Genomic DNA, 57,671 nt, shown 5'->3' with positions numbered 1-57,671 from the left:
GGCCGGCGCACCGCTGGCGACCGCCAACGACTCGATGTGGCTGTGGTGGGAAGCCATCGAATCCATCCGCAGCGGAATCGACGGCCTTGCATTCATCCGCGGGCTGAAGGACGGCACGCTGGGGCGCGCGGACTTCGAGGACTACCTGGGGCAGGACGCCCTGTACCTGCGCACCTACGCGCGGGTCATGTCGCGGGCCTCTGAGCTGGCGCCGACCACCGAGGACCAGCGGTTCTGGGCGGCGAATGCGAGCGGCTGCCTGGAGGAGGAGCTCAAGCTGCACCGCGGGCGGCTGGAGGAACGGGTTCCGGAACCCAGCGCCACAACCACCGCCTACCTGAACCACTTGGTGTCGTGCTCCAACGACTACGCGGTGCTGGTTGCCGCCCTGCTTCCGTGTTTCTGGATCTACCAGGACGTCGGTTCGCGGCTCGCCGCGGCAAACCACGACTCCCACCCGTACAACGACTGGCTGGCCACCTATTCCTCCCCCGAGTTCGACAAGTCGACGGCCCAGGCCATCGAGGTTGCCCGGGTGCTCTTCGACGCGGCGGACCAACGGACGCGCACGAACATGTGGAAGGCATTCGAGGCATCAAGCGCCCACGAGCTGTACTTCTTCGCGCAGACGGCCGCCGACCGGCAAGGTGTCGATCACGGAACCAAGTGAGTAAAATGCCAAACGGGTTTCAACGTATTTCGTTCCACGTGAAACCCGTTTGGCATCACTCATCTTGAACTCTCGCGCCCGGAAGGCACCCATGAGCAACCGATTCGGCATTGGCTGGAAACTGCACGGCAACGGCAAGACCATTACTCCCGGGACGGTGGTTGCTCCCGACGAGCGCCTGCATTGGCCGCAGACCATCTCCATCGGCGTGCAGCATGTCATGGCCATGTTCGGTTCCACGGTCCTGGTCCCGGCCATCACCGGTTTCCCGGCGACCACCACGCTGTTCTTCTCCGGCGTCGGCACCCTCCTGTTCCTGGTCATCACCGCCGGCCGGGTGCCAAGCTACCTGGGTTCTTCCTTTGCCTTCCTTGCCCCGGTGTCCGCCGCCATGGCCTCCGGCTACGGCATGGCCGGCGCGCTGGGCGGGATCGTGGTTTCGGGTGCCGCACTGTTCGTCATCGGGCTGATCGTCCAGAAGTCGGGCACGGGATGGATCCACGCGTTGATGCCCCCGGTGGTCATGGGCACCATCGTGGCGCTGATCGGCTTGAACCTGGCCTCGGCGACGCTCAAGCCGATGCAGGAGTTCCCGCTGACCACGTTCAGCACCGTGCTGGCCATTGCCGTCTCGGCGGTGCTGTTCAAGGGCCTGCTGGGCCGCCTGTCGATCCTCGTCGGCCTGGTCGTTGGCTATCTGGTGGCGTTGGCCCAGGGCCAGGTCGACTTCGCGCCGATCGGGGAGGCCGCGGTGTTCGGCCTTCCCGCCTTCACCACCCCGACCTTCCACCTCGAGACGCTGTTGGTCTTCCTGCCCGTGGTGTTCGTCCTGATCGCCGAAAACATCGGCCACGTGAAGACCGTCGGCCTGATGACCGGCCGCGACCTCGACGACGTCAACGGACGCGCCCTCATGGCAGACGGCGCGGCGACGATGCTCGCCGGCTTCGGCGGCGGTTCGGGCACCACCACCTACGCCGAAAACATCGGCGTCATGGCTTCCTCCCGCGTGTACTCGACCGCCGCCTACTGGGTGGCCGGCTTCGTGGCCATCGCGGTGGCCTTCTTCCCGAAGTTCGGCGCCGTCATCAACACCATTCCGGCAGGTGTTTCCGGCGGCGCGGGCATCGTGCTCTACGGCATGATCGGCGTCATCGGCGCGCGCCTCTGGGTGCAGAACAAGGTCGACTTCTCCAACCCGATCAACCTGATGACCGCGGGAACCGGCCTGATCATTGCCATCGCCATCACCACGTACCTGGAGATCGGTTCGGTCCAGCTCGGCGGCATCGCCCTGGGCACCATCGCGACGCTTGTGGTCTTCCACCTGATGCGCACCATCGCCCGTGCCCGCGGCACGGAGCCCACCGACATCGAGGAAATCGGCGGCGCCACCCACTCGAAGATCGGCTGACCACGCATAAACGAGAAGCCCGGCGAAAGTTCCTCTTGGCCTTTTCGCCGGGCTTCTAGCGTTTTGCCGGCCACCCGCGGTCCGCAAATGATGCTGTGATCAGGTGACAACGATCGGCGGCTCGGCCTGGAGCTCCTCTTCATGCGTCAGCTTCTTGATGCTGGAGGTCAGCGGCGAGCCGTCCTCCCGCTGCATGGCAAAGACCGAGTCGATGCTGGGCGCGCCCTCCAGCAAAGGCCCCTGACCCTGCAGCGGGATGCACAGGAGCGGCGATTCCCGCGTCAGGGCGTACTCCGTGCCCCGCAGGAAGAACGTCACCGGCAATTCGCTGTCGATCGTTTCGGCCGTGAGTTCCGCCGTGAAAACATCAGGCTCCACCCGGAACCGGACCTCGTTTTCGCGCCACCGCAGGGAAAACTGCAAGGCATTCCAGCCGACCGGCAGCCTGGGGTCGAACCGCAGCTCCCCCGTGTCGTCGCGCAGTCCGCCGAATCCATAGACCAGGGCCGCCCAGACGCCGCCGGTGGAGGCCACGTGCACCCCGTCCGCGGTATTTCCGTGCAGATTTTCCAGGTCCACGTTCAGGGCATGCTCAAAGTACTCGTAGGCCAAGTCCCGGTATCCGACTTCGGCCGCCAGGATGGACTGAACCGTGGCCGAAAGCGTTGAATCCCCGGTGGTCAGCGGGTCGTAGTAGTCGAAGTCAGCCAGTTTTTCTTCGTCGCTGAAGTCCGAGGAGCGCAGCCACAACGCCATCACCGTGTCGGCCTGCTTCAGCACCTGGAACCGGTAGATCACCAGCGGGTGGTAGTGCAGCAGCAGGGGGCGGTGCTCGGCCGGGGTTCCCGTCACGTCCCACACCTCGCGGTTGAGGAATCCTGCATCCTGCGGGTGGATTCCCACCGATTCGGAGAACGGGATGTGCATGGCGTCCGCGGCCCGGAGCCATTGGTCGATTTCGTCCTGGGTCAGGGAAAGCTCCCCGGTGATCCGCGCATGGTCCTCGGGGAACTCCTCGGCCAGGTATCCCATGAGCCGCACCGCATAGTGCAGGTTGAAGCGGGCCATGACGTTGGTGAAGGTGTTGTCGTTGACCACGGCGGTGTATTCGTCGGGGCCCGTCACTCCGTGGATGTGGAAGCTGGGCCCGTCGGAGCTGTCGCGCCAGAAACCCAGGGAGCTCCAAAGCCGTGCCGTCTCCACGGCGATTTCGGCGCCGCCGTTGAGCATCAGGCCGGAGTCGCCGCTGGCCCGCACATACCTTGCCAATGAATAAACCACGTCCGCGTTGATGTGATACTGCGCCGTTCCCGCGGGATAGTAGGCACTGGCTTCCTCGCCGTTGATGGTGCGCCACGGGAAGAGGATGCCGTGCTCGTTGAGCGTTGCGGCGCGCCGGCGCGCGGCCGGAATCATGCTCACCCGGGCCCTCAGTGCGTTGCGGGCCCACTGCGGGTTGGTATAGGTCAGGAACGGAAGCACATAGATTTCCGTGTCCCAGAAATAGTGACCGCTATAGCCGTCCCCGGATACGCCCTTGGCGGAGATCCCCATGCCGTCGGCGCGGGCCGAGGCTTGCGCCAATTGGAAGAGATTCCAGCGGATCGCTCGTTGCAGCAGCGGATCGGCGTCCACCACGACATCGGCATGTGACCAAAACTCGCCCAGGAATTCGCGTTGTTTCCAAAAAAGTTCGTCGGCTCCGCGCGGCACCAGGTGCTTCAGCGCCCGGACGCACCTGGTGGTCATTTCCTCCGCGGTGTGCCGGCGCGAGCTATGGTACGAGGCGAATTTATCCATGTGCAGCGCCTGGTCCCGGTCCAGATAGACCGAAACATTGCATTCCGCCTTGGCATCGGCGACTACGTGGGTTTTCTCGATTTCCGGATCGCCGCCCGCGACCCTGACGACGTGTTGAATCGCCGTTGCCACGGACATGTTTGATCCCTTGACGTAGTAGCTGAGGGCCTCGATCTCCCCGTCGTCGTAGGTGCCGCCCGGCTGAAGGCTTTCTTCTCCGCTTTCTTCCTTTTTCCGAGGATCGAAGGCGATTTCACCCGCGTCTGCCTCGGCCGGAGTGATCACCGGGGTTCCCGTGGCCTGACCGATCACTGCGGACTGCACAAAGACGTGTGCCGGGGCATCGAGCAACCTGACGCTGATGCGGAACAAGGCCAGGTGGCGTTCGGAGAATGACACCATGCTGCGGGTCCGCACGGAGACGCGATGGCCCTCCGCCGTGCGCCACAGGGTATCGGAAATAAGCGTTCCGTCCTTGAAATCCAGCCGGAGATCGTCCTTCAGGATTTCGGTCCGTCCGACTTCCAGGGCTTCGTCGTTGATGTACACGCGAACGGTTCTGGCGTCGGGCGCGGCAACCATCGTCTGCCCGGTTTCCGCCAGGCCGAAGGCGGACTCGGCATGGCGGATTTTCCATGTCTCGTGAAGTCCGTTGATGAACATCCCCTTGACGCAATCGCCGATTCCCAGCGAATCCCCGCGCATGCCCAGAAAGCCGTTGCCCAGGGCGAAAACGGTCTGTTCTACGGAAGGGTCGGCGGGTCGGGGATGCTCTCGGCTATAGGACCACGCGTCCAGGTTCCAGGCATCCCTGGCTCTTTTGCCAACAAGCTCGCTGAGGTCGGCAACCACCACATCGGCGCCGGCCTCGCGAAGCGCTTCTGCGGGCTGGTCGCGGGCAACGCCCACCACCAACCCGAAACCGCCCGCGGCGCCCGCCTGGACACCGGAAATGGCATCCTCAATGACCACGCATTCGTTAACGGACCAGCCAAGGTCAAGGGCTGCCGCTTGGAATGTATCAGGGGCAGGCTTTCCCGGCAGGCCACGTTCGGATGCCTGGAGCCCGCCGAGCACAACACTGAATTCATTGCGCAGGCCTGCGGCTTCCAGAACGTCTTCGGCGTTCCGTGATGAAGACACGACCGCAACGTCCAGGCCGGCTTCCTGGATCTGCCGCAGGTAGTCCAGCGAGCCCGGATACGGTTCAATGCCTTGTTCGTGCAGAATGGCACGGAAAACGTCGTTCTTGCGATTGCCCAGCGAACAAACCGATGACTGCCCCGGGGCGTCGGTTTCATGCCCCCACGGCAATTCGATGCCGCGGTCCTTCAGTACCGCGGCCACGCCCTCATAGCGCGGACGTCCGTCCACAAGGGCGAAGTAGTCTTCCTCGGTGTAGGCCCGCGTCTCGCCCAACGCGGTGAAGAATTCATCAAACAACTGCTGCCAGGCTTCTCGGTGGACCTCGGCCGTGGGCGTTAAGACCCCATCCAAATCAAAGAGAACAGCCTTGAAGTCCCGATGCCGATATGGCACGGCGGGTGTGAAGGGTTCACGCATATTGAGATCATCCGTTCCGTGTCGATCGAAGCACCTCGAACGCTAGAATCACGCGATCCACAAGTCAAGGAATACCCGAGGGCCCTCGAATCGGAGGTAGGCCAAGCCTAACCACACGCGCTGTGCGCGAGGCACAAAATTACTGCAATGGTCCTGAAATTTCGATGAATGATTGACGATGCCTTGGGCAATGCTGTCAAAACGTTTCTCCGTAGTTATCCTTTCGTGTCTGCAACAACCCTTGCATTGCCGGCCACCGCTCTGCATCATTGGCACCAGAAGTGCTTCCATATATGCAGGTCAAGCGCTTTTATTCATGGGGTTTGGAACTAAATCCAGTTGGGCCGGCTGCTTGCGGACGGCATTGCGTTCCCCGCGGACCGACACCATCGACAGCATGGCACGGAACAAAGTTCCCTTCCTTACGCAGTGGATGGAGGCTCTCTCCATCCAACGGAATGGAGGATTCATGAGCAGATCACGACACGGACGATTTATTGCTTTGATGGCGGCTGCGGGCGTTGCTGTCCTGGCACTGAGCGGCTGCGGCGGAGGACCGGGCGTTCCTGCAGCTACAACCAGCGCAGGAACGGCAACGGGCGGAACCCCGACAGAGAAGTCGGAGGTGACAATCTACGGCACCATTGCCGACGCCGAAGCCAAGTTGCTTGAACAGTCCTGGGCCGATTGGGCCAAGGAAAACAACATCGACATCAAGTACGAGTCCTCCAAGGAATTCGAAACCCAGATCGCCGTGCGCGCACAGGGCGGAAATGCCCCTGATTTGGCCATCTTCCCCCAGCCCGGGTTGCTCGGCGACCTGGCAACCCGAGGCTTCCTCAAACCTGCACCGGCCGGCGTCGCAGCCAACGTGGCATCGGGCTGGTCCGATGACTGGGCTGCCTACGGCACCGTCAAGGGCACGCTGTATGGCGCGCCGCTCATGGCAAGCGTCAAGGGTTGGGTTTGGTATTCACCCAAGGAATTCAAGGAAAAGGGCTGGGAGATTCCAACCACCTGGCAGGGCGTGTTGGACCTCACGGCAAAAATCGAAGCAGACAAGGGCAAGGCCCCCTGGTGTGCCGGGTTCGGCTCGGGCGACGCCACGGGCTGGCCCGGCACCGACTGGGTCGAAGACCTGGTGCTGCGCGAGTCGGGCAAAGACGTCTACGACCAGTGGGTTGCCAACGGCGTGAAATTCACGGATCCGCAAATCAAAGCCGCTTTTGAGGAGGCGGGCAAGATCCTCAAGAATCCCAAGTACGTCAACGCAGGCTACGGCGACGTTGCATCCATCAACGCCACGGCATTCGGCGACGTTGCGAACGTCTTGGTGAAGGGCGATTGCAGCCTGCACCACCAGGCATCCTTCTTCAGCGGTTTCATCACCGATGCCGGCGGAACGGTTGGGCCTGATGCGGATGTCTGGGCATTCATCCTTCCTTCCAAGGACGGCAAGGGGTCATCAGTCACCGGCGGCGGCGAAATCGTTGGCGCCTTCAGCGACGACCCCGCCGTGGTGAAGGTCCAGGAGTACCTCGCCAGCGCAGACTGGGCCAATTCCCGCGTGAAACTCGGCGGCGTGCTCAGCGCCAACAAGGGCTTGGATCCCGCCAACGCATCAGACCCCTTGCTGAAGGAAGCAGTGGCGGTGTTGCAGGATCCAAACACCACGTTCCGCTTCGACGCATCGGACCTGATGCCGGGCAGCGTCGGGGCCGGGTCGTTCTGGAAAGGCATGGTCGATTGGATCAACGGATCCGACACCGACGCCGTGCTCAATCAGATCGAAAGCGGCTGGCCTTCAAGCTAGCCTGCGGAACCGCTTCGGTCCGGGCGCTCCCTCGCGGGACGGCCCGGGCCGATGCAGCCGAAACGATCCCTCCACTGCAGGACACGGCCGAAGGTGACCGGCCGTGTCGACCCCCGAAAGGCAGCCAATGTCTGCATTCCTCCAATGGCTAAGCACCCTGCCGTCGCTCGTGCAGGTCCCCGTGGTCATCGGGGCGTTCCTGGCTGTTGTTGGCTTGTTGCTCTTCTTCATCGAACTGGCACCCCGACCGGGGCGCAAATACACGATCATTCGCATGGTTGCCTGCGTGATTCTTCCGTTGGGGATGGTGGCCATCCTCGATTCCTACACCTGGGCGATCATCGGTGCGGGATTCCTCGGCCTGCTGTTGTTCTGGTTCGACAACCGTTCCCGCCACGGAGCGGGCCACCTTTTCCAGCTCGTCGGCTTTCTCTCCCCCGCGGCAATCCTTCTGGTTGCAGGGCTCATCGTCCCGACCATCCAAACAACTGCCCAATCCTTCATGAATTCACGCGGCGACCAATTTGTCGGACTGGAGAATTTCATTTGGATCTTCACCCAGCCCCAAGGCGTCCGCACGGTGCTCAACACCGTTGCCTGGGTCCTGCTTGCACCGGCCCTCTCAACGATTGCCGGCCTGGCCTATGCCGTGTTCATTGACAAGTCCCGCGGCGAGAACTTCTTCAAGATCCTGGTGTTCATGCCGATGGCCATATCCTTTGTGGGCGCCTCGATCATTTGGCGTTTCATATACACCGCCAGGCCCGCCGACCAAGACCAAATCGGTCTTTTCAACCAGCTGATCGTCTGGATGGGCGGCGAACCCGTCCAGTTCCTGCAGGTCGAACCGTGGAACACGCTGGCGTTGATTGCCGTGCTCATTTGGGTCCAGACGGGATTCGCCATGGTGATTCTTTCGGCCGCGATCAAGGCCGTACCCATTGAACAGCTCGAGGCCGCCGAACTTGACGGAGCCAACGCCTGGCAGCGCTTCGCAAACGTGACCCTGCCAAACATCCGCTCCTCGCTCGTGGTTGTCCTCACGACCATTTCAATTGCCTCGCTGAAGGTCTTCGACATCGTTCGGACGATGACCGCCGGGGCCAACGACACCTCGGTGATCGCCAATGAAATGTATACGCAATTTCGCAACTTCGAGAGCGGCCGCTCGGCTGCGTTTGCGGTGGTTCTCTTCCTGATGGTGATGCCCATCGTGATTTACAACGCCCGGCAAATCAATAAGCAAAGGGAACTGCGCTGATGTCGACTTCCACCAAGAATTTCACGGCGCCTAGCAACTCCGAGGCAGCGCCACCGCGCAGGACCGGATCGGTGACATCGCTGGCCAAGAAACGGCTCACCAACCGCTGGGCGACGCTTGCGGCACTGGTGATTGCCGCGATGTGGACGATCCCGACGCTCGGGCTGCTGGTTTCCTCGGTGCGCCCTGCACAGGAGGTGCGTACCACCGGATGGTGGACGATCTTCCAAAACTGGGGTTTCACCACCGACAACTACTCCGCAGTCCTGCAGGCAGGAAACAGCCAGCTGAATCTGGCGGGGTCCTTCATCAACTCGATCGCCATCACCCTGCCTGCAACCATCTTCCCTCTGGTGATCGCCACGATGGCGGCATACGCCTTTGCCTGGATGAAGTTCCCGGGAAGGAACATTCTGTTCATCTTGGTCTTTGCCCTGCAGATCGTTCCAATCCAGATGGCGCTGGTTCCTTTGCTTCGGCTCTTTGCCCGCGGAGAGCTCTTCAGCTATCCCGTCATCGGGGCCTTCGGTTCGGCCGGATACGCACAGGTGTGGATAGCGCACACCATCTTTGCCCTGCCGCTGGCCATCTTCCTGCTGCATAATTTCCTTGCGGAGATCCCCACCGAAATCATTGAAGCGGCCCGCGTGGACGGTGCCAGCCACGGACAGATCTTCTTCAGGATCGCTTTGCCGCTGACAGCTCCGGCAATCGCCGCATTTTCCATTTTCCAGTTCCTCTGGGTATGGAACGATTTGCTTGTCGCACTGATCTTCGCCGACGGCGCGGTAGCACCGATCACCAAGCTGTTGGCGGAGATCACCGGAAGCCGAGGACAGGATTGGCACCTGCTGACGGCCGGGGCATTCGTTGCCATGATCGTCCCGCTGGCCGTCTTCTTCGCCCTGCAGCGCTACTTCGTCCGTGGGCTCATGGCAGGTTCGGCAAAGGGCTGAGCGGCTTCCCGTCAGAGCAAACACGCATTGATGGCCAACCTCACAAAAAAGTTGACGGTTCTCTCGATACCATTGATGGGTGGCTGAGTGGATAAAGACGTGGGCGGAAGAAGAATGGCAATACGATGTTGAGGCATGGATTGACATTGCATGCGAGACATATGCGATCAAACGCATATCTCCTATTCAAATAGGCATTTCGTCCATTAGGTCCATGCATGTCAGGGTTCGCACCGATGCCGGTCAGCTTTTCTTCAAGGCACTGGCACCGGGTCAGCTCTTTGAAGCCCGGCTGACTGCGGCGGCCGCCAGCTTGGCGCCGGAGCAGCTGGTGATGCCCATGGCCATAGACCCCGAGCGAGGCTGGATGCTCAGCCCCGACTACGGCGCAACCCTCGACGAACTCGCCCCGACCCCAGAGCTGTGGGCGCGCGCATTGGGTTCCCTTGGCCGACTGCAAAGAAGCCTCGTGGCGTACGAGGACACACTCTTCGATGCCGGCCTGCAGATCATGGATCCGCAATGGCTGCCTGAGGAATTCAACAATGCCTTGATGCTGCATGCTTCGCTGCCGGCGGACCATCCATTGGGGATACCTGCCCGCGATGCCGACCACGCCTTCGAGGTCTTCGGGGAAATCGAGCAGGCCTGCCAGCAGTTGGGTGCCGGGCCCATTCCGCTCAGCCTCGAGCACGGATCGTTCGACCTGCGCAGGGCGTTCGTGCCCACCGATGAAATGGCGGCGCCACGTCTGTTGAACCTGTCTGACGCCCACTGGGCGCATCCTTTTGCCTCGCTGGGCCGGGCCATCGATCGAATGCGCATTGATTTCCGGGCCGAGTCCGACGACCCGCGCATCATGCAGGCCATCGGGACCTATCTGGCCGAATGGTCTGATTACGGAACACCCGATGAACTCTACGAACTTGTCGCACCTGCCCTGAGAATCGCGCCGTTGCACATCCATGAGACATGGCTGAGGCTGCTGGCCGACGCGGAAACGTCCGACATGCGGCGCTGGGCCCCGCAGGCCCTGGAACCCCTGGCAGTGCTGGCCACGCCAAGCATGTAGCAACAAGTCCCGCTGGGTTTCCGGGCCTTAGACGCCTGGGGAGTTCTGGGGCCAGTGTCCACGCTCGCGCATGACCGCGGCCAGGATGTCCGCCCGATCGCTCATGACACCGTCGACGCCCAGATCCAGCAGCCTGTGCATGTCCGGGGCATCGTTAACGACCCAGACATGGACCTGGATGCCGGCTTCGTGCGCATGGCGCACGAATGATTTGGTCACCACCGGGAATCTTCCGTGGGATTCGGGGACCTGCAGTGCGGCAAAAGCGCCAAGCCCGCGCCGCGGCAGCCGGACCAGCTTGCCCAGCATTGTTGCCGCCGCAACTCCCAGCACACCCGGGCTTGTTGCCACGGGACGGCTCAGGAGACGCTGTGCGGAGATTCGGCGCCGGCCCAGGAACGAAGCGACCAGGACCCGGTCGTGGGCACCGTGCCGCTCGATGATCGAAGCCAGCTGCTGCGCGCTTGGCTCGTCCTTGACGTCCACGTTGAAATGCGCCAGCGGGAACTCCAGGAGCAATTCCTCAAACGTGGGTATGGGCTCCCCTGCCACACGAAGTTCCCGGATCTCGGCGGCGCTGCGGTCGGCGATGTTGCCCGTCGCACCCGTCAGCCGTTGCAGGGTTTCATCGTGGAAGACCACCAACACGCCATCGCGGCTGGTGTGCACGTCGGTTTCTAGATAGCGGAAACCCAGGTCATAGGCGGCATGAAATGCCTTCAGCGTATTTTCCTCGCCCTCGGGTGCGAACCCACGGTGGGAGAACGCCAGCGGCTGGCCTTGAAGAACCCCGCCCGGGGTGTTCAACAAGTAGGGTGCCGAGCCGACGCGGGGTGCATTCATGAGCGTGCCTTTGGTTTTGTGCTGTGCTGACGGTTCCAGCCGGAGCTAGGACACCGGGGGTTCGGCATTGTCCAAGATGGCTTCGATGATCTGGGCAACGCCGTCATCCTCGACCCCCGGGGCCCTGTACGTCGCCGCATCCAGGGCAGTCCGGTGTCCCGATGCCATTGCATAGCCGTACCCGGCCCAGGCGAGCATCTCCTGGTCGTTGGGCATGTCGCCGAAGGCCGCCACCTCACTGGAATCAATCCCCAGTTCCTTGGCGTAGTTCGCCAGCGCCACGGATTTGTTGATCCTGGCATGGGCCATCTCCAGGAGTGAAACATTCTGCGCCGAATGGGTCACTGTGACCAGGGTGGCAAGTTCCTCTGCCACGGCGGCCATGAAGTCATCGGAGCTTCGCGTGCGCGACTTGGCCAGAAACTTCACCACACCCTGTTCGTTGAGCAGGGTGGACTGCAGGTCGAGGCGCTCAAATCTTGAAATGAGTTCCAGTTCGTAGGGTTCCGCGAATCCCTCTTCAAGGTGCAGACCACCCGTGGTTTCGGCGGCAAAGGTTGCCGTTGGTTCGGCCCTGGTAATGATTTCCCGGGTGCGCTGGAGGACCTCGACGTCGATCGTCTGTGCCCAGAGCAGCTTTTCTTGTTCAAGGTCGTAAAGGACCGCCCCGTTTGAACAGATCACGGTTCCCAGGTGCCCAAAGGCCTCACGTACAGGCGCCAGCCACCGGAAGGGGCGGCCCGTGACGAAAACGATGCTGATTCCGCGCTCACGGGCCCGGTGAAACGCATCGATGGTGCGTGCGGAAATGGTTCCGTCTTCGCGAATGATGGTTCCGTCCAAGTCGCTGGCGATCAAACGCACACTCATGGGAAGTGACGCCCTTCCCGCTAGCGGATTTCTTCGCGGAACGGCGGATTTGCCCCGGCCCGCGAAACGGTGATTGCCGCAGCCCTTGCCGCGTAGTCGAGAATCTCTTCGAGGGTGCCGGTGTCCAACTTGTGGAGCTTCTCCCGCTGCCCGCTGCCAAGCAATTCACGGTCCGCGAGTGCCGAGATCATCGCGGAAATGAACGAGTCCCCGGCGCCCACGGTGTCGGCGACATCGACCAGCGGGGCCGCGGCGCGCGCCGTACCCGAGGCGACAAGACCCCAGGGGCCGCGCGAACCGTAAGTTGCCACAACCATTGCCGGCCCCAGCTCCAGCCATGCCGCAGCGGTTTCTTCGACGCTGCGCTGCGGGTAGAGCCATTCCAGATCGGAATCCGAGGCCCGAACGACGTCGGCAAGTGCAACGAATCGTTCGACCTTAGCCACGGCCTCGGAATGGTCGGTGATCAGCGAAGGCCTGATGTTTGGGTCGTAGGAGATCGTGGCATGCGGTCGCACGCGTTCGATGAGCCGGAGCACCTTCTGGGCACCCGGTTCGACCATGGTCGCCAGGGAGCCCGTGTGGACCACCTGGGCATCGGCCAGCGCCGGCGTGCCAAGGGAGATCGACGGCAGATCCCACAGCAGGTCGAAGCTGTAGGTGGCGGCCCCGACCGGGTCGAGGGTGCCGCGGGCGGTCGAGGTCGGATGCCCGTCTTCGCCGCAGACGTGCTGCACGTTGTTGGTGCCCAGCTGCTGCTGGATCATCCTGCCGTATTCGTCTGAACCCCAACGCCCGATGAACGTGACCGGGTGGCCCAGACGCGCCAAGCCAACAGCTACGTTCAGCGGGCTGCCCCCGACGAAGGAACGTGGTGCGCTTATCCCGCCCGAAAGCACGTCGACCAAGGCTTCGCCAATGACCGTTAGCACATCCTTCTCCTCACCGATTTGTTTTGAGCCTTCAATATACCGTTCAAGCACCCGTGCACAGGGGTTCTTGTGAGACTACTCGCCGCCGAGCCCGCCGGCCTCGAGTGCGCCAAGGCCCTCGACGCACATTTCCCAGGCTTCGTCGCCGGGGGTGATGAGCCCGTAGTGGTCTCCCTCGAATTCACGGTAGTCCACGGGACCCCCTGCAGCCATGGCCCGCCGGGCAAAGGACCTGCCCAATTCCACGGGGACATCCACGTCCGTGGTGCCATGCAGCATCAGCAGCGGGATGCCCGGTGGAATGCGGTTCGCCGGGTCCGCCCACTTCCAGCGCTCGGGATCATCCCCCGGGGTGCACCGCATCAGGAGCCGCGCCGCGTGGTCGCTTAAGGCCAGGGATTCTGCCAAGGAGAGATCCAATACCCCTGCCTGGGAGATCACGGCGTCGAGGCACCGCAGGGTGTCCGGAAGCGCGCCCGGAGCTTCGGCGGGCAGCAGATGCCGGCCCGCGGCCCACAGCGCCAGGTGGCCGCCGGCGGAGTGTCCGATGCCCACCCGCGGCCCGGGCTCGAGGCCCGATGCCTCAATCGCTGTTCCCAGTCCATCCAACCCCGCGGCAATGTCGCGGAAGGTTTCGGGCCATCCCCCACCGCCGCCATTGGTGCGCCGGTATTCAAGGTTCCACACCACATAGCCACGATCGCGCAGATCACGGGCCAAGGGGCGGCCGTATTCCGCACCGTAGGCCTGGCGCCAGAAGCCGCCGTGGATGATGATCGAAATTGCGGCATGGGTCCGAACGTCGGGAACCCATAGTTCGGCGTACTGGCTTGGGTGTTCCCCGTAGTTGAAGCGTTGCGGGGTGTATTCGGGTTCCACTAGCGCCCCGGGAACTCCGGGGCCCGCTTGGCAACGAATGCCGCGCGCCCTTCCACCGAATCGGCGGTCTCGAACGCCTTCATGAAGGAACGGACCTCGGCCTCCAGCCCGTCGGCGACGTTCAGGCCGGCAATCTCGTTGATTGCGTCCTTTGCGTTGGACACGGCAGTGGGGGCCTTTGCGGCGATTTCCTCGATGGTGTTCTTCGCTCCGGCCAGGAGCGATTCGACGTCCTCAAAGACCTGGTTGACCAGGCCGATTCGCAACGCCTCGGCGGACTTGATGCGGCGGCCGGTGAAGATCAATTCGCGGGCCATGCCGATGCCCACGCGCTGCTGCAACCGTACCGAGCCGCCGAAGCCGGGAACCAGGCCAAGGTTCACCTCGGGCTGGCCGAAGCTTGCATTGGCCGAGGCGTAAAGGAAGTCGCAGGCCATCGCCAGCTCGCAGCCTCCGCCGAGCGCAAAGCCGTTGACGGCGGCGATGACGGGCACCGGCAGCGCTTCAAGGCGCAGGGTCACCTCGTGCATGCGGCGTCCATAGGCCGCTGCGGCGGCGGAATCCATGGAGTTCATTTCCAGGATGTTTGCGCCGGCCACGAACGACTTCTCGCCGGCACCGGTGATGATCACGCCGCGCACCGGCCACTGGGCATCGCGCCCGATCCCGCCCAGTACGCCCGTAAGCGCGTGCAGGTCCTCGACGACAGCCGCAGCCAAGGCATTGAGCGACTCGGGCTGGTTGATGGTCACCAACAACGCGTTGCCGCGCTTTTCAACGAGCAGGGTCTTATAGGTTCCGAAGTCCACGTACACTCCCTAGTGATTGGTATCTCATCCCAGCGTCTCACGAGTGGGGTGCACGCACGGATTCCTCCCCGGCGTGTTAATCGCTGCTAACCCGCACCGGGGCCGGAACCGACAAATGTCCGCTAGCGTTTGCCACCGCGGCCCGCAGGCTTTCCGCCGCGCTTCGCGCCGGGCTTCCGGCCGGTCCGGGCTGCAGACTTCTTCTTGGCTTCGGCTTTCTTGGACGCCTTGGCTTGTTCGGATTGCGAAGATTGACGGCGCTTGCGCGCAACTTCCGCTTCTTCCTGCTGCTTTTGGGCCACCGAGGCCTGGCGGGAGGAATTGGCTCCACGTCCGCGAACAACTCCGATGAATTCCTCGATCACGGGGTTCTCCGGCTCGTCCCCCACAGGGGCCGTCCAGGCGATGCCAATGCTCGTTGTCGGAACGTCGGAAAGCTCCTTATGGATTACGTCTTTACGGTGGTGCAGCCGGGCTACGCTGAGGGGCAGAACGAGCAGGCCGGCACCCGAGGAACAGACCTCCATTGCCATTGCGGTTCCACCGATTTCTTCGGGGTAGTCCGCAAGGTCGAGGAAGGGCTGGTCGGCCAGGTCAGCCAGCGCAACCGGCTCATCGTAGAGCTCCAGGTCGTGGTCCTTGGCCGCGCACACCACGGGCTGCTCGTCGTAGAGCGGGATCACGTGGATCTTGGGGGTCTTGGGGGATTCCCCCGTCTTGAACCTGACGAAGACGGCGTCTGATTCCTGGCTGCCGAGCCTCCCCAGGATGTCTTCCCCGTCATAACGGAGAGCCGTTAGAGGGTTTTGGGGATATCGTTCGTTCCAGCGCGTCAGCCATTTGCCGGGGGTGACCCCCGGTACATAGGCGATTTTTAGTCCTACCACTACCCCAGCGTACCGGTACGCTTGGGGATATGAGTGAGAAAACCCCACAGAGCATGAAGCCGGCAACTGCCGCAAAGAAATTGGGCATCTACCTGCCCGCAGCTCCGGCCGAGTTCCAGGAGGGCTCAGTCACCCGGGCTCAATACAACGAGCTGCTTGAAAATCCACCGGCCTGGTTGGAAGAATTGCGCGCCAACGGCCCGCACCCGCGCCCGGTTGTTGCCCACAAGCTCAACGTATCAATCTCCGGATTGGCCCGCGCCGAAATCACCGAGGCGCTGACCACAGCCGAGATCGAGGCCCTGCTGGCGGATCGTCCAGAATGGCTGCAGCAGGAACGTGCATCGCTGGCCGCGGTCCGCGCCGAAGAAAAGCGTGTGCGCGACGCTGCGGCCGCCAAGGGCGACCGCAGCTAGTCACACATCATTTGAGGGCGATGTCTACTTCACGGTCTTGACGATGTAGACATCGCACGGGGCTGCGTGTGCCACTGAGGTGGCCACGGAGCCAAGGACCCGACCCAGACCCTTCATGCCCACGTTTCCGACCACGATCAACGTGGCGTCGAGGCGTTCCGCCTCCGCAACCAGGACTTCCTGCGGCTTTCCGTGAGCTGCGGTGGCGCTGACCTTGGCGGTCGGCTCCGTGACGCGCAGGCTTGCGGCGCACTGTTCGGCAAGCTTTTCGGCCTGCTCGGCATCATCCAGGATCCAGGTGTCTGTGCCGATCTTGACGACCTCGGTGTTGTCGGAGGCATGCGCAGTCACCACGACCAGCTCGGCATCCATGTTGACCGCGATGCGGGCTGCACGCTCAGCCGCACGCTGTGCGGTTTCGCTGCCGTCTACGCCAACAATAATTGTTTCTGCCATGTTCTAACGCTCCTTGTATTTCTTGCCGCTTGTGGCGGCAGGGGTGTGTGATGGGTAAATCTGGTTACGAGACATTTTGCTTGAGGAAATCCACGGCCCGACTCCACGCCAGGCGCGCCTGTTCGGGTCGGTAGTTGCCCACGGGGTTCTCGTCGTTGTGGAATGCATGCGGCGCGTCATAGTAGTAGAACGTGACGTCGGCACCCGATTCTTCACGGATCTGCTGTTCCTGGGCCCGGGCCTTTTCGACCGGGTAGAAGCCGTCAGCCTCGGCATAGTGGCCCTGGATCCTTGCGCGAACGCCGGTGTAGCTATGCGGCACGGCCTGGCCAACGCCGTAGAACGGAACGGCCGCGGCAATCTTTTCGCCTTGTTGCGCCGCCAAGGCCAGAACGAATCCCCCGCCCATGCAGAACCCGATGGTTCCAACCTTCTCGCTGGTAACGGCATCAAGCGATTGCAGGTAGTCGACGGCGCCGGCCAGCAGTTGGGCACCGGCTTCGGCGGGAAGTTCGCTCATCATCTGGGCGGCCTCGGCACCGTCGTGGGTGATCCAACCACCCATGAGATCCGGCGCAAGCGCAACGAAGCCTTCGGCGGCCAATCGATCTGCCACGTCACGGATATGGTCGGTCAGTCCCCACCATTCCTGGATCACGATGATTCCAGGACCCTTGCCGCCTGTCGGTATTGCAAGGTAGCCATGGGCCATTTGACCCTGGGAGGGAAAGGAAACGTTCTGGTGCGGTGTCTTTGACGCCATAGTCGATTACCCCTGTCCTACTTGTACGTCTGCACGTTAAGAAGCTTGAACACACCCAGTCTATGCATCCAAGGGTTCACCCCTGCCGACAAACCGCCGAATTGCCGCGTAGGGGATCGAGCTTGCCTGTTCGGCGTAGGGCGCTGATCAGCCGTCGGGCAATCCGCGGGTCGGGGGCACAACGAAAAGATCCCCGGTTCGAAAACCGAGGATCTTTTCTCATATGTGCGCGAAGGGGGACTTGAACCCCCACGCCCTTGCGAGCACTGGCACCTGAAGCCAGCGCGTCTACCAATTCCGCCATTCGCGCATATCTCAACCTGTCTTAGTCATTGACTTCAACAGCGAGATCAATCATATACACGATTCGCCAGAAAGTACTAATCGAGAACGTCTTTGTGATCAGGAGCACAATCCGGCAACCTTGCTGCGGTGTTATTCGTTGCATAGCAGGGGGCAATTTTGGCCACATTACACCCCACTCAAAGGCAAGACCAGTAGTATCGAAGATGGCGTAGAGCATCCACGCTCTGCACAGAGTTGCCAAAAATGGCGCACACAACGCGAATGGAACCAAGGAAGGGAGCGAAGCGATGGGTCTGATCGACAATGTTGAACGCGGACTAGAGAAGCTTGTCACTAGCGTCTTCCGTGGCTCTAGCGGCTCGGAAGTGAAACCGGTTGAGATTGCATCCCGGTTGCGGAACTCCATGGATGCCAAATCGCTGACAATCTCGCAGGGTCGCACGCTGGCGCCAAACCACTTCACGGTTCGCTTGTCCGACCCGGATTTTGCAAAGGCCCGCGAATGGGGCGCGCCCCTTGCGCAGGAGTTGTGCTCCATAGCCATGGAACACGCAAAGAGCCAGGGTTACACCCTCCAAGGGGCCATCGAGGTCAATTTCCGAAAGGACTTTGAACTCAGGAGCGGCGTCTTTGAAATCGACGCAACCATTTCGGAGCCAGGCAAACGAGAAGTCCGCCAGGCTCCGCCGGCACCCCCTGCCCCTCAAGCACCCCCTCGCGGTCCGGCCCCGGTGCAGCCCGTTCTCGACATCGCGGGACAGCGCTACGCGCTGAACCACGCGAGCATTGTTCTGGGGCGATCCGCCGAAACCGACATTCCCATCGACGATCCAGGCGTTTCCCGCAAGCACCTGAAAATCGAACAACGCGGGAACACCACGTGGGCCGTCGACATGGGCTCCACCAATGGAAGTTTCGTCAACGGCCAACGCGTCGTCGGCGAGACGGAACTGTTTGACGGCTCAAACATCTCCATGGGACAGACCCGCATCATCTTTAGACTCCTACCTCAATCGCAAGGAGGTCGCGCGTGAATGATCTCGTATTCACCGTCCTGCGGCTCGGGTTCCTCATCCTGCTATGGCTCCTGATCCTCAGCATCGTGGGGGCGCTGCGCCGGGATCTTGCCATTGGCAGCAAGGCCCGCACCGGCGCGCCGACAGCGCGTGAAATTCGAAAGAATCCGGCCCTGTCCCCCGCACCAGAGGCCCCGGCTAAGCAGCAGGCAACAACGCTGGTGATCCTGGAAGGACCTCTAACCGGGCTGCAGCACCAGCTCACGGCCAGCCCCATCCTGCTGGGACGCGCCCAGGAAGCGACCATCGTCCTCGAAGACGACTACGCCTCCGGGCGACATGCCCGGCTTTTCCCGCAGGGAACCCGGTGGTTTATCGAGGACCTGGGCTCCACCAACGGAACCTTCCTTGGCGATGTGCAGCTCACACGCGCACAGCCTGTTGAACTTGGCCAGAAGATCCGGATCGGTAAAACGGTTATGGAGCTGAGGCCGTAGCCATGGCGTTGATGCTCAAATTTGCGGCGCGGTCGGATGTTGGCAAGGTCCGCTCCAAGAATGACGACTCCGCCTATGTCGGCCGATACCTGGCCGTTGTTGCCGACGGCATGGGTGGGCACGTCGGCGGCGACGTGGCCAGCGCCTCGACGGTCCTTGATCTTGTCCACCTCGATGTCCCCGATACCCAGGACGCCGAAACTGTGCTGCCCGACGAGATCCAGGCTGCAAACCTGGTTCTCAATGAACTGGTCAATGCCAATCCAAAGCTTTCGGGCATGGGAACCACCGTCACAGCCATGTTGCTGACCGGCAACGTCCTGCAGTTCGCACATATTGGTGACTCCCGTGCATACAGGCTCAAAAACGGTGTTTTTGAGCAGGTCAGCCACGATCACACGTTTGTCCAGCGGCTTGTCGACGAGGGCCGGTTGCGCCCGGAGGAAGCAGAAATGCACCCGCACAAGAACGTCTTGTTGCGTGTTCTTGGCGATTCGGATGCCAGCCCGGAACTGGACATCAATCAATATCCGGTTGAAGCCGGTGAACGGTGGATGCTTTGTTCCGACGGTCTTAACGCCGTGGTGCCGGACTCCATTACGGAGCGGATCATGCGCGGAACGGCTTCCCTTGAGGAAACCGCTAACGACTTGGTGGAGACCACCCTGGCGCATGGATCCCCGGACAATGTCACCATCGTGGTCTTTGAGGTGGTCGAAGCGGATCCCGAATTCGACCTGCCACCCGCAGACCACGACGACTCCGCCGCCGAACCTGCCCCGGACACCGGCCAGCTCACCATTGCCGCAGAAGGCGGCCTGGAGGCCGGTGCCGCGCTTATTCGCCACGAAATGTCCAAGCGCCCCCACCTGCTGGTTGGAGCCGCGCAGTTGGCCACCGAAACGGGCAAGATCCCGGTGGTGACCCAGCGGTCGGGTGAAAAGCGTGCCGCGGCGATCCTCACCCACAAGGGCCCCGGGGCGCCAACGGATCCACCCGAAGATTTCGAACAGAGCGAGGCTCGTCAGCGACGCTGGCTGGTTCCCACCTTCCTGGCTCTCATGGCGTTGATCCTGGCGGCCGTGTGCATCTGGGGCTATCTATGGACCCAGACCCAATACTTCGTGGGGAACCATGATGGCAAGGTTGCGATCTTCAAGGGCGTTTCCCAAGACTTGGGTCCCCTCAAACTTTCCCACGTGGATGCGGTAACCGAGATCCCTCTGGATGCATTGCCTGAATACACCCGCCAACGGATCCAGTCCTCTCTCCCGGCGCGGGATTTGGCCCACGCCCAAATGATTGTCAATGAGTTGACCGTGACCGTTAAACAGAACTGCCCGGTGGTAGTCCCGGAGAACCCGGGCTCACCCTCGGCATTGCCTCCGATGCCCACTTACTGTCAGGAGACCAGACCGTGAGCGAGCTAGAGACTGCGCCGATCCCACGACGCAACATGGAGCTTTTGCTCCTGCTCCTTGCCTTGGCCGTCGCAATGGCCGCCTACTACCTTGTGGGCATCAACAGCGACAACGGCTTGAGCCAGGAGTTCATCACCCAGGGGCTATTCCTGGCCGGCCTGGCGCTGGTTTTCCATGTCATCCTGCGGATTTGGGCAAAATATGCCGACCCGGTGATACTTCCAGTGACGGTGGCCCTGAACGGCATCGGCTTGGCCATGATCCACAGGATCGATCTGGCAAAGGTGTCACGAGACAACGACCAGGCCTATCGCCAAATCCTCTGGACTGGAATCGCCATGGTCGTGGCCATGGTCGTTCTGTGGGCTATCCGCGACCACCGCGTCTTGCGTCGATTCACCTATACAGCACTGGCGGCCTCCGTGGTCCTGCTGCTACTCCCGATGGTTCCGGGGCTGGGCGTACCAATCAATGGTGCGCGCATTTGGGTGCGCATCGGAAGCAGCCTTTCCTTCCAGCCGGGCGAACTGGCAAAGATCACCCTTGCAATATTCTTTGCCGGGTATCTTTCATCCAACCGCGAACTGATCCTGCTTGCCGGAAAGAAGATTGGCCCGCTGCAGCTGCCCCGTGCCAGGGACCTGGGCCCGATGCTCGTTGCCTGGCTCGTAAGCATCGGCGTGCTGGTTGTCCAGCGCGACCTCGGGTCATCGATCCTCCTCTTCGGCCTGTTCATGGTCATGATCTACGTTGCAACGGCGCGAGTGAGCTGGATTGTCATCGGCATGCTGATGCTTGCCGGCGGCGGAGTCTTCGCCTACTTCACCATGGGGCACGTAACCCGTCGCATCGACGGCTGGATCAACGCCTTCGACCCCGACATCTACTATGCACAAGGTGGCAGCAGACAAATCGTCGAAGGCCTCTTTGGCATGGGCGACGGAGGTTTGCTGGGCACCGGCCTGGGAAACGGCAGCCCTTATCTGGTCCCGCTGGCCAACAGCGACATGATCGTGGCCGCCCTGGGCGAAGAGCTCGGGCTCATCGGCCTGTCCGCAATTGTGCTGCTGTACCTGATCCTGATCAGCCGCGGCATGCGCGCCGCCTTGGGTTCACGTGACGCCTTCGGCAAGCTGCTTGCCACAGGGCTGTCGTTCACCCTGGGGCTGCAATGTTTTGTGGTCATCGGCGGAGTTACCCGACTCATCCCGTTGACGGGCCTGACGACCCCGTTCATGGCTGCCGGCGGTTCATCCCTGCTGGCGAACTGGATCATCGTCGCGATATTGCTGTTGATTTCCCACAATTCGCGCCGCCCGATGCAAGCCGGCCTCTCCGCGACCGCCGAGGTCGCCACGGAAGCACCCCGTCGACAGAAACTCACTAAGGAGGCGAAGCAATGAATCAAGCAATCCGAAATACATGGATCGCCGTGGTGCTGCTCTTCGTCCTGTGTTTGGGCTCGCTGAGCTACGTACAGTTTTTCGCGGCATCAGACCTGAACAACAATGCGCTCAACAAGCGACAGCTTTTCCGTGAATTCGATTTGCCGCGCGGCGCGATACTGGTCGACGGCAAGCCGATCGCCGAATCAAAGCCGTCCGAGGGCCAGTTCAAGTACCAGCGCACCTACACCGACCCCGAGCTTTATGCGTTCCTGACAGGGTTCTATTCCCTCACCAACAGCTCGACGCAGCTCGAATCCGTGATGAACGACGAACTTACCGGGCAAAGCCAAGACCAGTTCTTCGACCGCATGATCAACCTGTTCTCCGGACGGGCCAATGAGGGTGCCTCGGTTGAACTGACCATCGACGGCAAACTCCAGAAGTTCGTTTACGACCTGATCCCGGACGGCACCCGCGGCACCATCATCGTTTCGGAACCAAAGACCGGAAACATTCTGGCCATGGCCTCCAAGCCGAGCTACGACACCAACCTCTTGGCCGTTCAAAGCTCTAAAGAGGCTGCGGCGAACATGAAGAAGCTGCTCAAGGTCCCGGGACTGAGCCCGTACGTGAATCCCGCCCTGGGAAACCTGACGGCTCCGGGATCGACGTTCAAGGTCCTTGACCTGGTTGCAGCCATCGAATCAGGCAAGTACAACGCCGACACCGTGATGAAGAACCCTGCAAAGGTGACGCTGCCGGGCACCACGACCCCCCTTGGAAACTTCTTCGGCGGAAACTGCGCCGCAAAGACCGAGGCCCCGCTGTCCTTCATCGTGGCGCAAAGCTGCAACACCCCGTTCGTCGAGATCAGCGAGAAACTTGGCGCCGAGCCGTTTGAGAAGGTCACCAAGAACTTCGGATTCGGCCAGCAACTGAACATCCCGCTGCGGGTAGTCCCCAGCGTCTTCCCGCCAAACCTCGACCCGGCCGCATTGGGCCAGTCGGTGATCGGCCAGCGCGACGTCAAGGCAACCGCGATGCAGATGAACATGGTTGCCATGGGCATCGCCAACGGCGGCAAGATCATGCAGCCGAACTTGATAAAGCGGGTGATCGCCCCGGACTTGAAGGTACTCTCGGAGACCAAGCCCAAGGAATTCGCCACCGCCACCAGCAAGGACGTTGCCGACCAGGTCACCGACCTGATGCGCGGACCGGTCAAGAGCGGAACCGCGGTCAGGGCGCAGGTGCCTGGCCTGGACATTGCGGCCAAGACCGGAACCTCGCAAATCGGTGGATCCACTCTGGTGAATTCCTGGATCACCGGTTTCGCGCCGGCCAACGATCCCCAAGTAGCTGTGACAATTGTGTTCGAAAAAATTGATTTTAAGACTGGATCCTCGTTGACCAGTCCCAACCTGAAGAAGATCCTAGAGGCGGTGTTCAACCAGTGAGGCCAATTTCCGGTATCACCCTGGGCGGTCGATACAAGCTGACCGACCGTATTGCCATTGGCGGTATGGGTGAGGTGTGGAGGGCCCGGGACCAGGTTCTCGGTCGTCTGGTGGCAATCAAGATCCTTAAGGAGGAATACACCGGGGATCCGGGCTTCCTCCAGCGATTCCGCGTTGAGGCGCGCCATACGGCGCTGCTTAACCACAACGGCATCGCCAGCGTCTTCGACTACGGAGAAGAAGAGGGTTCCGCCTACCTGGTCATGGAATTGGTCCCAGGCCAGCCGCTGTCCACCATCATCGAGCGCGAACGCGTGCTGTCTCCGGACCGTGCGCTCTCGATCATTTCCCAAACCGCCAAGGCTCTGGCCGCGGCACATGTACAGGGGCTTGTCCACCGCGACGTGAAACCGGGCAATATCCTGATGCTGCCCGACGGCCGTGTGAAGATCACCGACTTCGGCATTGCACGCATCGCAGACCAGGTGCCTCTGACTGCCACCGGCCAGGTCATGGGCACCGCCCAGTACCTTGCACCCGAACAGGCCACGGGCCAGCAGGCCACCGGCAGTTCGGACATCTATGCGCTCGGCGTCATCGGCTACGAGCTTTTGGCCGGCCGTCGCCCGTTCACCGGTGAATCGCAGATCGCCATCGCCCTGGCCCAGGTCAACGACGCACCTCCGCCGCTGCCCGAATCCATTCCGGTTCCGGTTCGCTCCCTGATCATGTCGATGCTTGCCAAGGATCCCGCGGATCGCCCGGCAGACGCCGAGGCATTGGCAGTTGCGGCCGACGCCATTCGTGCCGGCAACCCGGAAACCGCCACCATGGCCGTACCCGGGATGCTGCTGTTCTCCGGTTCCGATACGGCTACCCAGGCGCTGGGACAGACACCGATTACGCAGGGCAATGAGACCGTTGCCCTCGAACCCGTGGATGAAAGCATTTCCGCTTCGGCCCCGGCCACCAACGCGATGCCCCAGATTCCTGCGCCCGGTGCCGAACAGGCCTCACCCGAGAACTTTGAATCGCTCCTGGGCGCCTCCCAGCCCTGGGAACAGGAGGACGAGCCTGCCTACGAGCAGGCCGACGAGCGGGCCGACCGTCGCACGCCGGTCAAAAAGGGGCGCAGCCCTTGGACCACGCCGCTGATTGCCCTAATCGTTTTGGTTGTCTTTGCCGTGCTTGGCGCATTGCTGCTGCCGATGCTCACCGGCGGGAACAAGCCCGTGGAATCATCCGCGAACACAAGCGCGCCGGCTTCGGAGTCAACAAAGATCAGCGCACCCACGACCGCGCCTACAACCAAGTCGCCGTCCAACTCGCCCTCGGAGTCCCCGATAGCCCAGAAGGTTGGTACACCCAATCTCTCCGGCCTGACAGTCGAAGAAGCCGAAAGCAAGCTCAAGGCTCTTGATCTTGTGCCGCAGTCGCTGGATCCCGTCAACGACAGGCGCCCGTTCGGCACTGTCATCGAACAATTCCCTGCCGCCGGCGTCAAGGTAGAGCCCGGAACCAGGGTTAGATACAGGTGGTCCTTGGGCCCCGCCGAGACGGAAAAGCCGGAAACACCGCCATCGGAGACGCAAACAACGAAGCCCGAGCCGACCGAGACGGAAACGTCGGAACCACCGGCTGAGACGGAAACGTCGGAACCACCGGCTGAAACCAAGGCACCTGCATCGAAGGCGCCCGTTTCGCCCAGCCCCGAAGGGGCTGTCGAGGGCACCTCGCCCGGTGACAGGACTCCCAAGCCGCCGGTGACCAACTAGATGACGATGGTGAATAGACAGTGACCGGGGAACGCATTCTCAACGGTCGCTACATTGTTGGTGAGCTCATCGGCCGCGGAGGAATGGCCGACGTCCATTTGGGAGTCGACCAGGTTTTGGGCCGGAAGGTTGCCATCAAGCTCTTGCGACCCGAAATGGCGCGCGATCCGATGGTCCAGGCCCGATTTAGGCGCGAGGCAAAGGCCGTCGCCGGCCTGAACCACCCGAATATCGTCTCCGTATACGACACCGGTGAGGAAGACCGCGAAATCAACGGTTCTTCCGTCGAGCTGCCGTTCATCGTGATGGAGTACGTCTCCGGCCGTACGCTGCGCGATTTGCACAAGGCCGGTGAGATAACTGTCGATCTGGCAATCGACTATGTTTTGGGCGTCCTTGAAGCACTCCAGCATTCCCATGCCATGGGAATTGTTCACCGCGACATCAAGCCCGCGAACATCATGGTCACGAACCAGGGCGCGCTCAAGGTCATGGACTTCGGCATTGCGCGCGCCCTTGCCGATTCCTCGAGCACCATGACCCAAACGCAAACCGTGGTGGGCACCGCACAATACCTGTCCCCGGAACAGGCACGCGGGGAAATAGTCGATGCACGAACCGACCTGTACTCCACCGGTTGCCTTCTCTACGAACTGCTTACCGGCCGTCCCCCGTTCACCGGGGACTCGCCTGTGTCCGTGGCCTACCAGCATGTGGGAGAGCACGCTCCAGCCCCCAGCAGCCTGAAGACGACGCTTCCACCGATCTACGACGATGTGGTACTCAAGGCGCTGGCCAAGGACCGCGAGGATCGCTATGCGGACGCCCCGGCCTTTGCCTTGGCCTTGCGCAACGCCCGCAACGGGATTCCGTTGCCTCCCGAGGAACTCACAGCCATCCTGCCGCAGGAAACGGCTCCAACGGGGGCTGACACTTTTGCCATGCCCGCGGTGGTAGCCGAGACCGGCATTAACACGGGATACCTTGAGCCGGTGGCCGCGGAACAGCACTGGAATGAACAACCCATGTGGGATCAGGGCCGCTCTGAGCCTGTGGATGACTACCGCGCCAAATCCAAAAAGGCGTGGACCGTGGTGCTCTCGATCATCATGGTTCTGGCCTTGGCGGTTGGCGGGTTGTTCTTCTACAACTGGATGCAGGCCGAAGCGGCACGCAACGCCCTGGTGACCGTTCCCTCACTCACCGGTTTGTCCCAGGCCGAGGCCGAATCCACACTCACCAAACTGGAGCTCATCCCCAAGCCTGAGGACGTCTTTGACGACAAGGTGAAATCCGGATCTGTGGTTTCCAGCAATCCCGTCGCCCAGGCACAAGTCGTCAAGGGCACGACCGTGACCGTGATGGTGTCCAAGGGTCCGGAGAGCCTCAAGCTCCCGACCTCCCTGGCAGGGGCAACGGAGGTCACCGCAAGGGAAACGTTGAAGGAAATGGGCTTCACCATCGGGTCGGTAACCAGGAAGAACGATCCCACGATCCCCGCTGGCTCCTTGGTGGGAACCGAGCCGACGCTTGGCAGCCAAGTGAAGTCCGGAAGCAAGATCGACCTGATCCTTTCCACTGGTCTTGTCGTTGTTCCCCAGCTGCTGAACATGACAGAACCTGAAGCCACGGCCATTCTGGCCGACCCCAAGTTCGGACTGAAAATCCTGGTTCAGGAGGAAGTGCATACGGTGGCCGAGCCCGGCACCATCATCCGCCAGGACCCCGAGAGCGGATCGACTTCACCGCAGGGCGGGACCGTCACCGTGACAATCGCCAAGGCGCCTGAGGTGCCCCCGGTTACTCCGCCTACGGCCACGGAAGAATCCGCTCCCCAGGACGATTCCGACGACGAGGAATCCGATTCGGAATCATTCGACGAATCCCCTGACACTAGTTTCCCCGGTGTCGGACATCGAGACAGCTGGGATCGCGGCGACCCATTTTCGGACGACTAGCGATTCCTAGCCGTGGCCTGCCGGGCCCGTCCGCCCAGTTGTTGAAGAACCCGCCAGAATAACGATTCTGGCGGGTTCTTCAACAACCATGGGGGAGTGAGGCGGGTTCTAGCGTCCGGTTTCCCTGATCAGCGGGCTGAGCGTACCCGCGCGTGCTGCCGCCCCAACGTGGCCCAGCGATTCCAGCCAGTTGCCAAGCATCTGGTAGCCGCCCTCGGTGAGCACGGATTCGGGGTGGAACTGCACGCCCCAAAGCGGCGCAGTGCGGTGCGACAGGCCCATGATGACGCCGTTTTCGGTCTCTGCCGTGATTTCCAGGCATTCCGGGATGCTCGATCGCACGGCAGCAAGCGAGTGGTATCTGGTGGCGGTAAAGGGGCTTGGGATGTGGGCGAAGATCGGGTGGCCGGTGTGGAAAACCGGCGAGGTCTTCCCGTGCATCAGTTCCTCGGCGTGGGTGACAACCCCGCCATAGGCTTCCGCCAGCGACTGGTGTCCCAGGCAGACGCCGAGCATCGGCTTGCGTGCGGTGCCGCACCACTTGATCATCTCGATGCACACGCCGGCTTCTGCGGGGTTGCCCGGACCGGGGGAAACCAACACGCCGTCACGGGCCTCGGCCAGTTCAATGACCTCCGCCAGCGATAGGTCGTCGTTGCGCACCACGGTGGTTTCGGCGCCCAGCTCCTGCAGGTACCCCACCAGGGTGTAGACGAAGCTGTCATAGTTGTCGATCACAAGGATCTTGGGTGCGCTCACAGCAGCATCAGGCCAATCGTCGATTCGGTCCACGGGCTGTATTGGCTCAGCCAGGGGAAAATAAAGTTCATCAGCAATAGTACGACTGCGACGACCAACGCCGCTGCCAGGATGACTCGAAACCACAACGGGCCCGGTAGGTGGGTGAAAATCCACGCATACATTCTTGAGTGCGTCCCTTCCTAGTTTTTCATCGTCTTGTGGACCAGATCGGCGATTTCCGCCGGGGGACCCGCTTCGGACGGGCGCCACGACATGAGTTCTGAATAGGCAATGATTCGCATCCGTGTGGTGAATGGCGGATGACAGCTTGTCATCGTCAGGATTGAGTTGGTTGGCTCCTGGCCGGGCTCGTGCGGAACGGGAAGCAGCACTTCACCCTGGGAAGGGTGGACTATCTCCGTGTTGCGCCATTCATACGTATAGAAACCCTCGCGCGTCTGCAGATAGACCTTGTCGCCGTCTTCAAACTTGTCGATGTCCCAGAACACCTGCCCGTGGGTTTGCCGGTGGGCCGCAACTGCAAAGTTTCCCGGTTCACCTGGGGCTTGGGTTTCCGGATAGTGGCCGATGCCGACGGAGTTCAAGACCTCGGGACCCACCCCGTTGGTTACAGGGTGGGCAAAATCCTTGCCAAATCGGGGAATGTAGAAGATGCCGAAGGTTTCCCCGTCCGGGATCTTGGCGATCGGTGCCGATCCGAAGTCCTGTCCGCCGGCGTCACCGAGATTGAGCCCTTGGACGAATTGAGAGGTGACTTCACTTTGGGCACGATTCGCGTCGACGTTCGTCCACCACAGCTCCCAGGCAACAAAGAGGAGCGCAATGATTCCGAGTGTGATGAGAATTTCACCGATTCCGCCAAGCAGACGCTGTCCGAGGGACGCTTTGGTCCGAAGCCGGGTCTCAGATCGTGTCATGGGGTTCCCTCGCGCTGCAGTGGGGCAACCGTGAACCCGGAAACCTCCAGCTTGAGCAGATAGTATTAGCTATGGGTGGCACGGGATTTGCTTTCCATACCGCCTCTCTAGCCTACCGTTCGGACAACCACTCGTTGGATCGGTCCGACGACTGAAGACTCAAGGAGATGCAGTGCCTGAATCCAAGACCCGTCGGAAGAACCGCAAGCCACAGAGCGGCGGCGGCGAAACCCAGACCTATGACAAGCCCCTGCCCAAGTGGTACAAGCCGGTAATGTTCGGCCTGATGCTCTTGGGTTTGGTCTGGATCATGGTCTACTACATTTCTCAGACTCTCTTCCCGATCCCCATGATTGGTGGATGGAATATCGTCATCGGGTTTGGCGTTGCGATGGTTGGTTTCTTCATGACAACCGGATGGCGTTAGTTAACTGACTTTAGGCCAATGACGCAGTCGACCAGTCCAACGATCAGGAAAATCTTGATCGCTCTGACCGAATTGCCGTCGAAGATCATGCCGTAGGCCAGCGCCAGGGTTGTCCCCCATGCCCACCCATACCGCATAAGCGGTTCCGGTGGGGATTTCCTTCATGGCACATGCGAGACAGGCCGTGCTGATGATGGGGCCAGCACCAAAATCATGGATGGAACGAGTTTGGTGAAGCCTTTCGAGCCTTCCAGGGCAATAGCCCACACTGCTTCGAATACACCAGAAATAATGAGTATGCTCCACGACATCGCGCATCACCGATCTTTTTCGATCACAGTCTTGTCGCTGATCGGCTACGGCCCCATCGTCCGGTGAGCGCTGACGCGTTCCAACTCACCAGCAAAAGCAACTTCCGGATTAGTGGAACAATCCCGGCAAGCTCCCCAGAAAGGCAGCAATTACATGGTTCGCCCCGAGTCCGCAGTGGATTCATCCGCCGCTCTCAAGTCACCCCCCTCGAAGCTTTCACCCAAGCGCTTCTATGGCTTCCTTGCAGCAGCCGAGATGGTGACGTGGGCACTTCTGATCTTTGCCATGATCATGAAGTACGGCGCCGACCAGCCGGCGTTTGTCAGGATTTTCGGAATGATTCACGGCGTGGTCTTCATCGCCTACGGTTTGGTGACACTCTTTGTGTGGGCCAACGAGCGGTGGAGTGTTTCCCGGGGCATTCTTGGATTGGCTACGGCGATCATTCCGTTCGCCACCCTGCCGTTTGAGCGTTCCGTCTTGCGCCGCGGGTTGCTCAGCGACACCTGGCGCTTGGCACCCGGAGGCGACGAACCCACTGGATTCATTGAGAAGATTCAGGCGACTGCACTGCGCAGCCCGTGGATTGCGGCCGTCGCGGGAATCTTCCTGGTCGCCGCAATCACCACCGTGTTGTTGATCATCGGTCCTCCGGGCGGAAACAAGTAGCCAAACCATTACCAGACCCGGTCTTCTTCGTCGCTTATTGCGTTGTCAAGGCCGGGTTTTTTGCGCACACATAGACTTCTTTGCGCACTGTTGCCACTACGTCGCCCACACCATCGAGGATCTCGACGTCGAACCACGTTGTCGCCTTCCCGCTGTCGACAACGCGCTTCTTGAGTTCTTCAAGCTGGGCTTCTTTGAGCTCAAAACGACAGGTCAGGGTTCCATGGCCCGGTTTCAGGAATCTAATTTCCGCGGCTTTGTCCCAGACAACGTGGCCGGGTCCCACATTGTGAAGCACCATCATCATCCAAAACGGATCCGTCATGGAAAAAAGCGACCCTCCAAAGTGGGTCCCCACGTAGTTCATGTTCCACGGCCGTTGCCGCATCAGCACCGTCGCACTGCGCCAGTCTGCGGAAATTTCTTGGACCTTGATACCTGCACCCCAAAACGGCGGCCAGAGGGTCATTCCGTGCTTAACAAATCGCGGGTCACCGGAAATTTTGGGAATGAACTGGCGAAAAGAATTCGGGATTGAGGCCTTCGGCTTCCGATTCTTGGTATTCGTGGCGGTCATGGGTTCAGCCTAGGCCCGCTTATTACTAATAAGTAGGTTGTTGATTACTGTTACGTTGAGGCCATCAAACCGGCACTCCCTGCCGCGGCGATGATCAAGTCCGTCAACGTATCGAGAGCGCGGGAGGGGATCTTCCAACGTTGCCAATACAACTGGATCTGGCTTTCCCATTCAGGGTTTACCGGGAGCAGGGAACCGTCTTTTGGATCCTGGATATCAGGGATCATGCCCCAACCCAGCGAAGCCGCTACGGCAGCGACGTATTGCCGCGAATCCGGCACAAAGTGCTCCACCGGGGCATCTTGGCGCGCGCTTCCCGCAAGGGTCCTGCGCATTGACAACTGCAGGTCATCGTTCCTGTCGAAATTGACCATTGGTGCCGCAGCCAATTCGCTGGCTGGATCGTTGCCCGGCAGCCATTTCCGGATAAAGTCAGCCGAGGCCATCGCGCGGTAGGTCATAGCCCCGAGTGGCACCGACGAACATCCCTGAACCGGGACGCTTTTTGTCGTCACTACGCCCATGACCTGGCCTGAGCGCAGTAGTTCCGTGGAGTGGGCTTCATCGTGCCGCAGGATTTCGCAGGCCATGAGGTCTTGGTCTGCGAGCCCTTGGAGCACAGGGGTGAACCAGCTCGACAAGGAATCTGCGTTCACTGCAATGCTGACCCGTGACGGCGGCAATGACCGGGCTTCGTCCTCTGACATTCTCAGTTGCCGCCGGGCCTCGGCAGACAGGAGTTCTGTTTCGCGGGCCAGACGCAGCAGCACGTCACCGCTGGAGGTGGGCTTGATGGGGCGTGAGCGAATGAACAGCACGCTTCCAACCTGCTTTTCCAGGGCTTTCAGGCGCTGACTCACCGCCGATGCGGTGATGTTGAGCTCGCGCGCAGCGCGTTCCAGCGTGCCGGCCTCAAGGACGGTCTTGAAGGTGCGGAGTTGTTCGGTGGAGAAGTCCATACTAAGAAATTCTAATGAAGACTAAGAATAATTAGTTCGACATCCCATAGGCGTTCCCATAAATTCGATGGGTGACTCTATTTCCTTTGTTTACCGGTCTTGCCACGGGGCTGTCGCTGATTGTAGCCATCGGCGCACAAAACGCGTTCGTCCTGAGGCAAGGCATCCACCGCGAGCACGTGGGTGCCGCGGTGCTTATCTGCATGTTCTCGGACATCGTCCTCATATTTGCCGGCATCGCAGGGCTCGGGGCCCTGCTCAACGTGGCCCCGTGGTTCATCACCGTGGCGCGGCTCGGGGGAACAGGGTTCCTTGTTGTCTATGCGTTCTTTGCTGCCCGACGCGCACTCAATCCACAAGTCCTGACCCAGGCCGCCGAGGTTTCGGGCAACACGCTGCGATCCGTCGCGCTCACAACACTGGCACTCACCTGGTTGAACCCCCACGTTTACCTCGACACCGTGGTTCTGCTAGGGTCCATCGCCGCAGCCCAGGGCCCCTCGGGCCGATGGCTATTCGGCGCGGGTGCGGCACTTGGCAGCATTGCATGGTTTAGCGCACTCGGGTACGGCTCCCGCTACCTACGCGGGTTTTTTGCCAGCCCCGTCTCGTGGCGCATCCTAGATGGCATCATCGCCATCATCATGCTTGTGCTGGCGTTGACGTTGCTGCTTCCGGTAATCACCTAGGCTCGAAGCTTCGGCACGACGCGTCCGCGGAGCGAAGGATGTCCTTCCGGTACATGGTGCCCGTCCTCGTGACGGAGAAACCCAACCTTTCATAGACGCCCACCGCGCCGGTTGGACTCTGGACGTCAACGCTCAGCCCAACCTCGGTAAAACCATCAGCCAGGGCCGCGGCAATAACGTCCGACAACAGTCTGCCGGCATATCCCTTCCCGCGGGAATCCCGTGCTGTGCCGACGCGGGCCACATACAGTTCGTTTGGGACCCATTCAGAACTAAGTGCGTAGGACAGCACCCTTGGCCGGAGACTGCCTGGTTGCTTCTCAACCAGTATTCGGGAGCACTCCGCCCGGAACGTTCGGGCGGAAGTCATGGCTTCCCATTCGTCAGCGGTCTTTGGCGTGGATCCCCAATGGTCGGCAAATGCCTCATTGTCGAGCAAGCGAATTGATTCCGCCCATTCGGGGGAGTATGGGAGTACCTTCAGGGAATCGTTTACCCCGAGCTCCATGGATGATTTCCGAAATTCTTCCGCCTTGACGGTCATGTCTTGGAAATACCGGGCCGGGAGATAGCCCCTGGCCTCGGCCATGGCTCCGGCGCTATGTCCCGGGGCGTTTCCCCACATGTCGACTGCGGCGGGGGCGCCGGGATGCAGCTGTGCGGACTTTTGCCTGGCGCGGGACTCCAGGATGTCCATCAGTTTTGTGCCCACGCCCTGACGACGATATTCCAGGTGTACACCACCGGTAATCGACACTCGGGAAAGCCCCTCACGCAGCTGGTGTCCAACACGCAGTTGGGCGAATCCCACGAGCCTGTTGCCATCCCACACAGCCACTGTGTCGCGCTCCGGTTCCATTCCGGGTTCGTGCAGTTCCTCAAGCAGATCCTCGGCTTCATAGAACTCGTCGGTGCAATCCACAACGGCAAGGTGGTTGGTCAGCTCCGCCCAGGCCTGAACATTCTCGTTTCGAATCCAGTCGTAGAGCAGGTTCAACGCCGTTCCCTTTCAATGTCATACGTGGTGGGGTTTGTACCTCGTGGACTCGATTCAACGTATCGTACCTTCGGCATCCGCCAAAGAGGATTCGGTGGGAACCTGAAGATCTATGCCCGAAGGAAACCAAGCGACCCGCGACAAACTGTGCACAGAAGTTATCCACAGATGGGGATAAGGCTGTGGGTTATGTCGCATGGATACCAGAACTCCCTACGCTTTCGGCATTCGTGCACCATCCGACCGCGTGGCTGTGAGTTATTAACACTGTGGACAAGATGTGTGGAAAACAAGCCATCGCAGCATGGCGGTGGATTGATTTTCCGTGAATTCTCGCGGAGTAGGTCATACTTTCGAACATTCCACCACCAATACTGCCGCGTTCGGATCGAGGCCAATGCACAGGTTGTGCACTAAGTTATCCACAGCTGTGGATGAAATTGTGCATATTGGGGTGAATCTCTCAATGAGCCGTCGAGATTTGCGCCATTGCCGCGTAATAGGCCCTTGTTGCACGCTTGAATTACACAGGTGTGAGTTATTAACAGTGTGGATAACGCCTGTGGATAATTTTTCGACTTTGTCCGGCTACGACAGCGGCACTCGAACGTTTGCGGCTCCCCAAAAAGTCACGGCAACTAGGAGCATTACCAAGATTGCAAGCCCTGCCCACTGCATCAACGATCGATGCGCACCCTTGGGTGCGTAAGCAAAGATCCCAGCGCAGGCCGCCCCGAGAACCAGACCGCCAACGTGGGCTTGCCAGGCAATGCCGGGGATGACAAAACCAATGGCCAGGTTTATGGCAACCAGGATAGCAACCTGGACCACCGGGATTCCGCGTGATCTCAAGAGAACAAACATGGCGGCAAAGAGTCCAAAAACCGCACCCGAGGCTCCAACAACGGAGACCAGCGGGTTCGCTATCAGCAGGACGGCTACCGAACCTCCCAGAGCCGATATCAAATAGAGCGCAAGGAATCTCGACCGGCCCAGCATTGGTTCGAGTACCCGTCCACAGATGTACAGCGCATACATGTTGAACGCGATGTGCCCGATGAAAGTGGGGGAGTGCGCAAATGCCGAGGTCAGCATGCGCCACGGTTCGGCAGAACCATAAGGGCTGGTATAAATTCCTGCGTACAAGAGTTCGCTGGTGAGACCGGAGAACAGCATCTGCAGGCCGAACACGACGACATTGATCCCGATAAGCACGTACGTCACCATGGGCCGCCCGTCGGTGGCTTTGCCGCCAAACACCGTCCGAGTCGTTGGAATGTTTCGGTTCGCCTCGCGCACGCAATCCACACACTGTGTGCCCACAGCGGCAGTCACCTGGCATTCCGCGCAAACAGGGCGACCGCACCGTTGGCAGGTTACATAGGAAATGCGCTCGGGATGCCGGGGGCATACCGGCGGCGAGAAGGCCTGGTCTTGGTTGGAAAGTCCATACGACATGGAATGATTCTCCTGCTTTTTAAGGTCGTCGTCCCTTTGAAAGGGTCAATGACCATCCTCCCCCACGAACCTTGGGAGCTTGGCCCAATGTGCACCAAATGGGATTGCCGCTCGGCGACATGGGGCTAAGACAAAGCGGCCCCGCATACCGCCACGCCGAAGCGAGATTGGTAAGCGGAGCCGCCAGGAATCTTGACGCAGAAAACTCTACGTCAACATCGAATCTTTAGAGCTCGACGATGTCGATGCTGGAGATGACAACATCTTCCAGCGGCTTGTCGCGGCCATCGGTGGCGATGGCGTTGAGTGCGTCAACGATCTTGCGTGATTCTGCGTCGGTGACGTCGCCGAAGATGGTGTGCTTGCCCTGCAGCCAGGTGGTCGGTACCGAGGTGATGAAGAACTGGGAACCGTTGGTGCCCTTGCCCATCTGGATACCGGCATTGGCCATGGCCAGCTTGTACGGCTCGCGGAAGTCAAGCTCCGGGTTGATTTCGTCGTCGAAACGGTAGCCCGGGCCGCCGATGCCCTGGCCCAGCGGATCGCCGCCCTGGATCATGAAGTCAGCGATGATTCGGTGGAAGATCGTTCCGTTGTACAACGGGGTGTTGACCTTTTCTTCGCCGCTCTGCGGGTCGTTCCAGGTCTGCTCACCGGTGGAAAGTCCGATGAAGTTCTTGACGGTCTTCGGGGCGTGGTTGCCGAAGAGGTTGACGACGATGTCGCCCAAGTTGGTGTGGATGGTCGCGGTATGCGTAGGGATTGCAGTCATGAAGTTATTCTTCCACGAGCCCTGCAAGCCCGTAAACGAATGGCTACGCGTTCAGTGAACACCAGTACATGCCATTGATATATGCCCCGGCGGTAATGGCTGGATCCGCTCGCACGTCGTAGGCTAGGACAAAGCTACCGAAACGATCAAAGGGGTTCACTATGAAGTCAGAACGTATCGCTCGAGACTTTGGTGAAAGCGTTGCAACAAGCGCCGAACAAGCACTGGACTGGGCAGCACCCAAGATTGACACCGCTGTTAAGTGGGCCGTTCCGCGCATTGAAAAAGGCATCGAGACGGCATCCCCAAAGATCCAGGAAGGCCTCACCCGGGCCGCGAATGAACTCTCGGAAACAGTCGCAAAAGTAACTCCGCTGTTGCAGGAATCCCTTGAACGAGTGGGCCCCATGATTTCCGCCGCAATCGATGAAGCCACTCCACGGGTGCAAAAGGCTGCTGACCGCGCCGCTCCCGTGTTGACCGAGGCCCTGGACCACGCCCGCGAAGTGGTTCTAAATGAGTACATTCCTGCGGCAAATGAAAAAATCAGCCAGGCGGCCCAGTTCACTGCCCGCAAGATTGAAGAGGCCCAGATTCCTGCCGCCCTGAACAACCTTGCTGGGTCGCTGACGCCTGAACCGGAAACCATTGAACGAGTGCAGCAGGCAGCAACGGCTGCCGTTGAGACGACAGCCAAGGAGCTAGAAAACGTGCAGAAACCAGCTAAGAAGAAAAAAGGCCTGCTGATCTTCGCAATCATCGCGGCGGCCGGCGCCGCCGCCGTAGCCGCATGGCGGGCTTCGAAGCCCATTGACGATCCCTGGAAGACCCCGGCTCCCGTGGAGCCGACGACCGTGCGCGCAAACGTTGCGACAGAGACGCCTGCATCCGTTGATGAGGTTCGTGAACAGGTCGCAAAGTCTGCAGCCGAGGCCAAGGAGCATGCAAAGGACGCCGCCAAAGAGGCAACGGCAGGAGCCAAGGAAACCCTTGTATCCGTCAAGGAAGAGCTGACCGAGGCGGCAAGCGCGGCAAAGCACAAGGCCGAAGAAGCCGTCTCTGCGGTCGAAGACAAGGTCTCCGAGGTCGTAGCCGATATCAAATCCGATACGCCCAAGCCCTCGCCCCGCCCCAAGAAGTAGGCGTTCAGGCCACAAATTGAAATAGGGCGGTGTGTTTGGCGAATATTCAAGATTCGCCAAACACACCGCCCTATATATTTATCCAGGAGGCGTTTTAAGGAGAACGGATCCGACAACCCGCCCATTTACATCCGCACCGTGTCAGGAGATCATGCCTGCGAGTCGTTCAGGGGCCCTTACCGCGGCATAAACCGGCCTTTGCTGAGGCCTTGGGCAGCATTCGTCCTTGGCCACGTACAACCAATACCAGGCCTGCAAGGATGATGGCCAAGCCAAGTGCAGTTCCGGCGGGTAGATGCTGCCCTAGGAAAAGCGCTGCCAGCAATGCGGCACCCGGGATTTCCAACAAGATGAGGGTGGAGACTGTCAACGGCCCAAGGCTGGAAACCAGGTGGTTGAATGCCGAGTGCCCAAGCACCTGCGAGAACAAGGCCAACGCAAGGATCCCCATCCATCCTCTTGCATCGAATCCCCAGACCGGGGCACCGAAAATCAAGCAGATGGCCAGAAGGACGATCGAGGTCATGCCATAGCAAAGCGTTGTGTAGGTGCTCGTGGTCATGGTTGCCCGCGCCTTTGCCCCGGCGAGGGTGTAGACCGCGGCAAGAATCCCACCGACAAGTGCCAGCCCATCGCCGATCAGAGCGTCACGGCCCGAACCTATATCGAATCCCGTCATCACCAACACGCCGGCGAAGGCAAGCAGGACCCCTGTTCCCACCCGCCAGCCGTATTTCGTTCCCCGCAAGGACTGGAACAGCGCGATCCAGGCGGCTTGCAGACACACCAGCGCGGTGGCTGCAGCAACGGTGGTCATTCGGATGGCTGTCATGAAGCAAACGAAATGCAGCGCCAGTGAGACGGCTGCAACCGCGCTCCAGCCCCATTCTCGGCGCCTGAGGCGGCCAAACGACCTGGGATCGGACGCCACGGCAGGGACGGCCATGACAGCGGTCCCAATGGCGTTGCGCCACAAGGCCATTGAAAGGGCAGGAACGGTCGGGAAGGCTGCAATAATCGGCCCGGAAGCGGAAACTCCGAGGACGCCGACGATCGCGAGGAAAAAGGTCACGTGTCTACTCCAGGTTCGGTACTTCACGCCGGCCAACTCGCCGACGGTCAATCCGGGCTTCGACACAAAATGGGGCGGAAACACGAATGGCCCGGAACATTTGTTCCGGGCCATTCGTTTCGGTGGAGACTAGGGGGGTCGAACCCCTGACCTGAAGCTTGCAAAGCTACCGCTCTACCAACTGAGCTAAGTCCCCGTATGAATTCAGGATACCTTATCGGTGCCCTGACTCCAGCTGGCCTTATCGGCCGATGATTCCTTCAACTTACGATAGCCTATTATGCCCGCGGCTATTACCACCAACACCAGAAGTTTCCGCATGGGACACTTCCTTTCAACTACCGTTCGGATGAGGGAATCCGTGGGCGTACCTGGACTTGAACCAGGGACCTCTTCGTTATCAGCGAAGCGCTCTAACCGCCTGAGCTATACGCCCTCTTTGTTCCCGCTGGGAACGAGATAAAACTTTACATGAGGAATGGCCAAAGAAACAAATCGGCCCTCGGGTCGACTTCGATGAAGTGTCCCGAGGGCCGGATTCTAGGCTTTTTTGACGATTAATCGTCGGTCAAAGTCACGCCAATTCCGCCAACAAGCGTCGACGAGAGGTTGTAAAGCACTGCCGCAAGCATCGTAAGCGCTGTGAGCAATACCACATTGACCACGGCAATAATGGTGGCGAAGGAAGCGACCTGACCCAACGAAGCGATCTTTGTGAGGTCGAAGTCCGATTCGGTTCCGATGACCTCGCGCAACAAGCCGTTGACGCTGTTGAAGATGCCGGTCAGGTCCAGGATGGACCAGAAGACCACGGATGCGACAACCGTAACGATGCCCAGTGCCACCGAAAGCAGGAATGCCATCTTCAGCACCGACCAGGGATCGACCTTGGAGATCAGCAGGCGGGCCTTGCGGACCTTGGCCTTCGGCGCAGGACGCACCAGCTGCTGCGGGCGGGTGCCGGGGGCTCCGGCAGGTCGCTGCCCGGCGGGGCGGGGCGCGGAGCCGGCAGGGCGTTGCCCGGCGGGGCGCGGGGCACCGGCCGGACGCTGTGCGGTTCCGGGACGCGGTGCTCCGCCTGCCGGACGGGGTGCGCCTACTGGGGTCTGCCGTGGCGCTGCGGGACGGGTGCCACCAGTGCCGCCCGCCGGGCGGGGGGTATTCGGGGTGCTCACGCGTTACCTCCGTCGTTGGTGGCCTCGTCGTTTTGCTCAAGGTTTTCCTGAGTTTCCGCCGGGTTTTCTTCACCCGCTGGAGCCTCGGAGGCCGTTTCTTGTGTCTTTTCCGCGTTCAACGGTACTGCATCTTCCTCGGTGTTCTCTCCGAGCCCGCGTTCGGTGTTCTTTGCCACCGCGATGATGCGGTCCTTCTTGTCGGGCTTGGCAAAGATGACGCCCATGGTGTCGCGGCCCTTGGCCGGAACCTGGGAAACGTCGGAGCGGACGACCTTGCCACCCTCCATGACGACGAGAACTTCGTCCTCGTCGTGCACGATCAGCGCGCCGACCAAATCACCGCGCTCCTCGGCCAGCTTGGCGACCTTGATGCCGATGCCGCCGCGGGACTGGACCCGGTATTCCTCGACACTGGTGCGCTTGGCGTAGCCGCCCTCGGTGACGATGAACACATAGGAATCCTCGGTGACGACGTCCGCCGCCAGCAATTCGTCCTCGTCGCGGAACTTCATGCCGGTCACGCCGGAGGTGGCGCGACCCATTGGGCGCAGCGCTTCGTCGGTGGCCGTGAAGCGCACCGACTGGCCCTTGCGGGAAACCAGCATCAGGTCGTCGGTCTCGGAAATCAGCTGTGCGGAAACGAGTTCGTCGCCCTCGCGCAGGTTGATGGCGATGACGCCGGCCGAACGATTGGTGTCGTAGTCCGCCAGGCGGGTCTTCTTCACCAGGCCGTTGCGGGTGGCCAGCACCAGGTACGGGGCCTGCTCGTAGTCGCGCAAATCCAGCACCTGGGCGATGCGCTCGTCCGGCTGGAAGGCCATCACGTTTGCCACGTGCTGGCCCTTGGCGTCGCGCCCCGCCTCGGCAAGCTCGTAGCACTTGGTGCGGTACACGCGGCCGTGGTTGGTGAAGAACAGCAGCCAGTTGTGCGTGGTGGTGACGAAGAAGTGCTCGACGACGTCGTCGCCGCGCAGCTGGGCGCCCTTGATGCCCTTGCCGCCGCGGTGCTGCGAGCGGTAGTTGTCCGAGCGGGTGCGCTTGACGTAGCCGCCTCGGGTGATGGTGACGACCATTTCCTCTTCGGGGATCAGGTCCTCGACGCTCATGTCGCCGTCGTAGCCCATGAGCACCTTGGTGCGGCGGTCGTCGCCGTGCTTCTCGACGATCTCGGCGAGTTCCTCGGAGATGATGGTGCGCTGGCGCTGCGGGTCGGCGATGATCGTCTTGAATTCGGCGATCATGAGCTCGAGCTCGGCGTGGCGATCCTGGATCTTCTGGCGTTCCAGGGCGGCCAGGCGGCGCAGCTGCATGTCGAGGATGGCGCGGGCCTGGAGATCATCGATCTGAAGCAGTTCCATCAGGCCCTCGCGTGCCGCGTCGGTGGTGGAGGAGCGGCGGATCAGCGCGATGACCTCGTCAAGCGCATCCAGGGCCTTGAGCAGGCCGCGCAGGATGTGCGCCTCCTCCTCGGCCTTGCGCAGGCGGAAGGCGGTGCGGCGGATGATGACTTCCATCTGGTGGGTCACCCAGTGGCGGATGAACGCATCCAGCGAGAGCGTGCGCGGCACGCCGTCGACGATCGCGAGCATGTTCGCGGAGAAGTTGTCCTGCAGCTGCGTGTGCTTGTACAGGTTGTTCAGCACGACCTTGGCCACGGCGTCGCGCTTGAGCACGATCACCAGGCGCTGGCCGGTGCGGCCGGAGGTCTCGTCGCGCAGGTCGGCGATGCCGGTGATCTTGCCGTCCTTGACCAGTTCGGCGATCTTCACGGCCAGGTTGTCCGGGTTGGCCTGGTACGGCAGCTCGGTGACCACCAGGCAGGTACGGCCCTGGAGTTCCTCGACGGAAACCACGGCGCGCATGGTGATGGAGCCGCGGCCGGTGCGGTAGGCGTCGGCGATGCCCTTGGTGCCAAGGATCATGGCGCCGGTCGGGAAGTCGGGGCCCTTGATGCGCAGCATCAGTTCCTCGAGCAGTTCCTCGCGGGACGCCTCGGGGTTTTCCAGGTACCACTGCACGCCGGAGGCTACCTCGCGCAGGTTGTGCGGCGGGATGTTGGTGGCCATGCCCACGGCGATGCCGGAGGAGCCGTTGACCAAGAGGTTCGGGAAACGCGCCGGCAGGATCGTGGGTTCCTGGTTCTTGCCGTCGTAGTTGTCCTGGAAGTCGACGGTGTCCTCGTTGATGTCGCGGACCATTTCCATGGCCAGCTGCGACATCTTGGTTTCCGTGTAACGCGGGGCGGCGGCGCCGTCGTTGCCGGGGGAGCCGAAGTTGCCCTGGCCCAGGGCCAGCGGGTAGCGCATGGTCCAGTCCTGGATCAGTCGCACCAGCGCATCGTAGATGGCGGTGTCGCCGTGCGGGTGGTACTGGCCCATGACCTCGCCGACCACGCGGGCGCACTTGTTGTAGGAGCGCTCCGGGCGGTAGCCGCCGTCATACATCGCGTAGATCACGCGGCGGTGCACGGGCTTCAGGCCGTCGCGCACGTCCGGCAGCGCGCGGCCCACGATGACCGCCATGGCGTAGTCAAGGTAGGAGCGCTGCATTTCGGTCTGCAGGTCGATCTGGTCGATCTTGTCGTGGCCGGCGGCAACGGCCACGACGTCGTCGATCACCGCGCCCTCAACGATTTCCTCGTTGGCGCCGGCGCCGTCCTGCGGGTTTTCGGGAGTCTGATCGCTCATCGATTTCTTCCTCTAGTCAAAAGTCTGTGGGTGAACGCGGGGGAGTGGCCGGATCCGGACTAGATGTCCAGGAAGCGCACGTCCTTGGCGTTCTGCTGGATGAAGTTTCGACGCGATTCGACGTCCTCGCCCATAAGCACGGAGAAGATCTGGTCCGCGGCGGCGGCGTCGTCCACGGTGATCTGGCGCAGCGTGCGGTGCTCGGGGTCCATGGTGGTGTCCCAGAGTTCCGAGTAGTCCATCTCGCCCAGGCCCTTGTAGCGCTGGATGCCGTTGTCCTTGGGCAGGCGCTTGTTCTTCGCCGCACCGGTGGTCAGCGCGTGGTCGCGTTCCTTGTCCGAGTACACGTACTCGTGCGGGGAGTTGGACCACTTGATGCGGTACAGCGGCGGCATGGCCAGGTACACGTAGCCGTTTTCGATCAGCGGGCGCATGAAGCGGAAGAGCAGGGTCAGCAGCAGCGTGGTGATGTGCTGGCCGTCGACGTCAGCATCGGCCATCAGCACGATCTTGTGGTAGCGCAGCTTGGCCATGTCGAATTCCTCGCCGATGCCCGTGCCGAACGCGGTGATCATCGACTGGACCTCGCTGTTGCCCAGTGCGCGGTCCAGGCGGGCGCGCTCCACGTTCAGGATCTTGCCGCGCAGCGGCAGGATGGCCTGGGTGTGCGGGTTGCGTCCGCGCTTGGCCGAGCCGCCTGCGGAGTCGCCCTCCACGATGAAGACCTCGCACTCGGAGGGGTTCTTCGAGGAGCAGTCCGAAAGCTTGCCGGGCATGCCGAAGGATTCCAGCGGGGACTTGCGGCGCGCGTTGTCGCGCGCCTTGCGCGCGGCCAGGCGGGCCTGGGAGGCGAGCTGGGCCTTGCGGATGATGTCGCGCGCGGTGTTCGGGTTGCGCTCGAGCCAGTCGCCGAGTTCCTCGTTGACGACGCCCTGGACAAAGCCCTTGGCGATCGAGTTGCCCAGCTTGGTCTTGGTCTGGCCCTCGAACTGCGGCTCGGAAAGCTTGACGGAGATGACGGCGGTCAGGCCCTCGCGGATGTCGTCGCCCGTGAGGTTCTCGTCCTTTTCGCGCAGGATCGTCTTTTCGCGGGCGTAGCGGTTGATCAGCGAGGTCATCGCGGCGCGGAAGCCCTCTTCGTGGGTGCCGCCCTCGTGGGTGTTGATGGTGTTCGCGTAGGTGTGGACCGACTCCGAGTAGGCGTTGGTCCACTGCATGGCGACCTCGACACTGATGCCCTTGGTGGTGTCCTCGGATTCGAAGGCGATGACGTCCTCGTGGACGAGCTCGACCTTCTTGGAGGAGTTCAGGTGCTTGACGTAGTCGAGCAGGCCGTCCTTGTAGAGGTAGTCCACGACCCGGTGCTTCGGGGTGGCGTCGTTGATCTCGTCTTCTTCGGTGGCGATCTCGTCGGCGTCGACCGCGAGCGTGCGCTCGTCGGTGAGCGTGATGCGCAGGCCCTTGTTCAGGAAGGCCATCTGCTGGAAGCGGGCGCGCAGCGTCTCGAAGTCGAACTCGACCGTTTCGAAGATGGAGTCGTCCGGGTAGAAGGTCTGCGTGGTGCCGGTGGCATCGGTGTCTTCGCCCTTGACCAGGGTGCCCTGCGGCTTGCCGCCGTCGGCGAAGGACATGTGCCAGGCACTACCTTGGCGGCGGATTTCGGTCTCGACGCGCGAGGACAGGGCGTTCACCACGGAGATGCCCACGCCGTGCAGGCCGCCGGAAACGGCGTAGCCGCCGCCGCCGAACTTGCCGCCGGCGTGCAGGATGGTCATGACGACCTCGACCGTGGGCTTGCCCTCGGTGGGGTGGATGTCCACGGGGATGCCGCGGCCGTTGTCCTCGACCCGGACACCGCCGTCGGCCTGCATGTTGATCTTGATGTGGTCGCAGTGACCGGCCAAGGCCTCGTCGACGGAGTTGTCCACGACTTCGTAGACAAGGTGGTGAAGCCCGCGCGGTCCGGTGGAACCGATGTACATGCCCGGGCGCTTGCGAACAGCCTCGAGCCCCTCAAGGACCGTGATGTCTTGGGCGCCGTAGGTGTGTTCCACCCGTCCACTGACGCTTTCTTCAGGTTGTTCGGCCGCGGGTGATGCGCTGCCTTCGACGGAATCGATTGGTTCCTGGGGTGTGGTGTTATCGGTAGACACAGGTGCTACAGACTCCTCAAACAGTGGAAGGCCGAACACCGGAGGTGCCCGATCGTGAACCAGCGTCTCGCCCGCGCGGGGAAACGCCCTGCTCTCGATTCTACCGTGTGGCACCAAATTTTCCGGGCATTGACCACCCACAACATGCTGTAAATGGCCACCAAATACGCATAGGAACGTTCATTTCGTACCTAAACGGGTCGGTATGTGGCCTGAGGCCTCCCGGAGCGCCAGTGAGCCAGCTACGCGCTTCGGGTTTTAGCCGTAGGTATCGCGCGGACCGCGGCCCTTGACGCTGCGTCCACCATGGCGCCAACTCGGTGCGGTGGGACCGATGACCCGGATGACCGTGATCACACCCTGCCCGAGTTCCTTGTCGAAGTGCTTGAGCAGTTCGTGGGACAACAGGCGCATCTGGGTGGCCCAGGTGGTGGAGTCGCAGCGCACCACCACCGTGGAATCCTCGAATGACTCGGGGGTGCAATGTTCGGCGATCTGCGGGCCGACAAGTTCGGCCCAGCGCGAGAGCACCGAACCGACGGCGACCGGGGCGCTCCACCCGCGGTCGCGGACGATCTTGCCGAAAAGGTTCCCGATTTCCTGCGGATCGCGCCCGTCCGAGTACTTTGCGGGTGCGCTGCTGGCCTTGCGGCGCTGTTTTCGCGCGGCGGCGTTTTCCTCGAATTTCGCTGCCTTGGCCGCGTCGATCCGCGCTTCGCCGCGGCTCTGGGCAGCCTCGCGCATCCGGTTGAGGATGGCGCGCGAAGCGTCGAGGGCTTCCGGCTTGTGCGGATCGTTCTCGCTCACGAGTGGACCTGGCCTGGGCTGACCTTCAGGAAAGTACCGCCGAGTTCCTCCGGAACGTCCCCGGCGACCGCGGCGGTGACGATGACCTGTTCGGCCCCGGCGACGATCGACGCCAGTCGGCTTCGACGGGTGGCGTCCAACTCGGCAAACACGTCGTCGAGGATCAGGATCGGTCCGGCGCCGGGGCGCGGATCGTCCTGGCCGAAGACCTTGTAGGCGGCCAGCCGCAGGGCAAGGCACAATGACCACGTTTCGCCGTGCGATGCGTAGCCCTTGGCGGGCGCGGACCCCAATCGCAGCAGCACGTCGTCGCGGTGCGGGCCAACCAGGGTGATTCCGCGTTCGAGTTCCTTGCTGCGCTTCTTGAGCAGCGCCGCCACGAACATTTCCTCGAGCTCTGGCTGGGTGGCATCCAACAAGGCCGCCGGGGCAACGAGGTTCGGCTCGGATTCGGAGGCGGTGTCCGGGCTGGGCGCGGAATCCTCGTCGAAGTCGTCAACAATCGTTGATTGGTAGAACGCGCTGGCCGTCTTGTTGGCGTCGGCGAGAGATGCATACGCGGCGGCCATGTAGGGGGAAAGCAGTTCCAGCATGTCCAATCGCCCGCGCAACAGCCTTGCCCCGGTCTGGGCCAGGTGGGTATCCCACACGTCGAGGGTCGATTCGTGGGCTGTGGAGAGTTTTCCGCCGTGGCGGGCGGATTTCAGCAACGCGTTGCGTTGCTTGACCACCCGCTCGTAGTCGCCGCGGGTTGCGGCCTCGCCGGGGCGCAGCGCAACAAGCAATTCGTCGAGGAACCGGCGGCGGTTCGACGGGTCTCCCTTGACGAGAGCAAGGTCTTCCGGGGCGAAAAGAACGGTTCGAACAATGCCGAGGATGTCGCGGGCACGGACCGGATTCGCCCGGTTGATGCGTGCCCTGTTGGTCTTGCCGGCGGTAATTTCCACTTCGAGCGTGGTGACCTGTTTTGCCCGATGAATTCGTGCCCGGACAAGGGCTCTTTCGGTCCCGAAACGCAGCAGCGGGCCGTCGTTGGTGACGCGGTGCGAGGAAAGGGATGCCAGGTAGCCGATGGCCTCAACGATGTTGGTTTTCCCGACGCCGTTGGAACCGACAAGGACATTGGTGCCGGGTCCCAGCTCTACATCGGCTTGCGCATACGAGCGAAAGTCGGTGAGAGAGACATGTGAGATGTACACCTAAACGTCCTGCTATGAGATCGCACACCCGGTCGGGGGATGGCCGGATGATGAAGCGTGAATTGTCGCTAAAAGGTGTGTTCGACCGCCCCGGTTGGAGCGATCGTGGAGCGGTCGAACACGTGACCACGTGGCGGAAAAATTTCCCGCGAGGTGATCTAGTTGGGCAAGTTTGGTAGGCGAACCGGCATGACCAGGTAGCGATATTCGTCGCTGTCCGATCCATCGAGGGAAGACTGCGCAGTCATCATCGCCGGCTTGGGTGCGCTGGTGAACGAGAAACGAACGAATTCGCTGTTGAATGCGTTCAGGCCCTCACTCAAGTATGCGGGATTGAATGCGACAGTGATTTCTTCGCCGTCGATCTGGGCCTCGATCGCTTCTTCGGCCTGTGCGTCTTCGCCGGTTCCGGCATCCAACGACAGTTGTCCGCCGGTGAAGGAAAGTCGAACGGGGGTGTTGCGCTCTGCAACGACTGCGACACGACGCACAGCTTCGACCAAGTCAGACGTGCGTACTGTTGCGTGGATCGGAGTATTTTCGGGGAAAAGTGAACGAATCTTTGGGTAGTCGCCATCTACCAACAGTGAGGTGGTGCGACGGTTTCCGCTTTCGAAACCGATAAGTTCGTTGCCTTCACCCAAGGCGATTTTCAGTTCGCCCGCTGAGCCCAAAGTCTTGGCAACTTCGTTCAAGGTCTTTGCCTTGACAAGGGCGGAAGTCGAAATTCCAGCCTGTGCCGGCTTCCAGCGAACTTCACGCATGGCCAGACGGTAACGGTCGGTTGCAAGGAAAGTGATCAGGTCATCTTCGATTTCCATCTTCACGCCGGTGAGGATGGGAAGGGTGTCGTCCTTCGATGCAGCAACGATGACCTGGTTGATCGCGTGAGCAAATGCTTCACCATCGACAACACCGGTGACTTCCGGGAGAACCGGAAGCTCGGGGTATTCGGTCACTGGCATGGTTGCCAAGTGGAATCGGCTTCGGCCACAAGAAAGGGTGACTTTGGTGCCGTCGGTTTCAAGAGTTGCAGTCGACTGTGGCAAGCTGCGGCAGATTTCCGCCAGCAACTTTCCGGAAACGAGGATCGTACCTTCCTCGGCGACGTCTGCGGCAATCTCAAGGTGCGCCGAAATTTCGTAATCGAAACCAGCCAACGACACGGTGCCGTTGGTAGCGGTGATCAAGATTCCGGAAAGTACCGGAGAAGGCGGACGTTGGGAGAGTGAACGGGCGGTCCAGGATACGGCTTCGGCCAATACATCCTTTTCAACGCTGAACTTCACGAAGTGGTCCGCCTTTCACGACGAAGTCGACAGTACTTGAAAGCAAGCTTAGCGGTTCCCTTGGGACAGGAATAACGAATCGCGGAGCCTTCAAAGTGGTGGTGTGATGCGCTGTCTCACATTTCCGGCAACGAATCATTTACCAGAACGACAGCATGGAGTTTGAGCTTACCGGCTTTTATGTTTCGGTGCTCTTGGGGCAGCAGTTTTCAGCTCGTGAGTACAAGGTCTTCCGAGGATGGAGTCGGAGCTCACCTTATGGGGCTCTTCATTTTCTCCTTGGCTAGCGTCGAGTCCGAAGTCTCGACTGAGGCGAATGTGCTTCATGTCGGGACGAATAATGCGAGTTCAACGCAGGAATCCCTGGGAACAGTTTTCTGGTTGTCATTCGATCCAAAAACAAAGCTTGCGGTTGGCCGAGAACAGGCCCATGGAGCCATCAACTTATACTCCGCTGGCATTCCCGGTATTGGTTTCCGCCAAGTCACGAGATCCGTCCCAAAAAGTCCTTTTGGGCGTCGTTTCGTCGGATGGGCGCAAAACAGGTCTTGTTATTTGGATGAAGTAGAAATTTGGGATTAGTAGTGTTAATAACCCCTGTGGATACTGTGGATAAGCCTGATTGGCCGCGAGGGTACGCCGATTATGCATGTGCACAACATGTGATTGGGAGTGACACTGAGTCTCACTACCCCGTGGACAACTTTCCGCGTGATTTAAGGGATCCACAGCTTTGCATGTAGTTATCCGCAGGCTTAGCGGGGTAGTCCACTTAATGATCCACAGCTTTATCCACACCTGTGGTTAAAGGCTTTTTCGGTTGTTAGCCCTCGCGCTGCCGCTGCTTGATGCGGTTGGTCAGTTCGGTGACCTGATTGAAGATGGCGCGGCGTTCCGCCATGAGTTCGCGAATCTTGCGATCCGCGTGGATCACCGTGGTGTGGTCGCGACCGCCCAGTTCCTGGCCGATCTTCGGCAGGGACATGTCCGTCAGTTCGCGGAGCAGGTACATTGCAATCTGTCGGGCGGTCACCAAGGTCCGCGTCCTGGATTTGCTGTTGAGCTCTTCGATCGTGAGGTTAAAGTACTCGGCGGTCTGCGCAACGATGGTCGCCGGAGTGATCTCTTGGGCACCTTCATCGGTGATCAAATCCTTGAGCACCGTTTCGGCCAGGCTCATGTCAACGGACTGATTGTTCAGCGACGCAAAAGCAGTCACTCGAATCAGCGCACCCTCAAGCTCCCGGATGTTCGTGGAGATTTTCGACGCAATGTATTCCATGACCTCGTCCGGAGCCGAGAGATTCTCCGCATTGGCCTTCTTGCGCAGAATGGCAATGCGGGTTTCAAGCTCGGGTGGCTGAATATCGGTCAGCAGACCCCACTCGAAACGTGAACGCATGCGGTCTTCAAAGCCGGCCAACTGCTTGGGTGGCAGGTCCGAAGTAATCACAACCTGCTTGTTGTGGTTGTGAAGTGCATTGAAGGTGTGGAAGAACTCTTCCTGGGTGGCATCCTTGTTTGCCAAGAACTGGATGTCGTCAATAAGCAAGATATCCACGTTGCGGTAGGTCTGCTTGAAGCTGGCACCTTCATCGTCACGGATGGAGTTGATGAAATCATTGGTGAACTCTTCAGAATTTACGTATCGAACGCGGATTCCGTTGTAGAGATGCCGGGCGTAATGGCCGATCGCATGCAAAAGGTGGGTCTTGCCAAGTCCTGAATCCCCATAGATGAACAGCGGGTTGTATGCCTTTGCCGGCGCCTCGGCAACTGCCACTGCCGCTGCATGGGCAAAACGGTTTGATGAGCCGATGACAAAAGTGTCAAAAATGTACTTGGGGTTCAGCCGTCCGAATTCCTGGGAGTTCGACGGAGGAGCGGGCTGCGGCAGAGCATCGCTGATGCGTGCCTTGGGAACCGGCGGCTGTTCAACGGGAGCAACGACAACTTCTTCGGGGATCAAATCCGAATCAATGCTGAATGCGCAGCGAATATCGGATTGGAAGACCAGCTTCAGCGATTCTTCCAGCGGCTCCTTGAGCTGGGTCTGGAGAACGTCGCGGGTCAGTTCGTTGGGAACCGCCAGCAACAGGGTAGAACCAATGAGCCCCTGTGGCTGGGCCAGAGCGGCGAAGGCACGCTGCATGGGAGTAACGCGGTCATCCTGTTCGATGTGGCGTACTACCTGGCGCCAGGCACTACCGACGCTATTCGACTCGTCCGTGCTCATATTTTGGCCCCTTCAATCTGATTCGACGACCAAACGGTCGACGAATGGGGACTGTAACTACGGAACCCCAACGAATAGATTCTAGCGGTCATCCACAGTGTTATGCACAGTCAGTGGATAACCTGTGGTGGATAACGCATGGGAGCTTGCAAATCTGCGGGTTTACAAGTAAAAATTGAGCTCTAGGATGCGCGTGTCAGACCCGCTTTTGATGTCGGCATGACGATTATCAACCGCTGTATCCACAATTAAGATCACATTGTGCACAGGGTGGGTCGGGACCGTCTTTGGCTCCAATTTGACGTACCTTCTCCGGCTCCCCTATCGTTGTGTAGTCCTATGTGTGCACTTTTGGCTCTGTTTGGTGCCTTCAAAATTCTTCCGAATCGCGAATGTTCCCGACAATCCATGAGGCGCCACCGAATACGAGCGTCGGCCTGTTCTTCCCTTTTTAGTAGCAACGGGTAAGGCGCATCACATGATCGTCTTGGAGTTACTACCGTGAGCAAGCGGACTTTTCAGCCGAATAACCGTCGTCGTGCCAAGAAGCACGGTTTCCGACTTCGTATGCGTACCCGTGCAGGCCGCGCCATCCTGGCAGCCCGCCGTGGCAAGGGCCGTACCGAACTTTCTGCATAACCATTAAGCACTACAGTCCTGAAATAGCGCAGGTTTTCGTGGGTTCTTTGTTTATCAGACACGACGCGTGACGTCGTGTTGCCAAAGAGTCAACGACTGCGCCTTTCGCAGGACTTTACAGCCACTGTACGTTCCGGCGCCCGCACTGGGCGCCGGAACGTAGTGCTATATGCACGGGTTCGTACTGACGACCCCCAGGGCGATAACCGTTTTGGATTCATCGTTTCCAAGGCCGTTGGCAATGCCGTGCACCGCAACCTCGTCAAGCGACGAATGCGTGCATTGGCCGCGCAGAATCCTGCGAACGCCAGCGGTCTCGATTTCGTGTTCCGGGCTTTGCCTGGCGCCTCCGAAATCGACTGGAACGAATTGAGCCAGCAGGTCTCTTCCGGACTTGAATCGGTTGTTCGCAAGGCAGGTGCCAAACATGAAAAAGGACTCTAAACCCCGAACCGGGATTGTTTGGTTCCTGATCGATATCCCCAGGAACCTTCTCATCGGGCTCCTCATGGTTTATCGCAAGATCATTTCGCCGGTCTACGGCGATGTTTGTCGCTACTTCCCTAGCTGTTCGGCCTATGGCCTCGAAGCAGTGACGGTGCACGGCGCTATCAAAGGCATCGGGCTAACGTTCTGGCGTGTCTTAAGATGTAATCCGTTTAGTCATGGCGGGATCGATTACGTTCCCGAAGGCAGACGGATTTGGCCAGAGGGCAAGACCCCCAAGATCATGGTGTTGAATCATCCTCCGATTCCCGCCGACGAAGACGCCGCAGATGCGGCCTGAGGAGCATGACCGGTAATGACAAACTTCTTTGACCTGCTACTGAGCCCGTTTCGATACGTAGTCTCGTGGATCCTGTGGGCCTTCCACGAACTGTTCTCCATGGTTGGCCTTGATCCGGATTCAGGGTGGACGTGGACGCTGTCCATCATCTTCCTGGTGCTGTTGATCCGTACCGCTCTGATCCCCGTCTTCGTCAAGCAGATCAAGGCGCAGCGCGCGATGCAGGCCCTGCAGCCTGATCTGCGCAAGCTTCAGGCCAAGTACAAGGGCAAAAAGGACCAGCTCTCGCAGCAGGCCATGATTGCCGAGCAGCGGGCGCTGTTCAAGAAGCACAAGACCAACCCGCTGTCTTCGTGCCTGCCGATGCTGATCCAGATGCCGTTCTTCTTCGCGTTGTTCACTGTGTTGAACAACGCCTCCAAGGCAAGCGCCGAGGGTGTCTCGATCGGCAAGCTCTCCGCCGAAGACATCCATAGCTTCGACCAGTCTTCGATCTTTGGTGCGCGCCTTTCGGACACGTTCCTGAATACGATCAACTCCGGCTCGCCGAGTGTCTCAGTGATTGTTGTTGCTCTCGTTATGATTCTGGCCATGACCGCTTCGCAGTTCATCACCCAGAAGCAGATCATGTCGAAGAACATGACCAAGGAGGCCCTCGAAGGCCCCTTCATGCAGCAGCAGAAGATCATGCTGTACATCCTTCCCCTGGTCTTCGGTATCGGTGGCATCAACTTCCCGATCGGTGTCCTGATCTACTGGACCGCGACCAACCTGTGGACCTTGGGCCAGCAGTTCTACGTCATTCGCAACAACCCGACCCCGGGCTCCCAGGCCGAGCGCGAACTCAACGAGCGCCGCGCCGCAAAGGGACTGCCCCCGCTTGGCCAGAAGAAGATCGACGAAGATGCGGCCGCCGCAATTGTCGAAGAGCCCAAGGTGCAGCGCGTACAGCCACAGCGTAAGAACAGGAAGAAGAAGTAGCCATGAGCGATATTGATCAAAGCGTAGTTTCAGAGCCTGCAGATACCGAAGTTGAAAATCTTGACGATGCTGTGAACAGCATTGAAGAGGAAGGCGACATCGCCGCCGACTACCTCGAAGAACTACTTGATATTGCTGATCTCGACGGCGACATCGACATCGAAGTTCGTGGTGGGCGCACCTACATTTCCATCGTCGGCGAAACCGAGGACGAGAAGGCTCTTCAGCGTCTTGTCGGGGCTAACGGAGAGATCCTGGATTCCCTTCAGGAACTGACTCGCTTGGCAGTACTGACCGCCACGGGCAACCGTTCTCGTCTGGTCCTGGACATTACCGGTTACCGCCAGGGCCGTACCGGCGAGCTCAAGAGCATTGCCGAAGCCGCGGTCCAGAAGGTCCGCGAGACGGGGGAGGAAGTCCCTCTCGAGCCGATGAGCGCGTACGAGCGCAAGCTGGTGCATGACTTCGTCGCAGCGCTGGGAATGCACAGCGAGTCCGATGGCGAAGGAAGCCGTCGCCACATCGTCGTTTCAAACGACGACGCCTAAGTACAGAATCAAGGAACTCCCCTTATGAGCAACGAAGTAGAACTTACAGCCGAGGAACGCCAGGCGGCCCAGACGGTCTTTGGAGACCGGCTAGGCCTTGCTGAGCGCTATGTTCAGCACTTGGCCACTTCGGGCATGGAACGCGGACTGCTGGGCCCGCGTGAAGTCCCACGGCTGTGGTCCCGCCATGTCTTGAACTGCGCGGTCGTTGCCAACCTGATTGACAAGGATGCCCACGTTGCAGACGTGGGCAGTGGCGCCGGACTGCCGGGGCTTACTTTTGCCCTGGCCCGCGCCGACCTTGAGTTGACCCTTATCGAACCGCTTGAACGTCGCTGCATCTGGCTGCACGAGGTTGTTGAAGACCTTGGCCTTGATAACGTCACGATCATGCGTGGCCGCGCCGAACAGGTTGTCGATCACGTGAATGCTGACTTTGCCACGGCCCGCGCCGTTTCTGCACTGACAAATTTGGCCGGACTGACTATTCCGCTGCTTCATGGCAAGGGCACGGTCTTGGCGATCAAGGGTCGCTCGGCGGCCGAAGAAGTGGAAAAAGCTTCAAAGGTCATTCGCCGTCTGGGCGGCAAAAAGACCGAAGTTGTCACCGTTGGCGAAGATATTCTCGCCGAACCGACGACCGTGGTACGTATCAACGTCGCCTAGCGCATTAGCGATAGGCTGTATCAGGTGGCATAGCGCCGCCTACTGGGTTAGTAGAAAGAACCGTTTTGAAGCGAAGCGTTAACAAGATTCCACCGTTTGCAGCCCTTTTCGCTTCATTCAGTTCATCTGACAACAAAGAACAACCAGAAGAAATTGTTTTGCCTAAGGCTAGGCATGTTTCACGTGAAACAATTTTTTCAACGCATCTGGAACTGGATGCGGATGAAGCGGTTGAACTGACCGATTCCGATGGAGAGGACACAGTGGTGACGAGGGAACCTGCGCCAGCACCAAACGTTTTCGATACCACTGACGACAGCTCACCGCTTGCCAGCCAGCTGGCCAGCGAACACAAGCGCCGCGAGCGCTTGAGCAGCCGCAAGTTGCCCAAGCCGCCAACGACTCGGTACATGACCGTCAGCAACCAGAAGGGTGGCGTCGGTAAGACGACGACAACCGTCAATATCGCGGCAGCACTGGCCATTGCCGGGCTGAACGTGTTGGTGATTGATATCGACCCACAGGGCAACGCTTCCACGGCGCTCGGTGTTGAACACCATGCAGACGTGGATAGCATCTACGATGTCCTGATCAATGACCTCCCGCTGTCTGAGGTCGTGGCGCCCTGCCCCGATATCGAGCACCTGACCGTCGCTCCGGCGACCATCCACCTGGCCGGCGCCGAGATTGAATTGGTTTCTCTTGTTGCCCGCGAGCAGCGCCTGCGCCGAGCCTTGGACCAGTATGCAAAGTATCGCGAGACCAACGGCATGGATCGTCTCGACTACGTTTTCATTGACTGCCCGCCAAGCCTCGGCCTGCTTACCGTCAACGCTTTTGTGGCCGCGCGTGAAGTCCTGATTCCGATCCAATGCGAGTACTACGCACTGGAAGGCTTGAGCCAGTTGCTTAAGAACATCGAGATGATTCAGAAGCACCTGAATGCGGATTTGACGGTGTCGACGATCTTGCTGACGATGTACGACGGCCGCACCAACCTGGCAGCTCAAGTTGCCAGCGAAGTTCGCGAACATTTCCCGAACCAGGTTCTTCAAGCTCTGATTCCGCGAAGTGTGCGAATTTCGGAAGCACCGAGCTACCAACAAACCGTCATTACTTATGACTCAAGCTCCACCGGAGCGCTTTCATATTTGGAAGCCGCTGCCGAAATCGCGGAGCGCACCAACCACTAGTCCTTTTCAAGGTCGTGCGGTCAAATAAGTTGACCACACGACCTTGAATTTTATGTGCAGGACGTGGCTTCAATATAAACATCCATGTGAAGTTGTTTTTTTCAAGGTACTGGCGATTCTTGATTCTAAGCGCGCATGGAGCTGGCCCTACCTGGGGTAGGGGTCGGATCGCCACGTTTAGGTGATCCAAAGGCCACACCCAAGAGCCACGTCCAAAACTATCTATCGCTTACAAGTAGAATTGCCTTGAGTTCAAGGTAGCAATGGTGTCGAAAGGGAGATGCATCCAATGTCGGAGAAGCGACGTGGTTTAGGACGAGGTCTTGGTGCGTTGATTTCCAGCAGCCCTGTCGCGGGATCCGATGAGGAAACTCTCCAGAGTGTTTCACGTGAAACATCAAAGCAGGTTGGTTCGACCAAACCTGCCGCTGTCGGAACCGAGGCCCCGAAACGCAAGGTTTCCAGCGCTTCTGCATCCGGTAAAAAGGTTCGTCCCGTTGACATGTTCTTCGTTCCGGGAAAAACCGAGGAAGAAGCTGCGGCAGAGAAAGACGCTGCGCCATCCAATGGTTCCGGCACGTCGGCAACTGCCAAGAAGCGCCGCGCGCAAATGCCCGGCCTCATTGCCGCTTCGGGCGGACGCGCGGGGGAGAGCAACGACGAACTGGACCTCAGCGATCTAGTGGCGGTTCCAGGTGCCACGTTTGCGGAACTTGCCGTCGATCAGATCCACCCGAACCGCAAACAGCCGCGTTCCTACTTCGACGAAGAGCACATGGACGAGCTCGTCCATTCCATTCGCGAGGTCGGACTTCTGCAGCCGATCGTTGTTCGACCGTCCCGTGAAAACGACAAAGAACCCTATGAAATTGTCATGGGTGAACGCCGTTGGCGGGCAACGCAGGCTGCTGGTCTTACGAAGATCCCGGCGATCGTTCGTGAGACGCACGACGTGGATCTGCTTCGCGATGCGCTGCTGGAAAACCTGCACCGTTCACAGCTGAACCCGCTCGAAGAAGCCGCCGCTTATCAGCAGCTTCTGAGCGAATTTGGGTGCACGCAAGAAGTCCTATCCGAGCGGATCGGGCGTTCACGCTCCCAGATTTCCAACACCATCCGTCTTATGAAACTGCCGGCGCTGGTCCAACGTCGCGTGGCGGCAGGGGTCATTTCGGCGGGTCATGCTCGAGCTCTATTGGGTTTGGCGGACGCCATTGCAATCGAACAGTTGGCCCAGCGAATCGTCAACGAAGGCATGTCGGTGAGAGCGACGGAAGAAGCCGTCGCTCTCAGCGGGGGACAAGAAAATGCGAACAAGGCTGCACCGGCGAAACAAAGCCCCCGCCATGAGCGTCTCGACTTCTTGGCCAACTCACTTTCGGATCGCCTTGATACAAACGTGAAGATTACGCTCGGTGCCCGCAAGGGCAAAGTCAGCATCGAGTTCGCGAGCGTTGATGACCTGAATCGAATCATGAGTGTCCTGACGCCGGACGGCACAGAGAAATAACCGCCATGTATTCACAAATGGTGTGATTGTTTCACGTGAAACAATCACACCATTTGTGCTTTCTGGGGTAGCCCGTGTGGCTGGACAAGCAGGAACAGGCACGAAATCTCCTGGAATGTTTCGGCCGGCCCGCTAGCTGATACGGGCTGGAAGGGCCGCTCGAGGTTCTGGGGGTGGGGTACTCGGCCCGCGTGCGCGATCATCCCTGGAGAGCCGCGGGCGGGATCACCGCCCGTAGGTGGGTGATCGCCGGCGTGCGCCCCGCTCTCTTTGAGAGCGTGATTTTGGCCGTTCAACCATGGCTCAGCGGACTTGCCTCGATGGGCCATGCGCCTTGATGGTGCACCAGGCAAGTAGTGCGCATGAGTTGCCGACAATGATCGAGCTGACGGGGTCTTCACGCTTTCTAGCGTCGCATTATGGCAGGCCGCAGAGCGGATGGAAATTCCCGGCAGCCAATGGGGGAGTGGCCTACCGAGTGAGGCGGCCAGCCGCGAATCCACAGTGAGGTAGTTCCGCATAGAACACCCCGACCCACTCCTCCGAGCTGCAGTGCGGTAGCAATGCAGAAAGGGTAAATCGGACGGTCGAGGTTCCAACCCGCGGAGAGCACAAGCCTGTCTAGGGACTGGAAGGTTAAGGCGGGCGTCCGTGGATGTTTCACGTGAAACAGTGCAACGGCCATTCGCTGTGAACGCCATGGACAACGGCCACTCGGTATCAGCAGCGGACCGGTCCCCGACATTGTGGAGCGCGCCAGAGAGCAATTGCGATGGCCCAACGACAGTGTGCGAGCGGAACCAATCATGGGAGCATCCGCTGCTGTACCTGTCCTTTGTGGACTCCAAAGAATTCTCTGATGCTGTTGTCGGGCATGCTTTCGCGGCCCGGCTCGGTTGTTGCGAATCGGGAACGAGGGTGCTGTTGCCGGGGTCCAGGGCCAGCCGGGGACGGTGATTTCCGGCGCCTCGTGGATGCTGAGCTGTGGTCAAGCATCATCGGGATCAGGGGGATGAACCGAGGCTAGTCGATCAACGCCAACCTCGCAGCGCTTCTTTTCCCGGCCTGTCCGTAATCGCGGTAGATCTTGGGAACATGGTCATTGTGTTCCAAGGAAGCGAACTCGGAAAGACGCAAAGTGCGCGTGAGGGTTCGGCTTCCCTTGAATGAGAGATGGTCCCTATGGTGACGGGCTCAGATCTTCAAGTCACCGGAACCAAGCCAGCGCAACGGCCAGATGCCCGAGGCTGACGAATGCCTGCCCACGAACACGGTGAGGATTCTGGCGGCGATCATGATACCCAAGAGCCGGCATCGAGGTCAGCATTTCGTACAGGGGCGCTCTTCGACCAGGGGTCACTGTCCGGCTGCAGGCCAGCTACTACGTTGGCAGTAACTGGAGGCAACCGGGCCAGCCGGGCAACCCTCGCGAACGACTTCCTGGCGGTCTCCTGCACCGACTTCAATCGGATGGTCAGCGTTCATCGGAAGGCGCGCATCACGTTATGCAAGACCAATCCGTGGGCCACCACGACGAACTGTTCATGCAGCCGGGTAGGCCTGCGGGGGATGGTAGCTCACGAGTGAAGTTTCGTCTTTGGGCTGCGCTACTTAAAGACTTCAAGGACCGTATGTTGTGAGACAAGCTGGCCAATTGCGACACCTTCATGCGCAATCTCCACCACTGAGACAGGCCCGGGCTGATTGAGCGGAAGCGGTAGGGCTCAGGGCATTCGTTCCTGCGGTTGGTGCAGGCACCGCGGTAGCATGTGTCTGTCCGCGGGAGCAGTTCGAACTCGAGGCGCGGTTCAAGCTCGGTTGTCGAT

Annotated in this window: 52 protein-coding genes, 3 tRNA genes and 1 pseudogene (1 of these 56 running past the window's edge); 26 read left to right on the top strand and 30 right to left on the bottom strand. The window is 60.4% G+C overall.

All coding sequences use genetic code 11. The annotated features are described in order from the left end of the window. Both thiD and JOF47_RS18790 read left to right on the top strand, forming a co-directional pair. Positions 1 to 670: the 3' end of a bifunctional hydroxymethylpyrimidine kinase/phosphomethylpyrimidine kinase gene (gene thiD, locus JOF47_RS18795; protein ID WP_245356427.1), read on the top strand. It extends 812 nt beyond the left edge of the window; only the last 670 of its 1,482 coding nucleotides appear in the window; its start codon lies off the left edge, out of view; it ends in the stop codon at positions 668 to 670. A 91-nt stretch (positions 671 to 761) separates the two neighbouring features. Next, positions 762 to 2,084, top strand: a complete 1,323-nt coding sequence (locus JOF47_RS18790) for a uracil-xanthine permease family protein (RefSeq protein ID WP_210001196.1) — start codon at positions 762 to 764, stop codon at positions 2,082 to 2,084. Positions 2,085 to 2,183: 99 nt separating this feature from the next. On the opposite strand, the gene JOF47_RS18785 is transcribed toward JOF47_RS18790, so the two are convergent. Further along, complete coding sequence (locus JOF47_RS18785; RefSeq protein WP_210001195.1) at positions 2,184 to 5,447, bottom strand: HAD-IA family hydrolase; 3,264 nt, start codon at positions 5,445 to 5,447, stop codon at positions 2,184 to 2,186. 469 nt (positions 5,448 to 5,916) lie between these two features. On the opposite strand from JOF47_RS18785, the gene JOF47_RS18780 reads away from it, so the two are divergent. The 4 genes from JOF47_RS18780 (at position 5,917) to JOF47_RS18765 (ending at position 10,549) form a co-directional block, all read left to right on the top strand. Further along, positions 5,917 to 7,260, top strand: a complete 1,344-nt coding sequence (locus tag JOF47_RS18780; RefSeq protein ID WP_210001194.1) for an ABC transporter substrate-binding protein — start codon at positions 5,917 to 5,919, stop codon at positions 7,258 to 7,260. 127 nt (positions 7,261 to 7,387) lie between these two features. Beyond that, the gene (locus JOF47_RS18775; RefSeq protein WP_210001193.1) at positions 7,388 to 8,521 is read left to right on the top strand and encodes a carbohydrate ABC transporter permease; all 1,134 of its coding nucleotides are present in this window, start codon (positions 7,388 to 7,390) and stop codon (positions 8,519 to 8,521) included. Continuing rightward, a complete protein-coding gene (locus JOF47_RS18770) occupies positions 8,521 to 9,477 on the top strand; it encodes a carbohydrate ABC transporter permease (protein WP_210001192.1) in 957 nt (318 codons plus the stop codon). Before JOF47_RS18775 ends, JOF47_RS18770 begins: the two co-directional genes overlap by 1 nt. A 214-nt stretch (positions 9,478 to 9,691) precedes the next feature. Beyond that, entirely contained in the window at positions 9,692 to 10,549 is an 858-nt protein-coding gene (locus JOF47_RS18765; RefSeq protein WP_210001190.1) for a hypothetical protein, read from the top strand. Between the two features lie 27 nt (positions 10,550 to 10,576). Here JOF47_RS18765 and JOF47_RS18760 read toward each other — a convergent pair whose 3' ends face one another. The 6 genes from JOF47_RS18760 to JOF47_RS18735 form a co-directional block, all read right to left on the bottom strand. Beyond that, positions 10,577 to 11,392 carry a glycerophosphodiester phosphodiesterase family protein gene (locus tag JOF47_RS18760; RefSeq protein ID WP_210001188.1) on the bottom strand — a complete coding sequence of 272 codons (816 nt, stop codon included), beginning with the start codon at positions 11,390 to 11,392 and terminating at the stop codon, positions 10,577 to 10,579. 45 nt (positions 11,393 to 11,437) lie between these two features. Continuing rightward, the gene (locus JOF47_RS18755) at positions 11,438 to 12,262 is read right to left on the bottom strand and encodes an HAD family hydrolase (RefSeq protein ID WP_245356426.1); all 825 of its coding nucleotides are present in this window, start codon (positions 12,260 to 12,262) and stop codon (positions 11,438 to 11,440) included. A gap of 20 nt (positions 12,263 to 12,282) precedes the next feature. Next, positions 12,283 to 13,194, bottom strand: coding sequence for a carbohydrate kinase family protein (locus JOF47_RS18750; RefSeq protein WP_210001186.1), 912 nt, complete (start codon positions 13,192 to 13,194; stop codon positions 12,283 to 12,285). Positions 13,195 to 13,269: 75 nt separating this feature from the next. Beyond that, on the bottom strand, positions 13,270 to 14,073 hold the full coding sequence (locus tag JOF47_RS18745) for an alpha/beta hydrolase family protein (protein ID WP_210001184.1): 804 nt from the start codon (positions 14,071 to 14,073) through the stop codon (positions 13,270 to 13,272). Then, complete coding sequence (locus JOF47_RS18740; RefSeq protein WP_210001182.1) at positions 14,073 to 14,882, bottom strand: enoyl-CoA hydratase/isomerase family protein; 810 nt, start codon at positions 14,880 to 14,882, stop codon at positions 14,073 to 14,075. Before JOF47_RS18740 ends, JOF47_RS18745 begins: the two co-directional genes overlap by 1 nt. Before the next feature lie 122 nt (positions 14,883 to 15,004). Continuing rightward, positions 15,005 to 15,769 (bottom strand): LysR family transcriptional regulator substrate-binding protein, encoded by a 765-nt coding sequence (locus JOF47_RS18735; RefSeq protein WP_210001178.1) that lies wholly within the window; start codon positions 15,767 to 15,769, stop codon positions 15,005 to 15,007. Between the two features lie 29 nt (positions 15,770 to 15,798). Between JOF47_RS18735 and JOF47_RS18730 the strand changes: the two genes are divergently transcribed. Then, complete coding sequence (locus JOF47_RS18730) at positions 15,799 to 16,185, top strand: DUF5997 family protein (protein WP_245356424.1); 387 nt, start codon at positions 15,799 to 15,801, stop codon at positions 16,183 to 16,185. A gap of 24 nt (positions 16,186 to 16,209) precedes the next feature. Here the strand turns inward: JOF47_RS18730 and JOF47_RS18725 are convergent, their stop codons facing one another. From JOF47_RS18725 to JOF47_RS18715, 3 genes are all read right to left on the bottom strand, one after another. Then, positions 16,210 to 16,641: a universal stress protein gene (locus JOF47_RS18725; RefSeq protein WP_210001176.1), complete on the bottom strand. Its 432-nt coding sequence runs from the start codon at positions 16,639 to 16,641 to the stop codon at positions 16,210 to 16,212. 64 nt (positions 16,642 to 16,705) lie between these two features. Then, positions 16,706 to 17,404 (bottom strand): dienelactone hydrolase family protein, encoded by a 699-nt coding sequence (locus tag JOF47_RS18720; RefSeq protein WP_210001174.1) that lies wholly within the window; start codon positions 17,402 to 17,404, stop codon positions 16,706 to 16,708. Between the two features lie 226 nt (positions 17,405 to 17,630). Then, positions 17,631 to 17,714 (bottom strand) — tRNA-Leu (locus JOF47_RS18715). 283 nt (positions 17,715 to 17,997) lie between these two features. Between JOF47_RS18715 and JOF47_RS18710 the strand changes: the two genes are divergently transcribed. Genes JOF47_RS18710 through pknB form a run of 7 tightly spaced genes read left to right on the top strand, consistent with a single transcriptional unit; the run spans position 17,998 to position 27,222 of the window. After that, positions 17,998 to 18,744: an FHA domain-containing protein gene (locus tag JOF47_RS18710; protein WP_210001173.1), complete on the top strand. Its 747-nt coding sequence runs from the start codon at positions 17,998 to 18,000 to the stop codon at positions 18,742 to 18,744. Then, entirely contained in the window at positions 18,741 to 19,223 is a 483-nt protein-coding gene (locus tag JOF47_RS18705) for an FHA domain-containing protein FhaB/FipA (protein WP_210001172.1), read from the top strand. Before JOF47_RS18710 ends, JOF47_RS18705 begins: the two co-directional genes overlap by 4 nt. A gap of 2 nt (positions 19,224 to 19,225) precedes the next feature. Further along, entirely contained in the window at positions 19,226 to 20,644 is a 1,419-nt protein-coding gene (locus tag JOF47_RS18700; RefSeq protein WP_210001171.1) for a PP2C family protein-serine/threonine phosphatase, read from the top strand. Then, complete coding sequence (locus JOF47_RS18695) at positions 20,641 to 22,047, top strand: FtsW/RodA/SpoVE family cell cycle protein (protein WP_210001170.1); 1,407 nt, start codon at positions 20,641 to 20,643, stop codon at positions 22,045 to 22,047. Before JOF47_RS18700 ends, JOF47_RS18695 begins: the two co-directional genes overlap by 4 nt. Further along, positions 22,044 to 23,489, top strand: coding sequence for a penicillin-binding transpeptidase domain-containing protein (locus JOF47_RS18690; RefSeq protein WP_210001169.1), 1,446 nt, complete (start codon positions 22,044 to 22,046; stop codon positions 23,487 to 23,489). Before JOF47_RS18695 ends, JOF47_RS18690 begins: the two co-directional genes overlap by 4 nt. After that, a complete protein-coding gene (locus tag JOF47_RS18685; RefSeq protein ID WP_210001168.1) occupies positions 23,486 to 25,264 on the top strand; it encodes a protein kinase domain-containing protein in 1,779 nt (592 codons plus the stop codon). The genes JOF47_RS18690 and JOF47_RS18685 overlap by 4 nt, the downstream gene beginning before the upstream one ends. A 20-nt stretch (positions 25,265 to 25,284) precedes the next feature. Further along, positions 25,285 to 27,222: a Stk1 family PASTA domain-containing Ser/Thr kinase gene (pknB, locus tag JOF47_RS18680; protein WP_210001167.1), complete on the top strand. Its 1,938-nt coding sequence runs from the start codon at positions 25,285 to 25,287 to the stop codon at positions 27,220 to 27,222. Between the two features lie 108 nt (positions 27,223 to 27,330). Here pknB and JOF47_RS18675 read toward each other — a convergent pair whose 3' ends face one another. The 3 genes from JOF47_RS18675 to JOF47_RS18665 are packed head-to-tail and all read right to left on the bottom strand — an operon-like array spanning position 27,331 to position 28,901. After that, complete coding sequence (locus JOF47_RS18675; protein WP_210001165.1) at positions 27,331 to 27,981, bottom strand: anthranilate synthase component II; 651 nt, start codon at positions 27,979 to 27,981, stop codon at positions 27,331 to 27,333. Beyond that, positions 27,978 to 28,145, bottom strand: coding sequence for a hypothetical protein (locus JOF47_RS18670; protein WP_210001163.1), 168 nt, complete (start codon positions 28,143 to 28,145; stop codon positions 27,978 to 27,980). Before JOF47_RS18670 ends, JOF47_RS18675 begins: the two co-directional genes overlap by 4 nt. A gap of 18 nt (positions 28,146 to 28,163) precedes the next feature. Continuing rightward, positions 28,164 to 28,901, bottom strand: a complete 738-nt coding sequence (locus tag JOF47_RS18665) for a class E sortase (protein WP_210001162.1) — start codon at positions 28,899 to 28,901, stop codon at positions 28,164 to 28,166. Positions 28,902 to 29,073: 172 nt separating this feature from the next. Here JOF47_RS18665 and JOF47_RS18660 point away from each other — a divergent pair, with 172 nt between their 5' ends. Next, positions 29,074 to 29,328, top strand: coding sequence for a cell division protein CrgA (locus JOF47_RS18660; protein ID WP_210001159.1), 255 nt, complete (start codon positions 29,074 to 29,076; stop codon positions 29,326 to 29,328). Here JOF47_RS18660 and JOF47_RS22530 read toward each other — a convergent pair. Next, positions 29,325 to 29,639, bottom strand: a pseudogene (locus JOF47_RS22530) (DMT family transporter). The gene JOF47_RS18660 and the pseudogene JOF47_RS22530 overlap by 4 nt on opposite strands. 154 nt (positions 29,640 to 29,793) lie before the next feature. On the opposite strand from JOF47_RS22530, the gene JOF47_RS18650 reads away from it, so the two are divergent. Further along, positions 29,794 to 30,309, top strand: a complete 516-nt coding sequence (locus JOF47_RS18650) for a DUF3817 domain-containing protein (RefSeq protein WP_210001157.1) — start codon at positions 29,794 to 29,796, stop codon at positions 30,307 to 30,309. Between the two features lie 34 nt (positions 30,310 to 30,343). Here JOF47_RS18650 and JOF47_RS18645 read toward each other — a convergent pair whose 3' ends face one another. Both JOF47_RS18645 and JOF47_RS18640 read right to left on the bottom strand, forming a co-directional pair. Continuing rightward, positions 30,344 to 30,886: a YiiD C-terminal domain-containing protein gene (locus JOF47_RS18645; protein WP_210001155.1), complete on the bottom strand. Its 543-nt coding sequence runs from the start codon at positions 30,884 to 30,886 to the stop codon at positions 30,344 to 30,346. Between the two features lie 50 nt (positions 30,887 to 30,936). Continuing rightward, the gene (locus JOF47_RS18640) at positions 30,937 to 31,845 is read right to left on the bottom strand and encodes an ArgP/LysG family DNA-binding transcriptional regulator (RefSeq protein WP_210001153.1); all 909 of its coding nucleotides are present in this window, start codon (positions 31,843 to 31,845) and stop codon (positions 30,937 to 30,939) included. Positions 31,846 to 31,916: 71 nt separating this feature from the next. Here JOF47_RS18640 and JOF47_RS18635 point away from each other — a divergent pair, with 71 nt between their 5' ends. Next, a complete protein-coding gene (locus JOF47_RS18635; RefSeq protein WP_210001151.1) occupies positions 31,917 to 32,534 on the top strand; it encodes a LysE/ArgO family amino acid transporter in 618 nt (205 codons plus the stop codon). Here JOF47_RS18635 and JOF47_RS18630 read toward each other — a convergent pair. The 3 genes from JOF47_RS18630 to JOF47_RS18620 form a co-directional block, all read right to left on the bottom strand. Further along, a complete protein-coding gene (locus JOF47_RS18630) occupies positions 32,527 to 33,531 on the bottom strand; it encodes a GNAT family N-acetyltransferase (RefSeq protein ID WP_210001150.1) in 1,005 nt (334 codons plus the stop codon). The two genes, JOF47_RS18635 and JOF47_RS18630, sit on opposite strands and share 8 nt — an antisense overlap. 588 nt (positions 33,532 to 34,119) lie before the next feature. Next, on the bottom strand, positions 34,120 to 34,830 hold the full coding sequence (locus tag JOF47_RS18625; RefSeq protein WP_342592839.1) for a rhomboid family intramembrane serine protease: 711 nt from the start codon (positions 34,828 to 34,830) through the stop codon (positions 34,120 to 34,122). Positions 34,831 to 35,215: 385 nt separating this feature from the next. Next, entirely contained in the window at positions 35,216 to 35,761 is a 546-nt protein-coding gene (locus tag JOF47_RS18620) for a peptidylprolyl isomerase (RefSeq protein WP_210001147.1), read from the bottom strand. A gap of 476 nt (positions 35,762 to 36,237) precedes the next feature. On the opposite strand from JOF47_RS18620, the gene JOF47_RS18615 reads away from it, so the two are divergent. Then, a complete protein-coding gene (locus tag JOF47_RS18615; RefSeq protein WP_210001146.1) occupies positions 36,238 to 36,903 on the top strand; it encodes a hypothetical protein in 666 nt (221 codons plus the stop codon). Positions 36,904 to 37,069: 166 nt separating this feature from the next. Here JOF47_RS18615 and JOF47_RS18610 read toward each other — a convergent pair whose 3' ends face one another. The 11 genes from JOF47_RS18610 to dnaA form a co-directional block, all read right to left on the bottom strand. Beyond that, on the bottom strand, positions 37,070 to 38,089 hold the full coding sequence (locus JOF47_RS18610; protein WP_342592838.1) for a DMT family transporter: 1,020 nt from the start codon (positions 38,087 to 38,089) through the stop codon (positions 37,070 to 37,072). Positions 38,090 to 38,098: 9 nt separating this feature from the next. Then, a tRNA-Ala gene (locus tag JOF47_RS18605) sits at positions 38,099 to 38,171 on the bottom strand. 8 nt (positions 38,172 to 38,179) lie between these two features. Then, on the bottom strand, positions 38,180 to 38,296 hold the full coding sequence (locus JOF47_RS18600; RefSeq protein WP_210001144.1) for a DLW-39 family protein: 117 nt from the start codon (positions 38,294 to 38,296) through the stop codon (positions 38,180 to 38,182). Between the two features lie 41 nt (positions 38,297 to 38,337). Then, positions 38,338 to 38,411: transfer RNA gene (locus JOF47_RS18595), tRNA-Ile, on the bottom strand. A 121-nt stretch (positions 38,412 to 38,532) separates the two neighbouring features. Further along, positions 38,533 to 39,150, bottom strand: a complete 618-nt coding sequence (locus tag JOF47_RS18590) for a DUF3566 domain-containing protein (RefSeq protein WP_210001143.1) — start codon at positions 39,148 to 39,150, stop codon at positions 38,533 to 38,535. Further along, positions 39,147 to 41,837, bottom strand: coding sequence for a DNA gyrase subunit A (gene gyrA, locus JOF47_RS18585; protein ID WP_210001142.1), 2,691 nt, complete (start codon positions 41,835 to 41,837; stop codon positions 39,147 to 39,149). Before gyrA ends, JOF47_RS18590 begins: the two co-directional genes overlap by 4 nt. A 59-nt stretch (positions 41,838 to 41,896) precedes the next feature. Next, a complete protein-coding gene (gene gyrB / locus JOF47_RS18580) occupies positions 41,897 to 43,990 on the bottom strand; it encodes a DNA topoisomerase (ATP-hydrolyzing) subunit B (RefSeq protein ID WP_377738706.1) in 2,094 nt (697 codons plus the stop codon). A gap of 258 nt (positions 43,991 to 44,248) precedes the next feature. Then, a complete protein-coding gene (locus JOF47_RS18575; RefSeq protein WP_210001863.1) occupies positions 44,249 to 44,734 on the bottom strand; it encodes a DciA family protein in 486 nt (161 codons plus the stop codon). Between the two features lie 59 nt (positions 44,735 to 44,793). After that, the gene (gene recF / locus JOF47_RS18570; protein ID WP_210001141.1) at positions 44,794 to 45,996 is read right to left on the bottom strand and encodes a DNA replication/repair protein RecF; all 1,203 of its coding nucleotides are present in this window, start codon (positions 45,994 to 45,996) and stop codon (positions 44,794 to 44,796) included. Positions 45,997 to 46,154: 158 nt separating this feature from the next. Further along, entirely contained in the window at positions 46,155 to 47,285 is a 1,131-nt protein-coding gene (gene dnaN / locus JOF47_RS18565) for a DNA polymerase III subunit beta (protein WP_210001140.1), read from the bottom strand. Positions 47,286 to 48,108: 823 nt separating this feature from the next. After that, positions 48,109 to 49,521 carry a chromosomal replication initiator protein DnaA gene (gene dnaA, locus JOF47_RS18560; protein ID WP_210001139.1) on the bottom strand — a complete coding sequence of 471 codons (1,413 nt, stop codon included), beginning with the start codon at positions 49,519 to 49,521 and terminating at the stop codon, positions 48,109 to 48,111. Positions 49,522 to 50,022: 501 nt separating this feature from the next. Between dnaA and rpmH the strand changes: the two genes are divergently transcribed. The 8 genes from rpmH (at position 50,023) to JOF47_RS18520 (ending at position 55,845) form a co-directional block, all read left to right on the top strand. Continuing rightward, on the top strand, positions 50,023 to 50,160 hold the full coding sequence (rpmH, locus tag JOF47_RS18555) for a 50S ribosomal protein L34 (RefSeq protein WP_003800212.1): 138 nt from the start codon (positions 50,023 to 50,025) through the stop codon (positions 50,158 to 50,160). 75 nt (positions 50,161 to 50,235) lie between these two features. Then, positions 50,236 to 50,604, top strand: a complete 369-nt coding sequence (gene rnpA, locus JOF47_RS18550; RefSeq protein WP_210001137.1) for a ribonuclease P protein component — start codon at positions 50,236 to 50,238, stop codon at positions 50,602 to 50,604. Continuing rightward, positions 50,588 to 50,947 carry a membrane protein insertion efficiency factor YidD gene (gene yidD, locus JOF47_RS18545; RefSeq protein ID WP_210001133.1) on the top strand — a complete coding sequence of 120 codons (360 nt, stop codon included), beginning with the start codon at positions 50,588 to 50,590 and terminating at the stop codon, positions 50,945 to 50,947. Before rnpA ends, yidD begins: the two co-directional genes overlap by 17 nt. A 15-nt stretch (positions 50,948 to 50,962) precedes the next feature. Next, a complete protein-coding gene (gene yidC, locus JOF47_RS18540) occupies positions 50,963 to 51,928 on the top strand; it encodes a membrane protein insertase YidC (protein WP_210001132.1) in 966 nt (321 codons plus the stop codon). Between the two features lie 2 nt (positions 51,929 to 51,930). Further along, on the top strand, positions 51,931 to 52,476 hold the full coding sequence (locus tag JOF47_RS18535; protein WP_210001130.1) for a Jag family protein: 546 nt from the start codon (positions 51,931 to 51,933) through the stop codon (positions 52,474 to 52,476). A 24-nt stretch (positions 52,477 to 52,500) separates the two neighbouring features. Next, on the top strand, positions 52,501 to 53,142 hold the full coding sequence (gene rsmG / locus JOF47_RS18530) for a 16S rRNA (guanine(527)-N(7))-methyltransferase RsmG (RefSeq protein WP_210001128.1): 642 nt from the start codon (positions 52,501 to 52,503) through the stop codon (positions 53,140 to 53,142). Between the two features lie 65 nt (positions 53,143 to 53,207). After that, positions 53,208 to 54,335, top strand: coding sequence for a ParA family protein (locus JOF47_RS18525; protein WP_377738710.1), 1,128 nt, complete (start codon positions 53,208 to 53,210; stop codon positions 54,333 to 54,335). A 289-nt stretch (positions 54,336 to 54,624) separates the two neighbouring features. Further along, positions 54,625 to 55,845 (top strand): ParB/RepB/Spo0J family partition protein, encoded by a 1,221-nt coding sequence (locus JOF47_RS18520; protein ID WP_210001126.1) that lies wholly within the window; start codon positions 54,625 to 54,627, stop codon positions 55,843 to 55,845. The last annotated feature ends 1,826 nt before the right edge of the window (positions 55,846 to 57,671 follow it).

This window comes from Paeniglutamicibacter kerguelensis (assembly GCF_017876535.1).
In the GTDB taxonomy this organism is placed as follows: Bacteria; Actinomycetota; Actinomycetes; order Actinomycetales; family Micrococcaceae; genus Paeniglutamicibacter; species Paeniglutamicibacter kerguelensis.
Note: the sequence above shows the minus strand (reverse complement) of the source record. Positions and strands in the feature narration are given on the sequence as shown.

Bases quoted from the DNA above. Each gene is read 5' to 3' on its own strand.
- JOF47_RS18645 (WP_210001155.1), bottom strand. From the start codon at position 30,886: ATGACCGCCACGAATACCAAGAATCGGAAGCCGAAGGCCTCAATCCCG.
- JOF47_RS18520 (WP_210001126.1), top strand. From the start codon at position 54,625: ATGTCGGAGAAGCGACGTGGTTTAGGACGAGGTCTTGGTGCGTTGATT.
- JOF47_RS18760 (WP_210001188.1), bottom strand. From the start codon at position 11,392: ATGAATGCACCCCGCGTCGGCTCGGCACCCTACTTGTTGAACACCCCG.
- JOF47_RS18535 (WP_210001130.1), top strand. From the start codon at position 51,931: ATGAGCGATATTGATCAAAGCGTAGTTTCAGAGCCTGCAGATACCGAA.
- JOF47_RS18725 (WP_210001176.1), bottom strand. From the start codon at position 16,641: ATGGCAGAAACAATTATTGTTGGCGTAGACGGCAGCGAAACCGCACAG.
- JOF47_RS18785 (WP_210001195.1), bottom strand. From the start codon at position 5,447: ATGCGTGAACCCTTCACACCCGCCGTGCCATATCGGCATCGGGACTTC.
- JOF47_RS18700 (WP_210001171.1), top strand. From the start codon at position 19,226: ATGGCGTTGATGCTCAAATTTGCGGCGCGGTCGGATGTTGGCAAGGTC.
- JOF47_RS18650 (WP_210001157.1), top strand. From the start codon at position 29,794: ATGGTTCGCCCCGAGTCCGCAGTGGATTCATCCGCCGCTCTCAAGTCA.
- JOF47_RS18755 (WP_245356426.1), bottom strand. From the start codon at position 12,262: ATGAGTGTGCGTTTGATCGCCAGCGACTTGGACGGAACCATCATTCGC.
- JOF47_RS18670 (WP_210001163.1), bottom strand. From the start codon at position 28,145: ATGTATGCGTGGATTTTCACCCACCTACCGGGCCCGTTGTGGTTTCGA.
- rsmG (WP_210001128.1), top strand. From the start codon at position 52,501: ATGAGCAACGAAGTAGAACTTACAGCCGAGGAACGCCAGGCGGCCCAG.
- JOF47_RS18620 (WP_210001147.1), bottom strand. From the start codon at position 35,761: ATGACTGCAATCCCTACGCATACCGCGACCATCCACACCAACTTGGGC.
- JOF47_RS18730 (WP_245356424.1), top strand. From the start codon at position 15,799: ATGAGTGAGAAAACCCCACAGAGCATGAAGCCGGCAACTGCCGCAAAG.
- JOF47_RS18780 (WP_210001194.1), top strand. From the start codon at position 5,917: ATGAGCAGATCACGACACGGACGATTTATTGCTTTGATGGCGGCTGCG.
- JOF47_RS18765 (WP_210001190.1), top strand. From the start codon at position 9,692: ATGCATGTCAGGGTTCGCACCGATGCCGGTCAGCTTTTCTTCAAGGCA.
- gyrA (WP_210001142.1), bottom strand. From the start codon at position 41,837: ATGAGCGATCAGACTCCCGAAAACCCGCAGGACGGCGCCGGCGCCAAC.
- yidD (WP_210001133.1), top strand. From the start codon at position 50,588: ATGAAAAAGGACTCTAAACCCCGAACCGGGATTGTTTGGTTCCTGATC.
- JOF47_RS18690 (WP_210001169.1), top strand. From the start codon at position 22,044: ATGAATCAAGCAATCCGAAATACATGGATCGCCGTGGTGCTGCTCTTC.
- JOF47_RS18665 (WP_210001162.1), bottom strand. From the start codon at position 28,901: ATGACACGATCTGAGACCCGGCTTCGGACCAAAGCGTCCCTCGGACAG.
- JOF47_RS18720 (WP_210001174.1), bottom strand. From the start codon at position 17,404: ATGGCGTCAAAGACACCGCACCAGAACGTTTCCTTTCCCTCCCAGGGT.
- JOF47_RS18600 (WP_210001144.1), bottom strand. From the start codon at position 38,296: ATGCGGAAACTTCTGGTGTTGGTGGTAATAGCCGCGGGCATAATAGGC.
- JOF47_RS18790 (WP_210001196.1), top strand. From the start codon at position 762: ATGAGCAACCGATTCGGCATTGGCTGGAAACTGCACGGCAACGGCAAG.
- JOF47_RS18575 (WP_210001863.1), bottom strand. From the start codon at position 44,734: ATGCGCGAGGCTGCCCAGAGCCGCGGCGAAGCGCGGATCGACGCGGCC.
- dnaA (WP_210001139.1), bottom strand. From the start codon at position 49,521: ATGAGCACGGACGAGTCGAATAGCGTCGGTAGTGCCTGGCGCCAGGTA.
- JOF47_RS18640 (WP_210001153.1), bottom strand. From the start codon at position 31,845: ATGGACTTCTCCACCGAACAACTCCGCACCTTCAAGACCGTCCTTGAG.
- JOF47_RS18770 (WP_210001192.1), top strand. From the start codon at position 8,521: ATGTCGACTTCCACCAAGAATTTCACGGCGCCTAGCAACTCCGAGGCA.
- JOF47_RS18610 (WP_342592838.1), bottom strand. From the start codon at position 38,089: ATGGCCCGGAACAAATGTTCCGGGCCATTCGTGTTTCCGCCCCATTTT.
- JOF47_RS18775 (WP_210001193.1), top strand. From the start codon at position 7,388: ATGTCTGCATTCCTCCAATGGCTAAGCACCCTGCCGTCGCTCGTGCAG.
- JOF47_RS18710 (WP_210001173.1), top strand. From the start codon at position 17,998: ATGGGTCTGATCGACAATGTTGAACGCGGACTAGAGAAGCTTGTCACT.
- yidC (WP_210001132.1), top strand. From the start codon at position 50,963: ATGACAAACTTCTTTGACCTGCTACTGAGCCCGTTTCGATACGTAGTC.